At 44.2% G+C, this 57,671-nt stretch carries 35 protein-coding genes and 1 pseudogene (1 of these 36 running past the window's edge); 22 read left to right on the plus strand and 14 right to left on the minus strand.

Annotation, left to right across the window (positions count from 1 at the left end; genetic code table 11):
- Nucleotides 1-329: 329 nt before the first annotated feature.
- Nucleotides 330-644: a thioredoxin gene (gene trxA / locus QME03_RS08205; RefSeq protein WP_281724046.1), complete on the plus strand. Its 315-nt coding sequence runs from the start codon at nt 330-332 to the stop codon at nt 642-644.
- Between the two features lie 297 nt (nt 645-941).
- On the opposite strand, the gene QME03_RS08210 is transcribed toward trxA, so the two are convergent.
- The 12 genes from QME03_RS08210 to QME03_RS08265 all read right to left on the minus strand — a co-directional run bounded on the left by QME03_RS08210 (nt 942) and on the right by QME03_RS08265 (nt 27,289).
- Nucleotides 942-1,118, minus strand: coding sequence for a hypothetical protein (locus QME03_RS08210; RefSeq protein ID WP_281724047.1), 177 nt, complete (start codon nt 1,116-1,118; stop codon nt 942-944).
- 13 nt (nt 1,119-1,131) lie between these two features.
- The gene (locus tag QME03_RS08215) at nt 1,132-4,851 is read right to left on the minus strand and encodes a hypothetical protein (protein WP_281724048.1); all 3,720 of its coding nucleotides are present in this window, start codon (nt 4,849-4,851) and stop codon (nt 1,132-1,134) included.
- A gap of 873 nt (nt 4,852-5,724) precedes the next feature.
- Nucleotides 5,725-5,901 (minus strand): hypothetical protein, encoded by a 177-nt coding sequence (locus QME03_RS08220; protein WP_170116102.1) that lies wholly within the window; start codon nt 5,899-5,901, stop codon nt 5,725-5,727.
- 12 nt (nt 5,902-5,913) lie between these two features.
- Nucleotides 5,914-9,681, minus strand: a complete 3,768-nt coding sequence (locus QME03_RS08225; RefSeq protein ID WP_281724049.1) for a hypothetical protein — start codon at nt 9,679-9,681, stop codon at nt 5,914-5,916.
- Nucleotides 9,682-10,346: 665 nt separating this feature from the next.
- Nucleotides 10,347-10,520, minus strand: a complete 174-nt coding sequence (locus tag QME03_RS08230; RefSeq protein ID WP_273113789.1) for a hypothetical protein — start codon at nt 10,518-10,520, stop codon at nt 10,347-10,349.
- A 13-nt stretch (nt 10,521-10,533) separates the two neighbouring features.
- Nucleotides 10,534-14,304 (minus strand): hypothetical protein, encoded by a 3,771-nt coding sequence (locus QME03_RS08235; RefSeq protein ID WP_281724050.1) that lies wholly within the window; start codon nt 14,302-14,304, stop codon nt 10,534-10,536.
- A 2,784-nt stretch (nt 14,305-17,088) separates the two neighbouring features.
- Nucleotides 17,089-18,711, minus strand: a complete 1,623-nt coding sequence (locus tag QME03_RS08240) for a fumarate hydratase (RefSeq protein ID WP_281724051.1) — start codon at nt 18,709-18,711, stop codon at nt 17,089-17,091.
- A gap of 267 nt (nt 18,712-18,978) precedes the next feature.
- Nucleotides 18,979-21,885 (minus strand): M16 family metallopeptidase, encoded by a 2,907-nt coding sequence (locus QME03_RS08245; RefSeq protein WP_110369883.1) that lies wholly within the window; start codon nt 21,883-21,885, stop codon nt 18,979-18,981.
- Between the two features lie 24 nt (nt 21,886-21,909).
- On the minus strand, nt 21,910-23,739 hold the full coding sequence (locus QME03_RS08250) for a DUF4954 family protein (RefSeq protein ID WP_281724052.1): 1,830 nt from the start codon (nt 23,737-23,739) through the stop codon (nt 21,910-21,912).
- Nucleotides 23,736-24,980, minus strand: a complete 1,245-nt coding sequence (gene hflX / locus QME03_RS08255; RefSeq protein WP_110369882.1) for a GTPase HflX — start codon at nt 24,978-24,980, stop codon at nt 23,736-23,738. Before hflX ends, QME03_RS08250 begins: the two co-directional genes overlap by 4 nt.
- Nucleotides 24,981-25,276: 296 nt before the next feature.
- Nucleotides 25,277-25,771 (minus strand): DUF4251 domain-containing protein, encoded by a 495-nt coding sequence (locus QME03_RS08260; RefSeq protein ID WP_281724053.1) that lies wholly within the window; start codon nt 25,769-25,771, stop codon nt 25,277-25,279.
- 519 nt (nt 25,772-26,290) lie between these two features.
- Nucleotides 26,291-27,289 carry a 2-hydroxyacid dehydrogenase gene (locus QME03_RS08265; RefSeq protein WP_025815644.1) on the minus strand — a complete coding sequence of 333 codons (999 nt, stop codon included), beginning with the start codon at nt 27,287-27,289 and terminating at the stop codon, nt 26,291-26,293.
- A gap of 334 nt (nt 27,290-27,623) precedes the next feature.
- Here QME03_RS08265 and rsmA point away from each other — a divergent pair, with 334 nt between their 5' ends.
- The 10 genes from rsmA to QME03_RS08315 all read left to right on the plus strand — a co-directional run bounded on the left by rsmA (nt 27,624) and on the right by QME03_RS08315 (nt 38,148).
- Nucleotides 27,624-28,424 carry a 16S rRNA (adenine(1518)-N(6)/adenine(1519)-N(6))-dimethyltransferase RsmA gene (rsmA, locus tag QME03_RS08270; RefSeq protein WP_273146319.1) on the plus strand — a complete coding sequence of 267 codons (801 nt, stop codon included), beginning with the start codon at nt 27,624-27,626 and terminating at the stop codon, nt 28,422-28,424.
- A complete protein-coding gene (locus QME03_RS08275; RefSeq protein WP_273113892.1) occupies nt 28,424-28,888 on the plus strand; it encodes a GAF domain-containing protein in 465 nt (154 codons plus the stop codon). The genes rsmA and QME03_RS08275 overlap by 1 nt, the downstream gene beginning before the upstream one ends.
- A gap of 224 nt (nt 28,889-29,112) precedes the next feature.
- Nucleotides 29,113-29,514 carry an FMN-binding protein gene (locus tag QME03_RS08280; RefSeq protein ID WP_025815641.1) on the plus strand — a complete coding sequence of 134 codons (402 nt, stop codon included), beginning with the start codon at nt 29,113-29,115 and terminating at the stop codon, nt 29,512-29,514.
- A 250-nt stretch (nt 29,515-29,764) separates the two neighbouring features.
- Complete coding sequence (locus QME03_RS08285) at nt 29,765-32,428, plus strand: SusC/RagA family TonB-linked outer membrane protein (RefSeq protein ID WP_410521766.1); 2,664 nt, start codon at nt 29,765-29,767, stop codon at nt 32,426-32,428.
- Nucleotides 32,429-32,452: 24 nt separating this feature from the next.
- A complete protein-coding gene (locus QME03_RS08290; protein ID WP_281724054.1) occupies nt 32,453-34,084 on the plus strand; it encodes a RagB/SusD family nutrient uptake outer membrane protein in 1,632 nt (543 codons plus the stop codon).
- Nucleotides 34,085-34,377: 293 nt separating this feature from the next.
- Complete coding sequence (locus QME03_RS08295) at nt 34,378-35,250, plus strand: hypothetical protein (protein WP_281724055.1); 873 nt, start codon at nt 34,378-34,380, stop codon at nt 35,248-35,250.
- Between the two features lie 71 nt (nt 35,251-35,321).
- Nucleotides 35,322-36,263: an HlyD family secretion protein gene (locus QME03_RS08300; RefSeq protein WP_281724056.1), complete on the plus strand. Its 942-nt coding sequence runs from the start codon at nt 35,322-35,324 to the stop codon at nt 36,261-36,263.
- A 73-nt stretch (nt 36,264-36,336) separates the two neighbouring features.
- Nucleotides 36,337-36,759: a hypothetical protein gene (locus QME03_RS08305; RefSeq protein WP_281724057.1), complete on the plus strand. Its 423-nt coding sequence runs from the start codon at nt 36,337-36,339 to the stop codon at nt 36,757-36,759.
- A 118-nt stretch (nt 36,760-36,877) separates the two neighbouring features.
- On the plus strand, nt 36,878-37,306 hold the full coding sequence (locus tag QME03_RS08310) for a hypothetical protein (protein ID WP_281724058.1): 429 nt from the start codon (nt 36,878-36,880) through the stop codon (nt 37,304-37,306).
- Between the two features lie 329 nt (nt 37,307-37,635).
- A complete protein-coding gene (locus QME03_RS08315) occupies nt 37,636-38,148 on the plus strand; it encodes a ferritin (RefSeq protein WP_281724059.1) in 513 nt (170 codons plus the stop codon).
- A 258-nt stretch (nt 38,149-38,406) separates the two neighbouring features.
- On the opposite strand, the gene QME03_RS08320 is transcribed toward QME03_RS08315, so the two are convergent.
- Entirely contained in the window at nt 38,407-39,036 is a 630-nt protein-coding gene (locus QME03_RS08320) for a hypothetical protein (RefSeq protein ID WP_281724060.1), read from the minus strand.
- Between the two features lie 833 nt (nt 39,037-39,869).
- Here QME03_RS08320 and QME03_RS11820 point away from each other — a divergent pair.
- The 11 genes and pseudogenes from QME03_RS11820 to QME03_RS08370 all read left to right on the plus strand — a co-directional run.
- Nucleotides 39,870-39,959, plus strand: a pseudogene (locus tag QME03_RS11820) (ferritin); the annotation flags it as partial.
- Between the two features lie 1,814 nt (nt 39,960-41,773).
- Complete coding sequence (locus QME03_RS08325; RefSeq protein WP_462675814.1) at nt 41,774-44,032, plus strand: TonB-dependent receptor family protein; 2,259 nt, start codon at nt 41,774-41,776, stop codon at nt 44,030-44,032.
- A 112-nt stretch (nt 44,033-44,144) separates the two neighbouring features.
- The gene (locus QME03_RS08330) at nt 44,145-47,453 is read left to right on the plus strand and encodes a SusC/RagA family TonB-linked outer membrane protein (RefSeq protein WP_281724074.1); all 3,309 of its coding nucleotides are present in this window, start codon (nt 44,145-44,147) and stop codon (nt 47,451-47,453) included.
- Between the two features lie 58 nt (nt 47,454-47,511).
- Nucleotides 47,512-49,032, plus strand: a complete 1,521-nt coding sequence (locus QME03_RS08335) for a RagB/SusD family nutrient uptake outer membrane protein (RefSeq protein ID WP_281724061.1) — start codon at nt 47,512-47,514, stop codon at nt 49,030-49,032.
- Nucleotides 49,033-49,063: 31 nt separating this feature from the next.
- A complete protein-coding gene (locus QME03_RS08340) occupies nt 49,064-50,032 on the plus strand; it encodes a putative zinc-binding metallopeptidase (RefSeq protein WP_281724062.1) in 969 nt (322 codons plus the stop codon).
- Nucleotides 50,022-51,056, plus strand: a complete 1,035-nt coding sequence (locus QME03_RS08345; protein ID WP_281724063.1) for a DUF4302 domain-containing protein — start codon at nt 50,022-50,024, stop codon at nt 51,054-51,056. The genes QME03_RS08340 and QME03_RS08345 overlap by 11 nt, the downstream gene beginning before the upstream one ends.
- Nucleotides 51,057-51,082: 26 nt before the next feature.
- Nucleotides 51,083-51,703, plus strand: a complete 621-nt coding sequence (locus QME03_RS08350; RefSeq protein WP_281724064.1) for a hypothetical protein — start codon at nt 51,083-51,085, stop codon at nt 51,701-51,703.
- A 37-nt stretch (nt 51,704-51,740) separates the two neighbouring features.
- Nucleotides 51,741-52,910 carry a DUF4856 domain-containing protein gene (locus QME03_RS08355; protein ID WP_281724065.1) on the plus strand — a complete coding sequence of 390 codons (1,170 nt, stop codon included), beginning with the start codon at nt 51,741-51,743 and terminating at the stop codon, nt 52,908-52,910.
- Nucleotides 52,911-52,948: 38 nt separating this feature from the next.
- The gene (locus QME03_RS08360; protein ID WP_281724066.1) at nt 52,949-54,100 is read left to right on the plus strand and encodes a fibronectin type III domain-containing protein; all 1,152 of its coding nucleotides are present in this window, start codon (nt 52,949-52,951) and stop codon (nt 54,098-54,100) included.
- Between the two features lie 3 nt (nt 54,101-54,103).
- Entirely contained in the window at nt 54,104-55,033 is a 930-nt protein-coding gene (locus QME03_RS08365) for a hypothetical protein (protein WP_110369873.1), read from the plus strand.
- Between the two features lie 43 nt (nt 55,034-55,076).
- Nucleotides 55,077-56,597 (plus strand): leucine-rich repeat domain-containing protein, encoded by a 1,521-nt coding sequence (locus QME03_RS08370; RefSeq protein WP_281724067.1) that lies wholly within the window; start codon nt 55,077-55,079, stop codon nt 56,595-56,597.
- Nucleotides 56,598-57,476: 879 nt separating this feature from the next.
- Here the strand turns inward: QME03_RS08370 and QME03_RS08375 are convergent.
- On the minus strand, nt 57,477-57,671 hold the 3' portion of the coding sequence (locus QME03_RS08375) for a hypothetical protein (RefSeq protein WP_281724068.1). 9 nt of this gene lie beyond the right edge of the window; 195 of the gene's 204 nt are visible here — the last part of the coding sequence; the start codon falls outside the window, past its right edge; the stop codon is at nt 57,477-57,479.

Here is a 57,671-nt window from a genome sequence, read left to right on the forward strand (position 1 = left end):
CTACGTTACAAAGACAGGCAATCTGCTCGACAATAAAACAAAATCTGTTTAGGCTTTAATGACCGATTTGGATTAAACTGACAGCTGCACATGACATTATTGCACATGACATTATTGCACATGGCTGACACGTAACAACACATCGCCTAGAAACTCACTCGCCAACACGTATTGTGTACAATGAGTGCACTTTGCAACACTTAAACCAATTGGAAAGAAAAAGGAATAGACTTAACAAACATTTTATGGCACAGTGTTTGCACTAAAAGAAGATATACAAAACAAACCCAAAAATAGATTAGTAACAAATAAGAAAGGAATACATCATTATGGAAGTAAAAATCACAACAGAAAACTTCGAGAGTTACAAGAATGGCGAATTGCCATTGGTAGTTGACCTATGGGCAACATGGTGCGGACCTTGCAAAATGCTTGGCCCTGTTATCTCGGAACTGGCAGTTGACTACGATGGTAAGATTGTTGTAGGAAAATGCGACGTAGAAGAGAACGACGAAATCGCATCAGAATTTGGAGTACGTAGCATTCCCACCGTCTTGTTCTTCAAAGGCGGACAGCTGGTAGACAAGTTTGTGGGTGCTACCAACAAGGAAACATTGGATGCTAAATTCAAAGCCTTGCTGTAAGCTTTACGCTTTAAGACGAATAATAAAGAAAGTGCAAGAGGCCTAAGCGCATCTTGCACTTTTTTGTGTGCTTATCGCTGCTGAGTTTTGCGTTGCGAGAAGCCCCTTGGCTGCGTTGAGGATGGATACGTGGTTGCGCTGTGCATTGGAACATGGCTGTGGCGCAGACTTCTGCATGATTGTCTTGCACATTGTCTCTTGATAGCGCTGCGCATTGGTACGTGGCTGTTGCAGATTACTACGCGGACAGAAAACAAAAGCGGGTTTGCGACATCCATCGAAAACCCACCTTAATGATTATTCTACACGAGGCAAGGTGTTGCCACCATCTTCATCGGGATATATATCCTCACCAAACGAGTTGTCAGACTTTGCTCCTGGTTCGTCTGACTGCCACGAGCCTGCGGCCAATTGTGTCTCAATAGTAAGTTTCAGCATCAGTACGCGAGGCATTATGTACTTTTTCTTTTTCATTGCTGTATCATTATTAGTTAACAATCATCTTTTTACCATTCACCACATACACGCCTGGTGCGAGATGGATGGTTCGTGTTTCGCCAGCCTTTATTATTGTACGCGTTACGCACTGTCCAGACAAGTTAAACACACTAAGCGGTGCATCTTTGCGCGCTTCGGCTGTTATCAACCCTGCACCAACAGTTACTTTCAGCACAATCTCTTCTTGCACATCTTGTATATCGGTAGGCGTTAGGTTGTCGTCCTCGTCGAAAGTTAGTCCAAACGAGTTGAATCCCTTAGCTAAGAGCGCCTGACCATTGTCCGCATAGTAAACAAAGCGGAATGGGAAGAGGTACAATTTACTCTTTTCCTTCCTAAGATTGGCAGACAGAACAAATCTATTGAGGGAGAAATAGAATATCATGTCGTTTGAAGCTCTATCTATCACATGGCCAGCATAGGTATAACTGCTCTTTATTTGGGTGTAAGGGCCAGCTATATGACACTTAGCTGCATTTCCTGTAACCATTCCTTCAAAAGCATCTGGTGTTTTCTCAATAAGTGCACCAGGTTGGGTGGCTACGAACGACACGTCACCATTACCGTAGGCTTTATCAATATTGATGATATAAGGCGTATTGGCATAGCTCTTACCTTCCTTTCCAAGGACAGCAAGCTTGGCTTTAACTCCATAATCAGCGCCTTCGTGGTTTGCTTTGTCTTTGGCCTTATATGTAAAAGAGTTATCTTGTATCTTACCCATGCGGAACTCACATTGAGTACCAACGGTGTTGGCATGCACGCCCTTATGAGTAACGCTTAGGCCAAAGGGCAACACAAGGGTGGCGTAATCTACACGACCCATGTTTCGCGAGGTTGCCTTACGCGTGTAGCTAGCATAACAATCGTCTTTAAGTTGGATGCTGTATGGCGCAAAGAACGGTTCTTTGTCGATTAACTCAAAGTTGGTTCTACCTTCAAAACCTTTGTTTTCTTTCAATTTCAATGCTGTATGCTGCACACTAGCCAAAGCCTCTGCTGTAACAGGCAGATAGATAATGGCATTACTTGCTAAAAGCATTCGCATGCTATCGAGTTTGTGTACCCTATCTTCTTTGGCATTAGCAGGCAAGATGTTAAACAGCTTTGTATTGTCTACGTAGAGCACATCCTTAAGACTTTTAGGCGCTCCCACGCCATGTTTTTCGGCTATCGATTTATTCATCGCTCCAAGAATTTGGTCAACAGTAAGGTAACCAAACTCGCTTGTTGCGCCCTCTTGATGCATATTGCCATCGTCGTCTTTCTTAGTGGTCTTTATCACAGCACCATACATAATGCCTGGGGTATAGTGACTTTCCTTGTCATTCTTATAATACATAGGTGTTTTATAAACAGGAACCCACTCCACCACGGGGTCGTAGTCTTGAAACTTCAACGTTATCGTAGTGAAATAATAAGCAAAGGCACGGTGCTGTTCACCTTGAGTAGGAGCGATGTTATAGCGTGTTTCGTCGCTAGTGTATAGATACATCGTCTTTGTTTCGTTCGCTTTCAACGTGAGGTTATCAGCAGAGTAATTGCCATATATCTTATTACCTCGTTCATCCTTTATAAAAACAGACTTATAATTATCTATGGTGAAATTCTTTTCAGACAAGTAGGCCGATTCTGGACGTTTAACCTTATTAGACAATTCGGCAGCATTGTTGAATGGGAATGGAATGTTTCCAGCCACATTAACTTCGATTTTATCTTGATAATTATCTGAAGAGGCCACCAAATCTGCATGGGTATATAGATTGTCTGCTACAGCGTTATAGTAATTTGAACCCACAAAATGATATCGCGAGTTTCCGCCTTTAGACAATTTACCATAAGTATTATCTGCAAATTCAGACGTTAAGTTTCTAAACTTGAAGGGCAAACTTACCGAAGTAGAAGAGCCTCTAGGCACTTTATAAACGAAAGCATCACCACCAAGAGTAAAGTTTTTCGCCTCAAAAGTTCGCGAAAGCTCTATGCCTTCGTGTTCGCATACCGCATCTACCGACTTGATGTATGGGTTAAGAGGTTCCATATACAAAGTAATTCGCAACAAGGCTGTGGGATCTGCGGCTTCTCCGTTACCTTCAATCTTAAACTTAACGGCATCGTTGTTAAGACCACTAAGAATGATACTGCTATTTTTGGTGCGATTGCCAATAACATGCGTAGTACCCTGTTTACCATCTGCACTATAGGTAATAATGTTGAATGGAGTTGACTCTTCTTGGCCTTTAGGGGCTGTTTCGTATAATCTTTCCCCGCCATTATGTTGGAAATAAGCAGTTTCTCCTTGTTTCGCGCATAAGAAAAACTTTTCTCCACCATGTGGATTTGATTTCCAAAAATAATAAGTAGTTCCTTCTTTTAGAAGTTTAACAGCTTTATTCTTTTCGGATAATTCAGCTAGGAAGGTATTGTTTTGCTGACGTCTTTTTTCAAGAACCAAGTATTGAGGTTTACCATCAACAATTGTATAAACCTCATCACCAGGAGTGCGATGCCATATTGCGGCATCCCCTTCGGCAACGCCTTTAAGATCTTTTCCCAAATAAACACGTCCTCTATGAAGCATAAAGCCTGGCTTGCGATAGCTACCTTTTTTATAATCGAACTTAGCCTCAACGATACGATATCCGACTGGCATCTGAACATTGCCACTCTCGCCCTGTATATTAGCCGTTGTGGGCGATTCTACATAGTATGTACCAGCACGTAAGGCATACCATTCGTTCCCCTTAGCATCATTACTAATTGCACATTTAATGGTTTTATTACCTTTAGAAGCATCCCAAGTAAGGCCATCTGTGGCTCCCTCTTCAAAAAGTCTGATGTCGGCAGTCATTTCACGAACATCCCATTGGTCGTAACTATACAAGGTGGCTTTATTCTTGGTACGCAATTTTAAATTGCCCACATCAGTTCTACCTAGTGTTATGTTATTGCTAGATAAACTAACAAAATCTTCGTGTTCGATTGTTGGCGTTAGAGGATATTCGAATGTATTGCCAGCAGAGAATGTCAGTTCGACGAGTTCTAAATAAACTCCAGCAGATTTCCACCAACCCCTGTTACCTGAAAAACAAAAATAGAGAATGTTACCCAAGTCGCCTTTACGTGAAATCTCATAAGTGTTCCCAGCGATGTCTTTATTTATAACAACATGCTGGCCTCTGCGGAATTGGGGATCTAGATATTTTCCTTCTGTTTCTTTATTTGGCCTAATGGCAGACCTATCCACTTCTCCAAAATTCCAATTCGTAGCACGCGCAAATGGCAATTTGGGTATACGGTGATTTAAATTCATGGTGTCTGGAGGAGTAAGTCCGTCGTGAATAACGATTTTATAGCTCGTTATTTTATATCCCTTTGGCATAGCTATAGACAAGTAAGTAGGGGCTGTGCCTGAGATAAAAAGAAACTTTTCTTTACCATCTGCAGAACCAACAGGCTTGTAATAAAGAAAGTTACCCGTATGATTTCTCAATACACCATCTTTAGACAGCGTAGGAAAATCAGAACATGTAACGGTGATAGGCAACTGATTGTGCTGCCAGTACGAACCATAACCACCCTCAAAACCAAATTCATTGCTTTGATGAGTGTAAGCAGCAAGAAGATTACCCAGCTGCGGACTGACCGTAGCATTCTGTGCCGACAAAGGCAAGCAGCCCCAACCTATTAAAAGGGCTGCGACTAACATTAACGGATGTTTAATTAACATTCGCAAGTTGTGATACATTTTCATTATTGATACCTTTATTTATTTATGTCATCATGATAACCTCTTAGGCTGTTCTCCATGGTTTGGCCCTGTGTGAGGCATATCAGTATTCGTTTTTACTGTATAAGTGTTTGTTTGCACGCCTTTTAATGCCTTGAATACTGCATTGTTTGCGACATATTCGTTGGCAATCAGCTAGACTTTACTTGCCTTCGAGTAGGCTGTGAACATTTTGAGTATGATGTTTCTCAGGTGTGCCAATGTTATTCATTGTGATATTAGTTGACAATTGCATTCCATCACATTGTCATAACGCGCTGCAAAGGTAGTTAAAAAACACAACAAATAATAAAGTATAAAGAAAATAATTCTTACATTTCCTATTTTTTACATTTAAAATGTCATATATATATTATACAACATGTTTATTTGATAACAATTGTTATCGTTCTTAACAGATAACTAACACACAAATTAGCGACAAAACACTATAATAAAAGCATTTAAAACAAATACAACACCACCAAAACCAAAAAAACTCATGCATAACATCCCTTAGTTATATACAACGAAACAAAAAACATTAAAGATAACTCCACTTCGTATTTATTGAATATAACACACAGTTATTACAATAAAAACGAACACAACATACCAAACATAAACACAACAAGCATATTGCCATACCGCGAACCTATATAAACCAACAAAGAATATATAGCCTACAAATCGCCCGTCGAGCTTTTGAGCATTTCAGACACACAGTTATGCGCCAGACAAAGCTCCATAATAAGAACAACAACGAAAAGAAAAAACGAACTTACGACACACATCGTAAGTTCGTCTTTGCACCTATCCTGCATAAGGCAGAACATCTCCACCATCCTCATTAGGATTTATCTGCTCTTCAAAAGAATTATTTGACTTTGCCCCAGGCTCATCCGACTGCCACGAACCTGCTGTAAAATTAGTATCAACAACAAGGCTAAGCATCAGCACGCGAGGCATAATGTACTTCTTCTTTTTCATCGCTGCTTTTATTTAATTTACTATCATCTTCTTTCCATTCACCAAATACACACCTGGCGCAAGATAGAACGTTTGTGGTTTGCCTGCCTTTATCAACGTTCTAACAACGCATTGTCCCGACAGGTTAAACACATCAAGCGGAATATTTTTACTTGCTTCAGCTGTGATATGCCCAGCACCAAGGGTTACTTTCAGCACAACCTCTTCTTGTACGTCTTGTATAGCGGTTGGCGTTACATCATCAACATCGTCGAAGGTAACTCCAAACGAATTGAAACCTTTAGACTGAAGAACCTTGTGATTATCGGCATAGTACACCGAACGGAAGGGATATAGGAATAAATCATCCTTACTAAGATTCTTAAATGCAACAAACCTATTGAGCGAGAAATAGAATACCATCTCGTTTCCACTCTTACTTATCTTACGTCCAGAGTATGTGAAATAACTCTTGAGAGACGTAGTCACATTTGTTATATTACAGCTAACCGCATCGCTAGTAACCAATCCCATCAGTGCTTCAGGCGTTTTCTTTATAAGTGCTCCCTTCTCGCTAGCCACAAAAAACACGTTCGTAGCCCCCTGCGCCGCCAAAACCTTTATAACATAAGGCTGATTAGCCTCGCTCTTGCCAGTATTTAGTTTCTCTAGCTTGGTCATATCACCATAATCAGCACCCTCATGATTGCGTTTATCATTCTTATTATAGACTACCGCCCCATTAGCAATCTTACCGATATAGAACTTCGATTTTTCTTCACCCTTATTCTCGTGTATGCCATCTGCACCAACTGTAAGTCCATAAGGCAACACAAGTGTGGCATAGTCTACCCTACCATGAAATGCTGGAGCTATATTTCGTGTATAGCTAGCATAACATTCGGGGCGCAACTGAATGTCGTAAGGTGCAAAGAAAGGCATTTTATCAACGAGAACAAGATTGTTTCTACCTTCAAAACCAGGCTTTCCTTCGTATTTCAGCGCCGTATTAGGAACACTAGCCAAGGTTTTTGAACGATAAGGCAAGTATATCAACGCATTACTTGCCAGTAACCCACGCAAACTATCGAGCTTATGCACCAAATCTTGAGTTTGACTCACGGGCAAGATGTCAAACAACTTTGAACCATCAATGTAAAGCACTTCTTTGAGAGACTTAGGCCCATTTACGCCACCGTCTTTACGTATAGTATCCTCCAGCGCTTCAATAATTTGATTAAGCGAAAGGAAACCAAACTCACTAGTTGCACCCTCTTGAGGTTTGTTACCATCAACACCCGACTCAATGGTTTGAATCTCAGCGCCAAACATTTTATCATCCAGATGACGCTTATGCGCATCATCTTTATCATACATAGGCTTATTATAAAGTGGCACCCACTTAATCCTAGCCGTATAACTAGCGAACTCAAGCTTTATAGTGGTTTGATAATAAGCAAAACTTCTGTGCTGTTCCCCCTTTGTTGGCGCAATATTATAGCGCGTTTCGTCTGTGGTGTACAGATACATCGTTTTTGTTTCCTTATTTTGTAGCTGCGCGTTGGTTGGCGAGAAATTACCTTTTGCTTTTTTCTTACTAACTTGACCATCGATAATTGTCACCTCTTCACCTTCTGTTTTCGAGTAAACATCTAAGGTAAAAGGCTTTTCAGAAAAATAGGCAGAAGGCTTTAGCTTGTTGGTGTTCGACAGTTCACCAGCATTATTAAATGGGAACGCGATATTTCCAGCAGCGCTAACAGAAATTTTCTTACCATAATCGCAATTTTCCACAAGATCCACATGGTCGTAAAGCCTATCTTGCAGCGTCTTATAATATTCAGACCCCACAAAACTATAACGCGAATGATGAGGAACATGAGGATAGCCATAGGTTTCATCGGCAAATTCAGACTTCAAACTATCGAACGAAAATTGCACTTTTGTTTGATCAGACAAGCCCTTTGGCACCTTATACACAAACTTTTCTCCTCCTAGATTAAAGTCTTGCGCCTCAAAAGTACGTACAACTTTATTATATTTGCCGTTGCACACCACATTCACCGTATTGATATAAGGATTAAGCGCCTCCATGTACAGCGTTATCCTCAACAACGCAGTGGGATTGGCCACATGACTTGTGCCCTCAATTCTAAACTTGATGGCATCGTTATTGTAATCACGAAGCTCAAAACCACCACCAGTTTCATCCGAAACATCCACAGTAGACCTATAATTGCCCTTTTTATCATAAGTAATGAGGCGGAACGGGGTGGAATTATCAACCATCTCAACAGCTTCGACTCTTAGTTGTTGATTTCTTGCTTCTGTAAAATACGCCGTTTCTCCTGGCTTTACGCTTAGCCAAAATTTACTCTCTGTGCCTTCATACCTTTTAATATAGAGGTAGAACGAATTATTATTTTCATCTAACCTAACATGTTTATTGTCGTCTGTTAATTTTGCTCGGGCAATATAACCAGACTCCCACGGCATCTTATACGATAAGTATTTGGGCGCTCCATCAACCAATGTATACAATTCATTGTAAGATGTGCGATGCCATATAGCAGCATTTTCCCTAGCAACGCCCTTGAGTTCGCTATCTAGATAAGTGTTGCCATTACGCAATCTAAAACCACATTTCTTGTATTGATCAGTTTTATAATCGAACTTAACCCCTGTGATGCGATAACCAACAGGCACCCTCACGTTTTTACTTTCTCCTTGAACACGTGCAGATGTTGGCGCTTCAATATAGAAAGTTCCCGAACGCAGAGCATACCATTCGTCGCCTTTTGCATCATTACTTTTCACGCATTTAATTGTTTTGTTACCACGAGTAGCATCCCACGTTTCTCCATCTGTTGCCCCTTCTTCGAAAAGATTGACACTAGCAGTCATCTCCAAACTGTGTTTTTGATCATAACCATAGTATTTTGTACCTCTCTTTTCGAATAATTTCAAATGCCCAACATCTGTTTTACCAAGTGTCATCACATTCTCTGAAAGACTAACATAGTTTTCGTGTTCCACATTTGGTAAAAGTGTACATTCAATCTCTTTGTCTGCAGTAAACCAAATTTGAATACTATCATAAGCAATGCCGGCAGTACTGAGTCTATGAGTATTTCCTGAAAAGCAGAAATAGAGAATATTGCCCATGTCTTCGCCTTTCCGTTCGATGGTGTAAGATTTCTTTTGTGCAGTTCGTGGTATTCTTACATATGCGCCATTACGATAAGTTGGGCGTTGGTAATTGGCAGCTTCACTATTAGGCCTAATATCATTCTTAGCCACTTCGCCAAAATACCAATCGCTATACCTACCATACTTCAAATCTTTTATTCGACCATCCAAAACACTATAGTCTGAAGTTGCATCCAAAGAATCTGAAATAATGATTTTATAACGCGTAATCCTATATCCCTTTGGCAAAGCAAGGGATGTATAATTTGGTGCGGGGCCCACCACTTGTATCATCTTTTCCCGTCCATTCTTGGTATAATACAGCAAGTTACAAGTGTGATTACCCAACACGCCATCTTTCGACAGCGTGGGAAAATCAGAACAAGAATAAGTAATTGGCAACTGCTTGTGCTGCCAAAGCGAGCCATACCCCGACTCAAACCCAACCTCAGAACTCTGATGTGTATAGGCAGAGATAAGGTTTCCGAGTTTAGGACTGATAGTTGCGTTCTGCGCTGCCACAGGTAAGCAGTTCAAAACCACGAATAGGACCGTTAGAAACAATAGCGAATGTTTGCTTAACATCCGCAATCGGCGATACATTTTCATCATTAATTCCTAAATTAAATTATGTCTTCATGATATGCCCTGCGACTGTTTCTCATGGCTTTCGCATGCTTGGCGGCATATCGGATTATTTTTTATGGTGTTTATGTTTGCTTGCACAGCGCTTTGTGCTTATGCTAGCTGTATTGTTTAATTGTCTATACAACAGCAACTCCCTAGGGATTGCTCGTTTTGCGTAGGCTCTATTCTTTTTAGTTTTTATGTTTATTAGGCATGGCGTTGTTGTTCATTGTGATATTAGTTGACAGTACGCATCCTTTTCATTATCTATAACTCTTTGCAAAGATAGTTAAAATATAAGACAAAACACTAACTACATGAACAATATTTTAAACCTACCTATAATTTTACACTTAATTAACTTATAAACCCTGAAATTTCCTCACCAAACTATGCATAATTTATTATCGCAATACTTTACTTCATAACCTAAGACCACCTTCAAAACATCACAACCACGTTAAGTCCCAATAGCGCAAGACGCCACTTTGCACCTATTTCAAGTCGGCATCTTCGCTTCTTGGATGTGTTTGTCGGCTCTCTCCCCCTTACTTGCAATATAAAACCAACCAGTAGCTACTAGAAGAAAAAAGAAAGGCAGGTTTCGACATCCGTCGTAAACCCGCCTTAGTGCTATTACATTAGTGCAATTACATTGGAGGTAAGCTAAAATCAGCATCCTCATCAGCATTAAATTCCTCTTCGAACGAATCGCCAGCCTTTGCTCCTGGCTCATCCGACTGCCACGAACCCGCGGCTAAATGTTTTTCAATAGTTACGTCGAGCGTCAGTACGCGAGGCATTATGTACTTCTTCTTTTTCATCGTTGTATCATATTTAGTTAACAATCATCTTCTTCCCGTTCACCATATACACACCAGGTGCCAGATAGAACGTTCGCGTTTCACCGCCCTTTATCATAGTGCGTGCAACACTTTGTCCCGACAAATTAAATATATTGAGCGGAACATCTTTGCTTGCTTCTGCCGTTATCTGCCCTGCCCCAACAGTTACTTTAAGCACAATTTCTTCTTGTACATCCTGTATATCGGTTGGCATTACGTCTTCAGCATCGTCAAAGGTAAGTCCAAAAGAGTTAAACCCTTTAGACTGAAGCGCCTTATAATTGTCGGCATAATACACAGAGCGGAAGGGATAGAGATATAAAGTATCCGATCTAAGATTCATAAATGCAACAAACCTGTTGAGCGAGAAGTAGAACACCATTTCGTTTCCGTGCTTGCTTATCTTATGTCCTGCATAAGTGTAATAACTCTTGAGAGACGTATTCACATTTCTTATCTTGCAGTTAACCGCATCACTAGCAAGCAAACCAGAGGGTGCGTCAGGCGTTTTCTTAATCAACGCTCCCTTCTCATTGGCTACGAACGATACGTTAGCATCACCGAATCCAGGCAAGATGTTAATGATATACGGTTTATTGGCCTCACTCTTACCAGTATCAAGCTTTTTTAAGTGTGCCGTAATACCATAGTCGCCACCTTCATGGTTATTCTTATCGCCATCTTTATACACCAATGTGTTTTTATATATCGTACCCATACAGAACTGCGAAGCATCGCCAGCATTGTTGATATGCACACCATCATCATTAACAGTCAAGCCATAGGGTAACACCAGCGTGGCATAGTCAACTCGGCCCTTACCTTGCGATGTAACTCGTCGTGTATAGCTAGCGTAACAATCAGAATTTAACTGAATATCGTGGGGTGCGAAGAACGGCATTTTATCGGTGATAACAAGATTATGTTTACATCCAAAGCCTGTTCCATCTGTTGTTTGCAAAGCCGTTTGAGGGACATCGGCCAACACTGCAGCACGATAAGGCAGATATATCAAGGCGTTCTTTGCAAGTTTTGCGCGCAAGCCTTCAAGGATTGGTGGCAACTGCTGGTCGTGCCTAGTGGGTATAATATCAAACAATTTAGATGCATCTACATAAAGCACTTCACTCAAGTCTTTAGGCACATTAGGTCCAGGATGTTGTTTTATCGCTTCCTCTAGCACCTTCACAATTTGGTCGAGCGTGAGGTATCCAAACTCACTAGTAGCACCAAACTGATGTTCCTGTCCTTCAAATCCCGACTCAGTGGTTTGTATCTCTACACCAAACATAGGTTTAGACGCGAAATGCTTATTATCCTTATCTTTATAGAACATCGGATTATTGTAGAGCGGTATCCACTTAACCTTAGCCTCATAATTTTGGAACTTCAGGGTAATTGTAGTGTGGTAATAAGCAAATACCCTGTGTAGTTCTTTCTTTGTAGGCGCAATATTGTACCTTGTTTCATCGGTGGTATATAGGTACATTGTTTTTGTTTGATTACCTTCAAGTTTGGCATTATCTTGCGAATAGTTGCCTTTAATCGTGTGTCCCGCTTCGTCTTTAACGGTCATATTATTATAACCATCATAGGTAAATATATTTTCAGAGAAGTATGCAGAGGGTTTCATTGTACTAGTGTTAGACAAGTCTGCCGCATTATTAAATGGGAAAGGCACATTTCCAGCCTCTAAGGCTATTACCTTCTTTTCATAGGGATAATTGGCAACAATATCGGATTTACCGTAGATATCGTCTCTCACTGTCTTATAGTATTCAGAGCCCACAAAACTAAAGCGCGAATGGTGACGAGAAGCCTGGTCCCAATACGTATTATCTGCATATTTCGACTTGAGTATTTCAAACGAGAATGGTAGTTTGGGATTTTCAGAGAAGCCCACAGGTACCCTATAAATAAACTCTTTACCACCTAAGCGGAAGTCTTTCGCGTGGAAGGTACGTTTCATCTTGACGTTGTATGCACCTGTACACACCACATCCACCGAGTCGATATAGGGGTTAAGTGCCTCCATTTTCACGGTAATGTTCAACAACGCTATTGGGTCAGGATGGCCAGGTAGAGCTTCAATTTGGAATTTAACAGCGTCGTTGTTATAACCATCTAGCGAGATTTCTCCATTAGGAAGCTTATCGTCAACATCTACCACGGTTTTAAATTCCCCTTTTACATCACCAATACTTATGCGGAATGGGTCTGATTGTTGTTTAGTTTCTTGAACAGGCACTGTTTTCATCCTACCCTGACCTTTGTCTGCTTTAAGCCATGCATTATGATTATTTGGCGCGTGAAGCCAATATTTAGTATCGTTGTTAAAACCATTCTTTGCCCATATATAAGGTGTATCTCCTTCAAAAAGATAAGTAGCATGCTTATTCTCTTTAGACAACTCTAGTTTTATATCGTAACCACCACGTGGCTGCTCTCCGTATACCAAATAGTATGGTTCACCATTGATAATGGTATATAGTTCGTCGGTACCTGTTCGATGCCATATTGCCCCTTGATTAGGAGAACTAACTCCTTTCAAGTCTGCATCAAGATAGTTGCCTTTTGACCTATAGGATTTTAGTTTAAAACCAGAAGTTCCATATTCTCCTTTTTTATGTTCGAACTTAACGCCTGTGATGCGATATCCCACAGGCACTTTTACGTCTCCACTTTCACCCTGTACTTTCGCCGTAGTAGGTGCTTCCACAAAATAAGTTCCAGGCTTTAAAGCGTACCACGAATCACCCCGTGTGTCTTTAGAATGGACATACGTAATAATTTTATTACCCCTTGTGCCATCCCAGGTGTTACCATCAGTAGCCCCTTGTTCATAAAGGTTAATGCTGGCAGTTGTTTCCCAAGTTTGACGTTGGTCGTAACTATAAAAAGACTTACCATTTTTTGTGTGTAAGCTCAGTTTACCCACATCGGTTTTACCCAATAAGAATGGATTTTCTGAAAGGCTAACAGGAATGCTATGTTCTACAGCAGGAATTAGTTTGTTTTCGAACGCATCGTTAGCTGTAAACGAAATTTGAATGGTATCGTAAACAAATCCAGCGAGATTATTATTTTCCATATTACCTGCAAAACAGAAATAAAGAATATTACCCATGTCTGCTCCCTTGCGTTCTATCTTGTAGCTGCGACCTGGTTTACCAGGTAAGATTGTTATTTTTTGTGCTTCACGAAACTTAGGTATACTATAAATACCACCAGTCTCGCTGTTCTCTATAATATCCAATTTATCAACTTCGCCAAAAAACCAAGGCTTTCTACGACCAAATGGCAGGGTGGGCAAAACATCATCCAATATGGCATGGTCTTCATGCTTATTCAACCCATCTCTAATTACGATTTTATAACCTGTAATCTTATATCCCTTAGGTAATGCGATGGAAGAGTAATTTGGCGAAACACCTACAACATGAATCAGCTTATCCTCACCATTTTTTTTATAATATAAAAAGTTACAAGTGTGATTACGCAACACCCCATCTTTAGAAAGCTTAGGATAGTCGGAGCAAGAATAAGTGATTGGCAATTGTTTGTGTTGCCAATACGAGCCATAGCCTGCCTGGAAGCCCACCTCTAGCGCTTGATGGGTATAAGCAGTGATAAGATTACCCGACTGAGGATTGATCAATGCATCCTGTGCAGAGGCAGGAAGGCCACCCCACGCCATAAGTAAGGCAACGAATAACCGTAACGGATATTTGCTTAGCATCCGTAAGTTGTAATACATTTTCATACTAGATACTTTTATTAAGTTATGTCTTCATGATATGCTCTGCGGCTTTTATTTCATGGTCTTTGCCATCTGTACGGCATATCAATTTTATTAATTGAGTGTGTTTACTTGCTTCGGTGTTCTATGGCCGTGCTTAATGTGTTGTTATAAATGGTTCTTACTCTGCCAAGCCATGTATTTTGCATCTCTGATATATTTAGGTTATAATCCCATTAGAAGCTCAATGTTCTGGCGTGGCGATGTTGTTCATTCTGATATTAGTTGACAGCAGCCTTTCGTAATGTTGTCTATAATATAGCGCAAAGTTAGTTAAAATAAATGTAACAAACAACAACTACCTCATAAAATATTATTTTCTATACAGTTTTTTATATTTTAAAGAAAAAGGAAACAAGAAACAAAGCTAAAACATTCTTCGGTTATTCGTAATTTATATTCAAAACATCAACCAAAACGAAGCGAATAAAAACAAGTAAAGCAAGCCACGAGATAATAAGCCAATAAACAAACAAAAACAAATTGCTAATAAGAAGAATCTACATAAATAACACTAAAATACTATTAAACAAGCGTTTACAGAATAGGCATACAAATAAAAATTGCAAAACCCTGAATTAAAGAAGCAAAAGAAGCATACGAAAAACACGAAGAAAGCATAAAGCTAGACACAAAAAGCAAGAAGAACGCGAACTTTTAGTATTATTCACAACTCTTTGTATTAACTATTTAAGAAACGTAAAGCATGAGCTATAAAGACAGAGTTAGGAATACTCTATTTTTCGTATTTATTTAATCTTTTATCTGTTTAAATTCAATTATTAAGAATATACTTTATAAAATTCTTAATAGCTTTTAATAGATTTTCTTGCTATACAACATCTATCAAAATCCAGCGTTAACGAGGAAGCAATACAGAGACCCAGCCCTTACGTTGACCCAAAAACAGGATGAAACACATTAACCACACAAAGAGGTACACCAGGTTAACAAGACATACGTGATACATCTACACCTCTCTGAAGCGATGCACTATTATAGGTAAGGATGGTTTCCACTTACACTAACACACCTATTATAATATATGCGTTAAACCCAAATCGGTAATTAAACCACAATGTTTCCAGAATTCTTGCTTTTGTGTTGTTTCCTAACATCTTATATTATCTTGTCGGTATCTTATATGTCTTTGCACTTTGACGTAGTCAGCTACACCTACGTTACAAAGACAGGCAATCTGCTCGACAATAAAACAAAATCTGTTTAGGCTCTAATGAACTATGAGGGTTAAAAATATCACCCAACCACTATTCACCCCCAATTGGTAATAATAGTGTTTATCACATGTTTTATATTGCAGTCATTGCTTCCTGCTCATCTTTCGTTTGCTTGTTGATATAGTGCCAGACTTATTCTTTTGGCATAATCCACTATAGAATTAAGATTAAGACAGTCAATGCGCTTAACATTACACAAAATCCAAACGACTCTCATCACTGATAGGGGCTTACTGCAAGCTACCTTTACAACCATTGATGGTGGCTCTTTATTTCTACCCGTACTGTATTGAGAAACAAAACCACCCTCTACGCCCACGCGTGTAAAGTTTTCAGCATAGAATTTAACATAAAATTCGACCATTTTAGCCACCAACCTCCCATTCGCTCGCAAATATTCAATTCTCGCGGCCGTTTGTTTTGATAAAAATAGAGCACAACAAGCAAACGTAAACAAAGAGAGATTTCGTTAAATAAACCGTATTTTTTACCACTTTTGGGGCTATTTGCATCAAAAATCAGTGCTAACTCCTACAAAACGCAGTGCTATCTCCTACAAAACGCAGTGCTAACTCCTACAAAACGCAAGGCTAACTCCTACAAAATGCAAAGCTAAATGGTGCAAAACGCAGAACAAAATGCTGCATTTCGCGAATTTAGGAGAGACCCACTACCTAACAAGCACGTACAATCTACAGTCTTTTAGAACAAAAATAACGCCAAAAAACGACTTTTTAGCAGCAAAAAACAAGCTTTAGGACTGAGAAAATTTGCGAGTAAAACACAAAATAGAAAGGTAAAATGATGCAAAATGCAGCTAAGTAACTCAAAATCGATGTAAAAACAAAAGAAGGAAGGTAGAAAATTGGGGCAAAATGCATGGTTTTGACCACCCTTTTTCGCTAGAAGGAGTTGTCCAGAAGCATGTGTTTTGTAAAGTTTTATTACCACATTTAACACAAAGAACAAGAAAACCAATTTGGCAAACCAACCGCCATTCGCTAACAACTGTTTTAACATACCCCATCTAGACATATTACATCTACATTGTGGCGTTGCCTATGTTCTATTAAGCCTTCAACACAAGATCTTCAAGCAGTTAAGCCCACAAAGCAGCCATCTATACCCACTAGGACACGAAAACAAAGATAATTCCAAATTGGTCATTAGACCACAATGTTTCCAGAATTCTTGTTTTTGTGTTGTTTCCTAACATTTTAAATTTTCTTGTCGCCATCTTGTGTGTCTTTGCAACTTGACGTAGGCCGCTACGCCTGTATTACAAAAACAGGCAATCTACTCGACAATAAAACAAAATCTGTTTAGGCTCTAATGCCCGATTTGGGATAATCAAAGAACGCACATCCCTACCACAGACAAATCACGAACTAGCCATAAAACCAGCCTTAGACGTGGAAAAACAAAAAGCGAGACAGCCCATGAGGGCCATCCCGCTTTATAGAAGTGTGCAAAGATGCGTTGAACCACCTTTACACGTAAGACTTCAAAATTATAGTTGAGTGAAGAAATCGTTGCCCTTATCATCAACAAGGATGAAAGCAGGGAAGTTTTCAACCCTAATTTTCCAAACAGCCTCCATACCAATTTCGGGGAATTCCACGCATTCGATGCTCTTAATAGAATTCAACGAAAGGATGGCAGCTGGTCCGCCGATGCTTCCCAGATAGAAGCCACCATGCTTTTTACAAGCATCGGTAACAGCTTGAGTGCGGTTACCCTTAGCAATCATAATCATCGAGCCACCATGATCTTGGAATTCGTCAACATAGGGATCCATACGGTTGGCCGTAGTTGGGCCCATTGAGCCACAAGGCAGCCCCTTTGGCGTTTTTGCAGGACCAGCATAAAGCACGGGGAAATCTTTAAAATATTGTGGCAGATCGCCCGTCTCGTCAAGTCTTGCCTTGAGTTTAGCGTGTGCGATGTCGCGAGCCACGATGATGGTACCGTTTAAGCTTAGACGAGTAGACACTGGATATTTGCTCAACTCCTTAAGAACCTCGGCCATGGGTTTATCCAAATCCACCTTAACAGCGTTGCCTTCGCCAGCATTGCGCATTTCAGCGGGAATTAATTCGCTGGGGTTATCGTCGAGTTTTTCAATCCATATACCATCCTTATTAATCTTAGCCTTGATGTTTCTGTCGGCCGAGCAGCTCACACCCATACCCACGGGACACGAAGCACCATGTCTAGGCAAGCGTACCACGCGGACGTCGTGTGCAAAATACTTACCGCCAAATTGCGCACCCAGTCCAATTTTGTAAGCCTCATCGAGCAAAAGCTTCTCCAATTCCACATCGCGGAAGGCGCGTCCCGTTTCGTCGCCCGTTGTAGGCAGCGAGTCGTAATAGTGAGTAGAAGCCAGTTTTACGGTGAGAAGGTTCTTTTCGCCACTCGTACCACCGATAACAAAAGCGATGTGATAAGGAGGACAAGCAGCCGTTCCCAAGCTTTTCATCTTATCGATGAGGAAAGGAATGAGCGTACCAGGGTTTTGCAACAAAGCCTTTGTTTGCTGATAGAAATATGTTTTATTGGCCGAGCCACCACCTTTTACCACGCAGAGGAAACGATACTCCTTACCTTCGGTGGCTTCGATGTCTATTTGTGCGGGCAAGTTACATTTGGTGTTCACCTCATCATACATATTGAGGGGTGCATTTTGCGAGTACCTCAAGTTCTCTTCAGTGTAAGTTTTGTACACACCTTTAGAGAGCGCCTCCTCATCACAAAAACCCGTCCAAACGTGTTGTCCCTTTTCGCCGTGAATGATGGCCGTTCCGGTGTCTTGGCAGAAAGGTAATTTGCCTTTAGCAGCCACTTCGGCATTGCGCAAGAATGTGAGTGCCACATACTTATCGTTGTCGCTAGCATTGGGGTCGGTAAGTATTTTTGCTACTTGTTCGTTGTGTTCGCGTCTCAAAAGGAAGTTTACATCGCGGAAGGCAGTGTTAGCGAGCATGGTTAAGGCTTCGGGAGAGACTTTCAAAATTTCGTTGCCTTCAAATTCGCTTACCGATATTCCTTCTTTAGAGAGTAGGTAATACTCCGTTTCGTCTTTACCAAGTTGAAACATAGGAGCGTACTTAAATTCGGGTGTTTGTGCCATAATGTTTGTATTTATTGTTTATTAGTTAACGAGTTAACAGGGAAAACTAGGAAAATGAGGATTACTAGATTAACTAGGATTACTAGGATAACTAGATTAACTAGGATAACTAGGATAACTAGATTAACTAGATTAACTAGATTAACTAGGATAACTAGCTTACAAGAAAAACTAGATAAACTATAACAACCTATCTACAGCCTAACAAGTAAACAAGTTGACACGTTAATTACTTAACCTGCCAACTTGTTTGCCTGTCAAAGATTATTAGAATCCAAAGATTTCTTGGGTTGTAACCCTTTTAATCTTACCAATCTTCTCAAGTCCCTTCATGTCGAGATTCTTTTCATCACCAAGAATCATGTAGCGTAGGGGCTTTTTAGCCATTGTTTGCTTTTCGAATTCAACCATTTCTTTCAGCGTAATCTTGGGCAATTCTTTGTAAACACGTTCCATGACATCGAAGTCAAGTCCCAAGCGTTGTGCTCTTTTATAAGCGTTGATGATAGCAAACTTCGTTGTGCGTTCGGTGGCGATACGCTTCATTGACGCCTGTTTAGCCAGTTCGAAAGCCTTATCGCTTTGTGGCATTTCATCGATAATGCTATTGAAAGCCCTCACGCAGTCCATCATTTTATCGTTTTGGCTAATGATTTCGGCCTGCAGATATTCGTTACCACCCATTCTATAAGGCGTAACGTAGCGAGCACCGGCGCTATAAGCCAGTCCGCGAGTCTCTCTTAACTCTTGGAAAACGATACCATTCATGCCCGTTCCGAAATACTCGTTGAAGAGATACACCATGGGTTGTTGTTCCAAGTTCCATCCTTTGCCACTGTTGTTATACAATCGCATATAGATATTTTTAGCTTCGTAGGGAGCGAGCCACACCTCGTTTTCTAGCGTTTTAGTCTCGGCATAGCGTTTTCCTTGAGGCACATTGGCCAGTGTTTTACCAATGGCATGACCTTCATCGATAATCTTCACCAGTTCTTCGGGAGTGGATTCGCCACAATAAAGCACCTCGTGTTTATAGTTTCTCAAGCTTTTGAGCAGGTTGAGCAGTGTTTGAGGGTTGGTTTTATCCAGTTGATCATTGCTCATCTGGTTTCGAATGGGGTTGTATGCGCCATACGTACCATAGGCAGTGAGAGCAGTGAAGTTGTATTTTTGGTTGCTTCTTCTGTCTTTGCGCACCTTCTTTATCAGTTCTACAAGTTGTTTATAGGCAACGTTGTCTACCTTGGCGTTAGCCAGCAGGTGTTCAACCAGCCACAGAGCCTTAGGCATATTTTCGTTCAAGCCCGTGATAGTGATGTTCAGATTGTCGGCACCAGCCGAGATGCTATAATCGCAAGCCAACTGATAGAAGCGTTGTTTCACCTGTTCGGGTGTAAGTTTGTTCGTACCCAAGAACTCCAAATAGTCGGGAGCGATATCCAAACGATTGTCGGCTTCCAATCCAAAGTCGTAGCGGAAGGCCAAAGTAAAGAGTCCGCTATTCTTATTGGGAACATAAAGCACGGGCAATCCCTTCTTCGTTTTGGTTTTAACCAAGTCTTTATTAAAGTCAACGAACCGTGGTTGGATAGGTGTAGTTTTGCTAAGAATAATTTCTTTTACGAAATCGCTTTGCAAATCGCGGTTAGAGGGTATAGGAGTAATCTGCGGTTTATCAATTTTCTTTTGCGTGGTGTCTTCGCCTTGGCGTTTGTAAACGAGCGCATAATTGTTATTAAGATGCTTGTTAGCGAAGTCTACGATTTGCGCTTTGGTTATTTTAGAAATACGGTCAAGACGTTCAACCACCGTTTTCCATTCCTGTCCATTAATAAAAGCGTCAACATACATATCAGCCACCTCCTTGTTTTTCTCCAAGGCGTGATAGTAATCCAGCTTCATATTGTTGATAACAGCAGGCAGAAGGTCGTCGGCGAAATTTCCTTTCTTGAGGTTTTCAATTTCTCCCAGCACAAGTTTTTTTACGTCATCAAGACTTTGTCCCTCTTTAGGCGAAGCCGAAATAGCCAGCAAACCACTCTCGGCCATAGTCATTGCGAAAGCCCCACCGCCAAGATATTTCATTTTTTGCGCCAGGTTTATATCCATCAATCCAGCTTTGCCGTTGCTCAAGATGGTAGATATTACGTCCACGGTATCCATTTGTAGTGAGTTACCGCCATCAAATCGCCATGCCATCATAATGTTTTCGGCCTCAGTACCCATCACAGTAGTGTCGCGTGGCGCAGTGAGAGGTTTTTGTTTTGGGAATTGTGGGAAAGAAAGGTTATCGCTTTTTTTCCACGAAGAGAAATATTTATCAATGGTGGCGATAACCTTATCGGGGTCCATATCTCCCGCCATACAGATAGCCACGTTGTTAGGAACGTAGTAGCGATTGAAATAATTCTTGATATTTACAATCGAAGGATTTTTCAAATGCTCTTGCGTACCGATAGTGGTTTGTGTTCCATAGGGGTGGGTAGGCATCAAAAGCTTGGAGATAGCTTGCCATTCCTTATTACCATCACGAGTAAGACCGATGTTAAATTCCTCGTAAACGGCTTCGAGTTCGGTATGAAAGCCGCGTATTACCATATTTTGGAAGCGGTCGGCCTGTATTTTAGCCCAGTTTTCCACTTCGTTAGCGGGAATATCTTCGGTGTAGCAAGTAACGTCGTTGCTGGTGTAAGCATTGGTTTTTTCAGCCCCGATAGACGACATTAGTTTATCGTACTCGTTAGGAATGAAATATTTGGCGGCCACTTGCGACACGCTATCGATGCCATGATAGGCATTTTTGCGTTGTTCGGGGTCGGTAAGCAGACGGTATTTTTCATACCTTTCTTCGATGTCTTTAAGCAAGGGAGCTTCTTTTTCAGCATCCGTTGTGCCGAATTGTTTAGTTCCCTTGAACATCAAGTGTTCCAGATAGTGAGCCAATCCCGTTGTTTCGGCGGGGTCGTTTCGGCTTCCGGTCTTCACTGCGATGTAGGTGTGAATGCGCGGAGTTTCTTTATTCACCGACAGATACACGCGCAATCCGTTGTCCAAGGTGTAGATGCGAGTTCCCGTTGGGTCTCCTTTCACCGTTTGGTACTTGTAATCTTTTGCTTGCATGGCTGTTGCCGTTCCTACTAGGAGTAAGGCAACCATAATCGATTTAATGCTCATACGATAAGATTTGTTTTGTTGATATTATTCGGTTTCTTTATTAAGCTGTTCCACAAAGCCTCGATAGACGTCTTCTTCCACGTCTCCCAGCTTATATTCTTTCAGAGCGTCGTCTTTGATTGTGGCAATCCATTGCTGTTTAGCTTCACGTCCTTGGTCGATGATTTCTTGCCAGTCGGCCTGTGTGGGCTGCGCGATGCCATAGTATTCGTTGATTAGTCTATAGGCAAAAGCCCATTCGTACTGTTCGTATCGTTCGCCTATTTCACGAAAACGAGCAATCACGCCCTGAATATCTGCTATGTCGTTGTTTTTAATTTCTTCGATAAGGCGTAGCTCTTCGCTTTCGGGTAAGAGCAGTCCCGAGAGGTCGGTCCACTGTTTCCAGCCCGTTGTTGATGCGGGTTCGGCCGTTCCATACTTGCGTACACATCGCGCCAAGAACATTTTAATAGCCATATCGTAATTGCGCAGTCCGATATTAAGCGAATTATTGGTAATGACATAGCCTCTAAAATTGTATTCGGCCACGTTTTCTCCTTGAGCTTCGCGCAGTTTTTCCAGAATCATTTTACCCTGCAACATCTCGTTAACCGTAAACGGACTAAGCCATTCGAAGTTGACAATGCTCTTTTGTCCGCTTCGTGGGCGTATGTCGCGCTTTGGCCATTTGCGTACATCGCGATACAAGCCCACGGTATTAAGGTTGCGTCCTGGCACCAGATACATGATGTCGCCATATGCAATGAGGTATGAGAAAGGCACATTGCGCGTGTCGGGGTGGTGCATCAGCTTACCAAAGCACACCGAGAATGCGCCGATATTGGCGGGCATAAGGATGTAGGCACCACTAGCAGTTTTTGTGCCTCGCTCTAAAATGCCATAGTGCATGGGCCCCATTTTGTAGGCATGATTGCTGAAGTTGGTGGCCGAGCCAGCGTTATAGAACGAGAACATGGCGCCAATAAGGAGCGAACTTTTATGATGACTGGCCGTAAACGGGCCACAGAAGGCTGCACAAGCCTCGCCATTGCTCATGTAGCTATTGGCAAAAAACAGGCTTCCCGATGCCGTAAAGCCATTGTTTAGCTGACAAGCTTCGCCCACATAGCAGTCTTGTAGGTTGCAATCGTTGGTTATCGACGAGCCGTCGGCCACGATAGAGTTTTCGCATATAACACCACTTCCCACGTAGACGCCCGTACCGGCAACACTCAGCAGCGAGCAATCAAAGAGCCGCGCTGCCCCATTCACCTCGCAATTATCTTGCACGATAGTGTTAATCACTTCGCGTGTGTTTACGATTTTCACGCCAAAGCCAATTGTTCCCCGTTCGGGCAAGGTGCGTTCCAGTTCGTCTGCAATCATCGTTCGCAGTTGGTCGCGCAAGTTTTTGTCTGCATTATGCTTCACCATAAAGGCAGCCAGCTGACTATTTAGGCCATTAAAGAGCATGACGTTGCCCTCTCCCACCTCGTTAAGCACCGATATTAGATTACCATCCCCGAAGGTTGCTCCCTCCGTTGTCTCCATGGTGCTAACGTTAGAGATGTAGCATTCTTCTTCGATAGTATAGTTATTGATGTAGTTACCGATGTTTTCCACCAGGCAATTATCGCCAATGCACACGTTTCTTAGTGTGGCATTACGCAGAGCGGAGTGTTTCAGAAAACCTCTACTCACCTCAATGTTCTTCTCGAACACGCCCAATTGAACGTCGCCATAGAAAGCAACATTGTGCACATAGGTGGGCTTAAAGTCTTCTGCCACAGTGATAGCCTCCCAGTTTTCGGCTTGGCAGCCGTTGTCTTCCAGCAAGGCAATTTCTTCATCGGTAAGTAATCGGTACATCATTCCGTTTCGTATAAGAAGTCGTTATATGGATATTTCTGCACGTGGAGTTCTCTAACCTTGGCATATAGCCGGTCTCTAAGTTCGTCTACATTGGTTTTTTCGCGTGCCGAGATAAAGATGCAGTTATCGTTTAGTTTGGCCATCCAGGTGCGTTTCAAGTCTTCCAGTGTGAGGTTTTCCTTTGTTATGGGTGTAAGGTCGTCCTCATCTTTTTTCACGAAGGTGTAATTATCAATTTTGTTAAACACAATCATGCTGGGTTTGTCGGCACATTCCAGTTCGGTAAGCGTTTTTTCCACCACTGCAAACTGCTCTTCAAAGTCGGGATGAGATATATCCACCACGTGCACCAGCAAGTCGGCTTCGCGCACTTCATCGAGTGTAGACTTAAAGGAGTCGACCAAGTCGGTGGGCAACTTGCGTATAAAGCCCACGGTATCGGCCAAGAGGAAGGGCAGATTTTCAACCACCACCTTTCTCACAGTGGTATCGAGCGTTGCGAAAAGTTTATTTTCGGCAAACACTTCGCTTTTAGCCAGCAGGTTCATGATGGTGCTTTTGCCCACATTGGTATATCCCACGAGTGCCACTCGCACCATACGTCCTCTATTTTTGCGTTGTGTGGTTTTCTGTTTATCAATCTCGGCCAATCGTTCTTTGAGCAAGGCCATACGCGAAAGGATGATACGGCGGTCCATTTCGAGCTGCGTTTCACCGGGTCCGCGTAGTCCCACCGAGCCTTTTCCGCCTCCGCTACCCGAGCCACCACCTTGTCTTTCGAGGTGTGTCCATAGTCGTTGCAGTCTTGGTAGCATATATCTATATTGCGCCAGCTCCACTTGCGTCTTAGCATTAGCCGTTTGTGCGCGCATGGCGAATATGTCAAGGATGAGCGAAGTGCGGTCGAGAATTTTCACATTTAGTTCTTTTTCGATGTTGCGCATTTGCTTTGCCGACAGTTCGTCGTCGAAAATCACCATTCCCACTTCGCGTTCGGCCTCTTCTTCGGCCAGTATATATTGTTTTATCTCTTCGAGTTTACCCTTACCCACGTATGTAACCATACTTGGGCCATTGAGTCTTTGAGTAAATCTTTTCACTGTTACGGCCCCTGCCGTATCGGCTAAGAACTCCAATTCATCGAGATATTCTTTGGTTTTAGCTTCGTTTTGCTGTGGTGTTATCAGCCCCACCAGCACGGCGGTTTCGGCTTTAACCTCGGATATTACAAATTCTTTCATTTCAGGTGTCTTATTGCATCTTGTCTATTAGAGTGCAAATATAGTGTAAAAACCTAAAACCACAAAGCCTTATCCGCTGTTTTTCGATGCAAGGTGCATGGTCGCTGCTTACTATTTGACAGCTTTGTAACCTTGTGGCTTAGCAAGTTGACAGTTATTCGGTTTACTCCACAAGCGTCAGTGTTTTACTATTGCTCATTTTGTAAATTTAATCAACTTGCTTTATCAATCTCTTTTAGTGTTTATTAGGCATTGTTTATTGCCCCACAGGCTGTTAGCATCCTGCTTTTGGTCTTTTATTTCCCTATATCCATCATACCAGCAAAGCCAATTCGGTCGCGTTCGTCGCTCGATATATCAACAAAAGCCCTACCGTTGTCAAACACCTCCAGTCGATAGTCGTAACGATCTTCTTTATTGTTCACTTTAAAATAGATGTTTATTTTACCGTCTTTGCCCCGTTGCATCACGTAGTCGGTTATTTTTTCAGCAAAATTCAGTCCCTTCCCGCCACCATAAGGCACACGATAAGCATGCCCAAAATAAGGCAGACACGAATAAACCGAATCGGCTGTCACCCTTACATAATAGCCATAACTTAAAGCTTTGGCAGGCAAGCGCTGTGGATATACGTGGTTAACCTCGATGGTAAACAGTTGCTTGTTTAGCGCCTCGTTCACTTTTTGGGTGGTTTCGGCCATACGTTTAGCCTTTTCGGGCGACAGATTTTTATTTGTTGCACAGCCCACCAGTAAGACCAAGGCCAGCAATGCCCCTATCAATTTCTTCATTTTCATAACCTTTCACTTAACCTTTTCATTCTATTTCAATTCTGCTAACGCCATACGTCGCGTTAGGTATCTGCAGTTTGTTCGCCACTTAAAGCAAAACAAACAGTCCTTTAGGGGCTAATCAGGTGCATTTTGTCAAATATGTCCCCTTTAAAACGTGGTCTAAGTTACGCCATTTTCGGCATTTATGCAACGTTTGGCATGGGGTTTAACTCTTTTTACCGCTTCACTTGGTAAAATTTAGTTACGAAAGTGGTAACCATTGATCTCAAAAGAGTTGAGCAAATGGCTGTAGCCAACGGTCTTATTACAACCAACACATTAGTAAATAACACCTTATAGCCAGCATACGTCACTGCAAAAGTCGTTAGACACGAGGCATTAACACACAATACACACAACACCGAAACCCCAAGAGCAACAACCCGATGTGCATTGCCCCATCAACACAATAAAAAACTGGTGCCGACAATCGCCCAAAGACAATTATCGGCACCAGCCTCAACAAGCATCAAGAGATTATTGTTCCACCACCTCGTTGGTAAGTGGCTTGCCTTCGCCAAACTCCTTAATGCTTTCAAGGGTGGTAAGGGCAATATTATGCATGGCTTCGACTGTGAAGAAAGCCTGATGCGAGGTAAGAACCACGTTGGGCATCATCAGCAAACGAGCCAACACATCGTCGTCGATAATCTTGTCGCTGCGGTCTTCGTAGAAGTAATTCTTTTCTTCTTCGTACACATCAAGACCAGCCGAGCCCACTCGTTTGGTGCGAAGGCCCTCGATAAGTTCTTCTGTATTGATGAGTTTTCCGCGTCCTGTATTGATAATCATTACGCCTGGCTTCATCTTAGCAATGCTTTGGGCATTGATAAGGAATGTTGTTTCGGGCGTAAGTGGGCAGTGCAGCGATATAATATCGCTCTCGGCGTACAGTTCGTCCAGCGAAACCATTTGTACATCATACTGTTTGGCAAACTCCATATCAGGATAAAGGTCGTAGGCCAACACCTTCATACCAAAGCCGTGCAATATTTTTATCAGCTCTTTTGCAATTCTACCCATGCCAACAATACCCGCAGTCTTGCCATACATATCAAAACCCATCAAACCTTTAAGGGCAAAGTTGCCCTCACGAGTGCGGTTTACGGCGCGGAAAATCTTGCGATTAAGGGCCAACATCAGCGAAACAGCATACTCGGCAACAGCATGTGGCGAGTAAGCAGGCACGCGAACCACCTTAATTCGACCTTTAGCCGCCTTCAGGTCAACGTTGTTAAAGCCAGCACATCGTAGTGCAATAAGTTTCACACCGTTTTTAATCAGTTCGTCTATAACAGCTGCATTACATTCGGCATTAACGAAAATGCACACCACATCGGCCCCTTTGGCCAATGGAACAGTTTTTAAATTGAGGTGTTCTTGATAATAACGGATGTCGAAACCATAATCAGCGTTTGTTTTGTTAAACGACACTTCGTCGTACGATTTGGCGTCGAAAAATGCTACTTTAATCATAAAGTTGTGGAAAATTTCAATGTTATTAACTACGTTTGCTTGGCCTTATGTGGTGCGTTTTCACCCTCTTTAAATTAGGCAAAAGCTGTTATTGCCCTTGCTTTGCGTTATCCTTTCGCGGTCAAGCATTATTATCTCGAACTACAAAGTAAACACTTTTTTCTGAGATAACCGTCGTTTATGCCTACAAATGTGGATTATTGAAGATAACAACGCACGTGGTGCAAGCCTACTTCACAGAAAAACATCGCTCTCAATCCAAACAAACGCCACAAAACCACCTTATTCCCCCTATATTTTGCTACCTTTGCAAACGCAACAACAGAATTTTAAGATGAAGCTTGTTAGACCCAAAAAGCATCTTGGTCAACATTTCTTGACCGACTTAGGCATTGCGCACCGCATTGCCGACACCGTAGACGCCTGCCCAGAGCTACCCATTCTAGAGGTAGGTCCAGGTATGGGCGTGCTAACCCAATATCTTGCCACCAAGGAAAGACCGCTTCGGGTGGTGGAAATCGACACCGAATCGGTGGCTTTTCTACACCAAAACTATCCTCAATTGGCAGAAAACGTATTGGGTGAAGACTTTCTTCGCATGAATCTTGACGATGTTTTCTCGGGAAAGCCCTTTGTACTAACAGGCAATTATCCTTACGACATATCCTCACAGATATTCTTTAAGATGCTCGACAACAAGCATCTCATACCCTGTTGCACGGGAATGATACAACGCGAAGTGGCTTTGCGCATCGCCTCACAGCCTGGAACAAAGGCTTATGGCATCCTTTCGGTACTTATTCAGGCTTGGTATGATGTGGAATATCTCTTCACAGTAGACGAAACGGTATTTAATCCGCCACCCAAGGTAAAGAGTGCCGTTATCCGAATGACGCGAAACAAGGTTGAAAATCTTGGGTGCGATGAGACATTGTTTAAGCGTGTGGTGAAAACAGTGTTCAATCAGCGACGCAAGATGCTTCGCGTTAGTCTGCGACAACTGTTTGCAGGCAAGCCTGCTTCACCCGAATTTTATGCGCAAGAGATGTTTACACGCCGACCCGAGCAACTATCGGTGGCCGAGTTTGTGCAACTTACCAACATGGTGGAAAAAGAAATAAACACCCCAAAATAATGAACAAGGAAAACACTTACACGCAACTGCTGCCCCAAATAGCGGCAATGATTGAAGGCGAAACATGCGAAACCAGCGTATTAGCCAATGTTGCCGCCGCCCTACACCAAGCATTCGACCAGTTTTTCTGGACGGGCTTCTACATGCTTCACCCCGATGGTATGTTGCGTTTGGGCCCCTTTCAAGGTCCACCTGCATGCTATGCCATCGCCATCGGCAAGGGTGTGTGTGGCAAAGCCTTTGAGGCAGAGAGCACATTGGTTGTTCCCGACGTGGAACAGTTTCCTGGACACATTGCTTGCAGCGCTCTTTCGCGGTCGGAAATCGTAGTTCCCATCTTCTCTAAGGTAGGCAAATGCGTTGGCGTTCTCGATATCGACAGCACACAACTGGGCACATTCGATGCCACCGACAAGCTTTATCTAGAACAAGTGGTGCAACAGCTCACACGCACGCTGTACTAAATCGCGCCCGCTCTCAATACATTTTCAGGAGTAAAGTTCCTTAAGACAAAGGCAAAACACATACTTGCATAAGCAAAAAGCCACAGCTAGCGCAACATTTTAGCCCTAGCTTGTGGCTTTTCTCTATTTTATGCCTATCTTTGCAATAACAGTAATCCTTGGTCCTAATATAAATAGAGTGCCAAAGGGTTGCCCAATGCTAACATATCAGTAAATAAAGGATTATGAGAAAACAAGCATCCAGGTTGTTATTCGGGACAGTAGCTGTGGCATTCATGGCAATACTTATTAGTGCAAACAGCAACGACAACATCATTACCACCGAAAATGGAATGACCGTTGTTAACACCACCGAATTAACTCGCGACATCAAAGGCTTCAAAGGCATCACGCCCGTGAAGATTTTTATTAAGAAAAACAAGGTGGTAAAGGTAGAAGCTCTTCCCAATCGCGAAACACTAAAGTTTTTTGAAAAGGTGAAACCGCTGCTTAAACACTGGGATGGTAAGACCATTAAGAAAGCTCTCAATAGCGAACCCGATGCTATCACTGGCGCAACTTATTCATCAGACGCTATTATGAAGAACGTGCAAGTGGGCCTGGAATACTACAACGACCACAAATAAGCAGCATGCAACAACGCCATTAACCAAAATTTCATCCTAACACGCCTCTCTAGGCTTTCAGCCACTACCTATTCATTATTCACTACAACCCACTAAACACGCTCACTCTATGCATACTGATGGCAAACAGGTACATTTAGCACTGCAATATCTAAGCGTTAACCCCAAGTGGCATGCCACATGGCGTGCCAAACTTGCACGATACGCTCTTGTGGCGTGCTTCTGCACCTTTAACTTCGCGCAAATGCTGATGGCACAAACCACAACAAGCAAACCCAAAAACATGTCGCCCTTAACCACCGACACGCTTTTGGGCGACCAACCTTTGCGCTATATTCTGCAAAAAAAACATCATCTGAACGAAAGAGGACTGGTTTTCAACCCTCTTGACGCTCTTAATGGTAAGCTAGCGGGTGTCAATGTGTCGCGTGGAGGCGATCAAAAACAAGCCATGCTCACCAGTGTACGGGTACGCGGAACCACATCGCTCACTGGCGGAAACGACCCACTCGTGGTGATAGATGGCGTTTCCAGCGACCTAGCCACGCTATCTACCATCTTTCCTTCAGACATCCTGTCGTTTAAAGTATTGAAAAACGCCTCCGAAACAGCCCAATATGGTTCGCGAGGTGCTTCGGGCGTGATACTCGTAACCACCGCTAAGGGGGCACTTGGCAAGTTTCACATCTCCTACGACGGTAATATTGGGTTCGAAACAGTGTATAAAAACCTCAAGATGTTGGGCGGACGCGACTATGTTGCTACTGCTAACGCATTGGGATTGAGTGTTAACGACGGTGGAGAAGACAACGATTTCCCGCGCGACATCACCCGAACGGGATTCGTACAAAACCATCATTTGGCTTTTTCGGGCGGTACCGACCAAAGCAATTATCGCGCTTCGATGAGCGTGATGCAACACCTCATGGTGGTAAAAACAAATGGTTATCGTAACTTTACGGCCAAATTCGACCTCATGCAGAAGGCTTTCGACAACTGGCTAACCGTAAACTTCGGTCTGTTTGGCTCGTCGTTGTCTAACAAAAAAATTCTAAACATGCAGCAGTTGTTTTACGCTGCTGCCTCACAAAACCCCACTTTCTCTACCCAACAGAATGCATCAGGTGGCTGGGATCTCAATTCTCTGGCTTCACAGATAGCTCATCCCATGGCTGTGTTACACCAAAAAGACCACGACCGAGGCTTTAATTTCAACACGCACCTTTCATTCGACTTTGCCATTGCAAAGCATCTCAACGCCCAACTCTTTGGTTCGTACTCGTTTACTACACTCGAAAATGCTATTTTCCAACCCACTTGGACCGAAGCGCAAGGCAAAATGTATCGCCGAGAAAACAAAAACGAAGACTTCCTAGGTAGCATCCAACTTAACTACAACAACACCTGGGGAGCGCATAAGCTCGACCTTACTGCCACTGCCGAACACCAAAACAATCGTAAACAGTTTTTCTTCACCACCGTGAAGGGACTGGCTAGCAACGCATTCGGTTACGACAACCTGATGGTTGGCAACATTCACCCCTACAAAGGCACTTCTAGCGGATACGAATCGCCCAAACTCACCTCGTTCATGGGCAACCTCTCGTACACGTTTCTAAACCGTTACGCCCTCTCGCTAACACTTAGAGCTGATGGTTCTACGCTTGTTGGCCAAAACAATACCTGGGGCTTCTTTCCCTCTACAGGACTAGAATGGAACCTGAAAGAAGAAAAATGGCTGCAAGATGTTAAGTGGCTCGACCACCTGAAACTACAAACAAGCGTGGGACGCTCGGGAAATCTAGGTGGCATCCTGACCTATTACACCCAGCAAACCCTTATGCCCAGTGGCATTATTTCGTATCACGGCATCCCAACCGTAACCCTCGGACAAATAAGAAATGCCAATCCCAACCTTAAATGGGAAACACGCACATCGTTCAACCTAGGACTTAAGACGGGACTTTTACACAACCGTATTCAGCTTTACGCCGAATACTACTACTCCAAAACCACTGACATGCTTTACAACTACGATGTAAGCGTGCCTCCTTTCGCCTTTAACAAGTTGCTAGCCAACATTGGCAGCATGAGCAACAGCGGTGTGGAATTTGGCTTAGGACTAGACCTTATCCGAAAAAAAGACATGGAACTGAGCGTAAACATGAACCTTTCATTCCAAAAAAACAAATTGCTCTCGCTCAATGGCTCATACAATGGCGAACAATTATCGTCGCCCGACATCACACCCATCGGTGGTTTAAATGGTGCTGGCATGCATGGTGGCCACAATTTCATCACTTATCAAATTGTGGGTCAACCGCTTGGTGTGTTCTATCTGCCCCATTGCACTGGGCTAACTCAAAATGCCGATGGCTCTTATCGTTACAACTGCGCCGACCTCGACAACAACGGACGCATTAATCTAGAAGACGGAGGCGACAGACACGTGGCTGGGCAAGCCGTTCCGAAGGCCACTTTGGGCTCGAACATCAGTTTTCGCTATCGGCTATGGGATGTGTCAATGCAACTTAATGGTGCCTTTGGTCATAAAATTTACAACGGCACATCGCTCACTTATATGAATATGGCTAGTTTCCCCGACTATAACGTGCTGCGCGAAGCTCCTAAACAAAATATCAAAGACCAAACAGCCACCGACTACTGGTTGGAAAAGGGTGATTATCTCAATGTTGACTATCTCACCATTGCCTATAACCTCCCCCTGCGTTCGCGCTTTGTAAGCGCCCTCCGCTTATCGGTAAGCGTCAACAATCTTCTTACTATCACTGGTTATAGTGGTTTGTCGCCCATCATCAACAGTTATGTGGTGAACAACACACTTGGCATCGACGATAAACGCTCTTATCCTTCTTATCGCTCTTTCTCATTGGGAATGAGCATTCAGTTCTAACTTCACACACAAAACAGGCCAAAAATGAAAACCCAAACCCACATCCTAAACCTCGCCCTAGCTGCCTTTGCGCTGCTAACCACTACTACGAGCTGCCTTAACGACACGCCTCGCGACCGCATTGAAGAAGAACAGGCCATTAGTTCGCCCTCTTCTCTGTGGATTAACAGCGTGGGAAGACTCTACAACTGCATTGGCTCTAACGAAGAGGGAAAAGGCTTGCAGGGCACATATCGTGGCATATACGATTATAGTACGTTTACAACCGATGAAGCCATTGTACCCACTAGGGGAGCCGACTGGTACGATGGGGCTTTCTGGCAACGACTATACACCCACCAATGGGACGACAACGACCAAGAACTGTACAACCTTTGGTGCTATCTTTTGCAATCGGTGGTACAATGCAACGATGCCATCGCCTTGATAGATAAGCACAAAAACATACTCACCCAGCAACAATGGCTGGCCTATAACGCCGAGGCAAGAGCCATCCGAGCCATGTTCTACTACTACTTGGTAGACCTTTTTGGTAATGTTCCACTGCTAAAAAGCAACAATACATCTGTTTCCGAGGTGTATAACGCACCGCGAACCGAGGTGTTTCGCTTCGCATTCCACGAACTTCAAAACGTTGCTCCACACCTCGCAAATGCACATTCCAATCTCCAAGGCGAATATTATGGAAGGATAACACAACCCGTGGCCTATTTTCTGCTAGCCAAACTGGCGCTGAATGCCGAGATTTTTACTTGCAACAACCCCGAACGCCACACCCCACAACAAGGAACTAACATCCATTTCACCGTCGATGGCCAGAAACTCAACGCCTGGCAAACCACCATTAACTATTGTCAAAAATTGCAAGCAGCAGGTTATCAGCTCGAACAAAACTACGCCGACAACTTTAAACTGCACAACGAGAACTCAAGCGAGAACATTTTTACCATACCCATGGACAAAAATCTCTACCCCAACGAATACCAATACCTCTTTCGCTCGCGCCATTACAACCACGGCAAGGCATTGGGATTGGGGGCCGAAAACGGAGCTTGCGCCACCATTTCCACAGTGCGCGCCTTTGGATATGGCAACCCTAGCACACTAGATAGCCGCTTTAAACTAAATTTCTATGCCGACACGGTGAAGGTTGACGGCCAGGTTGTACGCTTAGACAATGGCAAAGAACTGGTGTACATGCCCTTAAACGTGGAAATAGACCTCACCGCATCGCCCTATATCAAAACAGCTGGCGCACGAATGGCTAAATACGAGGTAGACCGAAAGGGATTTCTCGATGGTAAACTGCAAGACAACGACATCGTTCTCTATCGTTATGCCGACGTGCTACTCATGATGGCCGAAGCCAAAGTGCGCAACGGACAGAGCGGACAAACCGAAATGGATGCCGTGAGAACACGAGCAGGCATGCCAACACGCACCGCCACACTCAACAATATCCTACAAGAACGACTGCTCGAACTGATGTGGGAGGGCTGGCGACGACAAGACTTGATTAGATTTGGACGCTTTACACAAAGCTACGACCTGCGTCAAGCACTCGTAAACGAAAACAAGGGCGCTACAACCCTCTTCCCCATACCCCGCAAAGCCATCGAATCTAATGGCAACCTACGACCCAATAGCAACTTCTAAACATTCATCGGCTTTATAAAAAAGAAAGCAAACAAAGCCATTTTTGCAACGCTATGCCCAAAAAGCAAACAAAATTGCAACAAAATATCGCACGCCACAAAATCAGCATTGTTCTTTTACACGTCATTTCTAACCCAAATGGCGTCAAAGAACCAGAATAAAGCATCCATAAAGCCTGCAATCTACACTTTTTAAGTTATTAAATGTTTGCAAAGCCACATTTGTTTTGTCGTATCGTTAGAAATATATAAATTTGCAAAGATAATCAAATCACGACATAAGCGATTGACTCTATGAACAAGAAAATTTGGATACCCACCATCTTAGTGGTGCTACTCTTGGCCGGCGCAACGGCCTATCTCTTCATCAGCCTTAACAAACAAAAGGAAGAAAACGCAGCAATTAAAGAGCTTGCAGAGATAGACAAGAAGGAGATGGAGAACGAGTATCAGCAATTTGCTCAACAATACAGCGAGATGAAAACGCAAATCAACAACGATTCTATCGTGGCGCAACTCACCGCTGAACAAGAAAAAACCCAACGTTTACTGGGCGAACTACGCCGAGTAAAAAGCACTGATGCCCGCGAAATTACTCGTCTGAAGAAAGAATTGGCCACCGTTAGAGCGGTTATACGTAGCTATGTAATGGAAATAGACTCGCTAAACAAGGTGAATGCCTCTCTAGCACAAGAAAACACACGTGTAAAAGGACAATACGAGGCTGCCACACGCCAAATTGAAGGCCTGAGCACAGAGAAGCGTTCACTATCCGAGAAGGTGGCTATTGCTGCACAGCTCGATGCAACGGGCATCGCGCTCGTGGCCAAAAACAAACGCGGAAAGTCTACCGACCAAATAACAAAGGCCACAACGCTGCAAGTAAGCTTCAATATCACACGCAACGTAACCGCTACAAGTGGCGTGAAAGACATTTATGTACGCATCATGTCGCCAACAGGAAGCCTACTTAACGGCGAAGGTTCGTTCTCTTACGAAAACCGCACACTGCAATATTCCATGAAACGCAGCGTGGAATACAATGGAGAGGAAACGCCTGTGAGCCTCTTCTGGAATGTGTCGCAAGCCCTTCAGGGTGGCACTTATCAGGTGAGCATCTTTGCAGACGGCAATATGATTGGGTCGCGTAGCTTTACCTTTAAATAGTTATAGCACACCTCAAACTAACTCATGGCGAGCAAATGCACACCACAAGCTAGCATTCCTTAACTTAGTACATGCAAAAGAAACGGCAATTAAAATTGAAACTATGGATTGGGGGAGCGTTTATTATCGCTCTCGCGGCTATCGCTGCCATAATTGCCAATAGCTTAAAGACACCCAAAGACCAAATGATTGACGGTCAAGTGGAGGTCTTGCAGTATTCTGTGCAGGTACAACAAAAAGGAAAGGTGCTCGATATTAGAGTGAAAGAGGGAGACTATGTAGAAGTGGGAGACACGCTAGCACTCTATCGAACCGACGATACGCCTATCCCCGAAGACCCCACACTCGAAGTGTTAGCCACCACTTTACACCCCTATCGCACAGGTAACAAAACCGTTGACCGCGCTTATGGACGATGGCAACAGGCCAAAGCGGCCGAAGAACAAGCCGAACGCATATATAGAGATGTAGAGAGAAAACTTGCCAAAGGAAAAGCATCCGTTAATCTTCGCGACAACATCCTGAACGAATATAGGGCCATGCAAGCACAAACTAAGTCGTTTAAAACCGACTACGAGGCTGCGCTTAATAGCTACAAGACCGAAAAAAACAACTTCATCGGTCCGCAAATCATTGCCATCGTCACCAAAGTGGAAGGCGAAGTGAGCGAAATTACTGCCAAACGCGGCGAACAACTATCGGTGGGCAACACCTTGCTGAACATTGCCTTGCTCGACAACTTGTGGGGAAGCATCATGGTGAACCGCAAAGAAAAATCGCTCTTTAACGAGGGCGACACTGTTTCGGTATACTGCAAACCCTTCAGCATGTATGTCAAGATGCGTGTTTCGGGCTTTAAAGCCAATTTCGATTTCCTCGACTCGGATAGCTATAAACACGAAAACGAGGCCTTACAAACCTGGGAGATGCAACTCAGACCGGTATATAAGGTGGATGGCTTACGTCCTGGTATGCAATTATCTGTGCCAGTAAAAGCCGAAGACGGCGCATAACAACCCACACAAGGTCTAAACCTAAAGAGGAAAGGCTGCCAAACGAGAACATAATCCTTAAATATCACATACCATGACCGATATAAACGCACTCATCTTCGCTCTTGCATTTACCATGGCTTTTATGTTATTGATAGGTGCTTACACGCGAATAGAACTAAAAAAAGAGCCTGTGCACATTTATAGAACGCGTTTGCAGCAAGCTTTTTACGTCGTTACGCAGCCCACCGTTGTGATTACCACCACCTTGCTTTTATCCCTTTCGTGGTGCGCTGCCTTAGACTCAGGTAATTTTGCTTATGCTCTTTTGATGCTGCATGGACTAAGAGCGAAGTACGCTTTGGCCATCAATCTCATCATATTGCTCAATTTTCAATCAATGCTGCACTGCATCTTATGTCGCAATCGCATCACTAGCTTCATGTATTACATGCACATTGTCAACTTCATTATGTTGGTTACTCCGGCCACTATATATATTATTTCGGGCCCATAACTGGATACTTGCTCCTCATCGCAGGCGTGAAGTGCACACATCAACCCTCAAAAAACATCAACACCCATGAGGATATGGCATTCAGCCCTCACTCTCTATATCACTAGAACATCATCCCATGCACGAATTTCTACTTAAAATACTCCCTATTGTGATAATCATTGGCATTACGTTAGCCGTGGCACCAGGTAGGAGAAAAGAAAAAAAACTAGGTTATATTCACACCTACGACACTTATGGGAAAATGTTTTTCTACGCCATAATCCTACCCATGGCGCTGATCTTCAATACAGCGTGCGTTTTGGCGGCTACATTGGCCACGCTCAGAGGGGGCGAAATTGGCTTGCTGTTTTTGCTTCTTCCGCGCGACCAAACAAGCATGTTCTTTGTTATTTTAGGCTTTCTGTTACTGGCTGTGCTACATATCTGGTCGCTTGTTCATTGCGTTAGGCATTTTAATAGCTATTGCAATGCCATGTATTGTACACATGCGTTTAACATCTTTATGCTGTTGCTAACGCTTATAGTTTCAACCCTCAGGGGGTAAACAGTTACATGGCATGTGGCATTAGCAAGTTGGCCATGCTTTCCACACATTATAACACTGCCACTTGGTGTATGCGATAACGCCACGACACAAAACAAAACTGATTTCTGCCACATTTTAATAAAATACATTATGGCACATTTTTTGTAAGGAGATATACAAGAAGTGATAAGAAAAAGATACAACGAGTAAAGAGAGAAAACAAAAGCCAAAAGCAAAGAGCAAGGTTTTAAAACACAAGGAAGAGAAAAGAAATAGCCAAACTGCACCATTGCAGAATGGCAACCAATTAAAATAAAATAGGTATTACTTATAAATCAAGCAACATTATGTTAAAGAAGAAAATCGAAGAAGCGCTCAACGCGCAAATCAACGCCGAAATGTGGTCGGCTTATCTATATCTTTCAATGGCAGCATATTGCCACGCTCAAGGTCAGCCTGGCATGGGTAAATGGTTTGAAGTGCAGTTTAAGGAAGAACAAGACCACGCCAAAATCTTGTTCAACTATGTAATTTCGCGCAACGGTAAGGTAGACTTGCGCCCCATTGAGGCCGTTCCAACCGAATGGAACAGCATCCTAAACGTGTTCGAACACTCACTGCGCCACGAGCAATCTATCACCGAAAGCATCAACAAACTGTTTGCGCTCACCTCGGCAGAAAACGACTATGCCACACAAAGCATGCTGCAATGGTTTATTGACGAGCAGGTGGAGGAAGAAGAAAACGTACAAACCATTATCGACAACCTGAATATGATTAAGGATAACGGTTATGGTATTTACATGATTGATAAAGAATTAGGTCAGCGCACTTACAAAGCTGCCACGCCTTTGGCATAAAAGCCACGTGTTTTTTGCGGCTAAAGTGCTGAAACGTTGCTTCCACAAACCTCGATTTGCCTGTGCAAGCCACAGGCTAAGCAACAAAGCAAACCGCAAAACAACACATCTACCACACCCCATGCATGCTTATCGCGAGCATGCATGGGGCTTTTTTGTGTTTTGACTTGAGCCCCCAAAGGCAAGTATATGCGTCTTACTTAGTCAGTTTTATCACTCTTCACAATATAACAATATAACAATAAAAGACGCTTTATATTAATCCCAATATGGAAGGTTGTTCCATGCTCCAACCAAAGAACCAACGGCTGCTCCAGCTAATAAGGTAGTTCCATTTGAAGCCACACCAGCAATACTGCTCATTGCCCAAGCCCTTAATGCACCTGCACCATCAGCTTTAGCCCACTTCTTTGTTCCGTTTTTAACGCCATCCCAAAGCCAGCCTCGTGTCTTCTGCTTTTGATTATGTAATAAGACTGAAATCCATTTGTCTGAATTTTCATACCAGTAAACACAAGAGTTATAAGTAACCCCTGCAACAAAGAAAAGCCCGTCGATCTCTTCGTCTGTCAAATTGGGGTAGGACGCCATAACTTTATTTATTGTTTTCAAAATCTCATCTTCCAAACTGTCTCGAATGATGTCCTCATTATTAAAGAACTCATTGTAGAACATCATCAAAAATTCGGGTTGTTTTATAGCATCCTCGTGTGAGCTTCTTGTTAGTTTATTCGCATCATTTAAAGCGCAATTGCCCAAAATACACTTTTTAAGGAAAGAAAAAGAGGGGAACGCACTAGAACCTCTTGTACTTGCACCTATTCTCTCGCTAAAGGCAAAATCTTTGTTAGCAGCAACAAAGAGGTTTAAACAAGAATCCAATAACATTTCGCTGCGTAGAGAACTTGCACTAATTGCGTCTGGTTACTTTTCGAGAGCGTTATATACACATTCTAACATGACATTATGCCCAATTGTATTGAACTTACTCGCATTAAACTTCTGTTCAATCAATGACTTCTCATTAGACTTTTCTTCGAACCCCGACTCGTTATTGGAGCAAGAGTAGCAAACCGCAAAAAGAATAGGCTTAGAAAACCGATGTAATTTCTATTTCTTCTCACGACTGAAAAAATAAAATAAGATTGAAAAAATTAATGTGAAGATAAAACTGTCCCAGGTTATGATATTTCTAACGGCAACGTCTTTATCACTTGAGAGCATGCAATCAAGTAGATTAATCCCCCAACAAATAAACAATAAAATTACGGGGAAAAGACGTCTCCGAATGTTTTTAATTTTAAGTTTAAGCATATTTAATGTTAAATTTTATAAGTTGAATACTCTGATAGAATAAAATGGCACTATAAAATTAAATTTATAGTCTTTCTTTTGAAGCAAAAATATACAATTTTCTAATGTTTTGCAAAATTACATTCGTGCCGTTAAGTTTATTTTTTACACGACGAGGCGTATTAACACTTCTTTGCATGTTCAGGCGTGTAGCCTTGTAAGGCAGGTTAGCACGTCAGCAGCTACAAAACGACACAAATTAGTAAGCGAAACATTCCTTTTGATGCCCTAGCATAAGCCTACAAACATTGGCAAAAACGACTGGATTTGTTGGTGTTCTAACCATAGTAGCCAAGCTTTTTGCGTTAAAGTTAAGGTCATTTCATCCCTATTCGTTATCTGGATTGTGAAGTAAACGCCCATAGACGCGTTTGATTAAGGATAACGGTTATGGTATTTACATGATTGATAAGGAACTGGGACAGCGCACTTACAAAGCTGCATCGCCATTGGTCTAAATCGTGTTCACCATTGCCAGCTGGTGCGCGCCAATTATGCACGACTAGCGTTTATTAAACACACGCACTGGCTAGGTCTAGGACGATAAACACGGGCCAAAAGCTCCGCATATAAGCCCCATGCTTGTTTACAACCAACAAGTGTGGGGCTTTTTGCATTATCCCCCTTAATGGTATGGTGTTGCCTATACACCGTTTTCACAACATACCAAGAAGCATAACCCAAGTAAAATACTGCAAACAGACGAAGTCTTACACTTAACGGGCATCGCTCTGCAATGATTTGCCGGCGCTATATTGTCAAATATTTGCACCAATTTTTAACATTATGAGTACCATCAGCGCAAATTTTCTGAGCAATGGGCTTATTTAAGCCCGTATTTTTAAAGTTTGTAACACTTTGATTTACTGATTATTACAAACTAAATATGCAAAAATAGCTCTTTTTAGCACCAAAACGGCCACTTTTGACAGACAACTTACTCGCCTAATTGACATCAAGCACGCTTTCACTGCTAAATACTGTTTTCTATATAAAACGCCTTGAAAATATAAGTTTTAGAACATTATATATGCAATACACAACAAATCTACTTGCAAAACGCACCATTTAGCGTTGCGTTTTGTAGGAGATAGCGCTGCGTTTTGTAGGAGATAGCATTGCGTTTTGCACGAGTTAGCATTGCGTTTTGCTGCATATTACAAGCTTAAATGCTGCATTTAGCTTAGAGAAGAACGACATTTAAGTATGATTTCTTGACACTTCCGAATGTGATTTGTGCGCAAAAATTCTTGAAATAGAATTGCAAAAGCATAGCAAATTGCAAAAAATAGGCCGAAAAGCAATTCAAAGCGGTAGGCAATTTCTCATGTTTTAATGCGTTTTATATAGGTTTTAGTAGTTTTTTCGGCTAGAATGGGTTGGCTTGAAGAGGACGATTTGTAAAGTTTATTTACCTAATTAACAATTCATCTCGCCACCCCTTACTTAAAAACAGCAAAAAGCCACCACCCAAACGATGGATAATTGCCTAAAGCAAGATGAACATGTTGGCAACAAGATTGTGGCAACTGCGCCACCCAATGGCGGTAATTAACATCCTCTTGCAGCACCATCGGCAGCGCAACACCTTACCTATATTTCGTTTAACCCAAATTGGTCATTAGAGCCTAAACAGATTTTGTTATATTGTCGAGCAGATTGCCTGTCTTTATAAAGCAGCCGTAGCGGGCTACGTAAAGTTGCAAAGACCTACAAGATGCCAACAAGAAAATAAAAGATGTTAGGAAACAACACAAAAACAAGAATTCTGGAAACATTGTGATATAATAACCGATTGGGTTTAAAAATCATTATCCACGCTTAAATAAGTGCTGACTAGCTCAACTCCATTTATCTAAACAGCAAAAACACTAGTCTCTATTTCCAATTGTGATATAAAAAGCTACACCTATTCTCGCCTCAACATCAGCAAAAAAGGGCAACATGCATCCCCAAAAAGAATGAAGCCACAAACATAAACAGCGCAAGAAAAAGGCTAAACACGCAAAAATACCAACAAATAATGATTGCACAGTTTTTTATTTTTTATTAACTTTGCGCTCGATATTTAAGAACGGCTAGAAGAAACAACATTATTTACTGTTTTTACTGACGATATCTACTTGACAAGCAAAGGGTTTAGGCCATCATTAGCAGTAGAGCGCGAAAGCTTTCATCAAGCAACCGCGCCCCAAAAGCCATGCCCAACAGCAAAGAAAGAGAGAGATGTTGAGAGTAGCCAGTCAGAAAGCAAACAGACATACACAAAATCATGATTAGTCATACATTCAGGACGAAATCTTTCATCACACTTATCGCCCTTGCACTAGCATTGTGCGTGCCCGCGCATGCCCAAGAGGTAAGCAAGAGCAAAAACATGACCGACTCTACGCACCGCATCAGCGAGGTGGTGGTGCGTTCCAACCAGATGTTGGGTAGCAAATTCGAGGCTCGCAACCGCACAGGCTCGGCCTATTACTTGTCGCCAGCAGAATTGGCTAAGTTTGGTTACACCGACATCAACCGCATGCTTAAGAGCGTGCCCGGCGTAAACGTGTACGAAGAAGACGGCTTTGGCCTTCGACCCAACATCAGTTTGCGCGGCACTAAAGCAGAACGAAGCGAGCGCATATCGCTCATGGAAGACGGCGTACTGGCTGCTCCTGCCCCTTATGCAGCCCCAGCAGCCTATTATTTCCCCAATGCGGCCCGCATGTATGCCATCGAAGTGCTTAAAGGTAGTAGTCAAGTGCAATACGGACCCTTCACAACGGGTGGCGCCATCAACATGGTTTCTACACCCATTCCCCAACGCATGTGGGGCAAGGCACAGTTATCGTATGGCAGTTACAACACCCTGAAATCGTATATTGGCTTTGGCAATCGCCATAAGCACGTGGGTTATGTGGTGGAATACTTACGTTACCAGTCTAAAGGCTTTCGTCGCGACGAGCCAGACAATCGCACAGGCTTTAAGCGCAACGACCTTATAGCCAAGGTTTCGGCACAAACCGACAACCCCGACGGTGTGAACCACCTCTTTGAACTTAAATTTGGCTTCGCCAACGAAACCTCAGACGAAACCTACGTGGGACTTTCGGAGGCCGATTTCGCCTTGCGCCCCTACTTTCGCTATGCGGGTGCGCAGCGCGACCAGCTCACTACGCGCCACATGCAATGGGTGGGCACCTATGTTGTGGAGAAAAACAACAAATGGAAAATAACCACCAATCTCTACTACAACCACTTTTTCCGCAACTGGTATAAGCTAAACGATGTGAGAGTGGGCCATACCAAAGCCGAAAAACGCTCTATTGCCGACGTGCTTACCGACCCCGACACCAATAAAGACTACTTCGACATCCTCACTGGTGCAAAAGATTATCTAGGCGAAGCGCTAATGCTGCGCGCCAATCATCGCAAATACCACTCGCGAGGCATACAAAGCAAGGCCGAATATCGCACCATGCTCATGGGTGGATACTTCACGGCCGAGGCTGGATTGCGCTATCACGCCGACAGCGAAGACCGTTTTCAGCAGGATGATGCCTACGCAATGCAAAACGGCACAATGACTTTGTTTCTTGAAGGACTGCCAGGAAGTCAGGCAAACCGCATCACCACGGCCCACGCATGGGCTGGATACGCCCTAACCAAATGGGCCAAAGACGCGCTAACCCTAACATTGGGCGTTCGTTACGAAGACGTTGACCTGCTAAAACGCGACTATACTGCCGCCGACCCACGTCGCACGGGTATGGTTCGCATCGAGACGCCCAACCACGCACGTGCTTTATTGCCCGGCTTGGGTGTAAGTTATAGGTTGTTGCCCGTGCTTTCGGCATTCGGTGGCGTGCATAAAGGGTTTGCCCCACCCAGTGCCACCCTCTACCAAAAGGCCGAAAGCAGCGTAAACCTCGAAGCGGGATTGCGCCTTACCACCAATAACTTAAAGGCAGAGGCCATCGGCTTTTACAACAACTACGACAATATGCTGGGCAGCGACCTTGCAGCACAGGGCGGACAAGGCACACTCGACCAGTTTAACGTGGGCAAAGCCGTGGTGAGAGGCCTTGAGTTGCTGTTGCATTATCAACCCCTACCCCGTCATTGGGGCGTGCAATTGCCCCTCCAACTGTCGTACACCTACACCGATACCGAGATGCGAAACACCTTTAGTAGCGAGTCGTGGGGCGACGTTGTCTATGGCGACGAGATACCTTATATATATAAGCACGCCTTCAATGCCCAATTGGGCGTAGAATATAAACGCTTTGAGGCCAATGTTGGCGTGCGTGTAAACAGTGACATGCGCACCCAACCAGGACAAGGACGCATTGCTCAACGCGAAAAAATACCCGCGCATGCCATTGTAGACGCATCGTTGAAGGGACACATCAACCGCCATCTCACGCTCACAATCAATGCCATCAACCTCACAAACAAGGTTTATTTGGTGTCGCGTCACCCCTCCGGGCTCCGTGCTGGTCATCCTCTTGGCATCTATGGAGGCGTACTTTGGCGTCTGTAACATTCCTCATCCAACCCCCTTCCAGTAAGAAAACAAACTTATGACGACAAATATATCAACCCCCTTTAATAAAGTGGTGGCGCTAACAATCGCATTGTTTGCCTGCCTACAAATGGCTTTGGCGCAAACCAACGCCATAACGGGTACGGTGAAAAACGAGCAAGGCGAGACATTGGTGGGCGCTTTGGTGCTTGCTACTGGCACAACCGAACGCGCAGTCACCAATATCGACGGCCATTTTAGCCTTAACGCCGCCCCTGGACACATGCTTCAAGTGAGTTATGTGGGCATGATAACCCAGCAAGTGAAGGCTCAAGCCAAACCTATGACCATCGTGATGAAGGCCGATAGCCGAATGGTAGACGAGGTGGTGGTAACAGGTTACCAGAATATTCGCAGCCGCGTGTACACTGGTGCAGCCACATCGGTGAAGATGAACGATATTAAACTAGAAGGTATAGCCGACCTTTCGCGCATGCTCGAAGGGCGCGTGGCTGGTCTTTCGATACAAAACATATCGGGAACTTTTGGTTCGGCACCACGTATCAACATTCGCGGCGGAGCCTCTATCATCGGTAACGTGCAACCGCTGTGGGTTATCGATGGTGTGGTTTACGAAGACTTGGTGCATCTTAACCTAGACCAACTGGCATCGGGCGATGCAGCCACACTGGTTGGGTCGGCCGTTGCAGGACTTAATCCGGCCGACATCGAAGACATTCAGGTGCTGAAAGATGCCTCGGCCACCTCTGTTTACGGTGCGCGTGCACTCAATGGCGTTATCGTTGTGACAACAAAATCGGGTAAAAGAGAAACGCCTCTGCGCGTGACTTACGCTACCGAGAACACCATTCGCATGAAACCGCGTTACAGTCAGTTCGACTTGCTCAATTCGCAAGAAACAATGGCACTGTATCAAGAAATGAACGACAAGGGATATTTTGGCATTCGCAACGCCCTCTACGGAAGAAGAGCAGGCGTATATCACGAATTGTACAGAGGTTTGAGCACCATCAACCCAGCAACAGGCCAATACCAAATAGCCAATACAGCCGAAGCTCGCAACGCCTTTTTGCGCGATAGAGAATATGCCAACACCGATTGGTTCGACCTATTGTTTACCTTTAATCCCACAACAACCCACTCGCTCACCTTTGCTGGCGGAGGAAAGAATGTGGCAACCTACGCCTCGGTGGGCTTTTACTACGACAGTGGTTGGACCATCGCCGATAAAGTGAGTCGCCTAACGGCCAATATCAAAAGCACCTTTTACATCAACGACAAGATGCGCGCCACGCTTTCGGCCCAAGGCAACATACGTTCGCAAGAAGCACCAGGCACAATGCCCCAACGCAAGAACCACACATTGGGCGTGTTTGAGCGCGATTTCGACATCAATCCCTTCTCTTACGCCCTCGGCACGAGCCGCACACTGCGTCCCTACAACGCCGATGGCACACTGGCTTACTATCGAAACAATTGGGCGCCGTTTAACATTCTAAACGAATATGCCAACAACAGCACCCATGTAGACGTGCTCGACTTTAAGCTGCAAGCCGAAGGAAGCTACCAATTAACGGCAGAACTGGCCCTGAAACCCCTGTTTTCGGTGCGCCGAGCCAACACCATTACCACCCACGAAGTGAACGAAGGCTCAAATGTGGTGCAGGCTTTCCGCGCCAACGACAACCCAACGGTGGCCCAAGACAACATTTACCTGGTGCGCGACAAGGATAATCCGCTGCAACAACCCAAGGTGGGCCTTACCCACGGCGGCTTGTTTAATCGCACCGAAACATCCATGACCAGCGTTTTGGCACGTTTGGCCCTCGATTTCGACAAGCGTATAGGTCAACACGACCTCAAAGCCTTTGCCTTTAGCGAAGTGAGAGTGGCCAATCGCACCAATCAACCCTTCCAAGGATATGGCATACAATACGACCGTGGCAACCAAGTGTACACCAATCCGCTTATCTTTGACAAGCTAACTAATGAGGGTAACGCCTACTTTGGACTGCACAAACGCAACGAACGTGGCGTAACCTTCTCGCTCAATGGAACCTATGGTTATGCAGGGAAGTATGTTTTCAACGTGGTTCTCAACACCGAAGGCTCGAATAACTCGGGACGTGGGTCGCGAGCGCTATGGTTACCCACGTGGAATGTAGGCGCTAAATGGAACGTTGACCAAGAAAAAATCCTCAAAAACCATCCTTGGATATCCCGACTTGCATTGCGTGCCAGCTACGGACTCACCGCTAAAATGAACGAAGAGGCCATCAACGCTAGCGCCGTTTACCAAAGTGGCATTGTAAACCGTTACCATTTTAACGACAGAGAAAACAAACTGAACATCCTGCATCTTGAAAACCGCGACCTTACATGGGAGAAAATGTACGAGCTGAACGTGGGCATGGAACTGGGATTGTTTAACAATCGCATCAGCGCCACCCTCGATTTGTACCAACGCAACACGTTCGACCTTATCGACCTTGTACGCACTTCGGGCGTTGGCGGACAGTATTACAAGTACGCTAACTTTGGCGATATGCGCACAAGAGGTGCAGAATTGGGTCTACACACCAAGAATATCGTAAGCAAAGACTTTTCGTGGACCACCAGTCTTACGCTAAGTGCTATGCATCAAGAGATAACTCGCCTACTCAACACGCCCAATGCCTTCGATATGGTGGCAGGACGTGGACGCGGAAACATCGTGGGTTATCCAAAAGGTTCGCTCTTTTCGTATAACTTTCAAGGACTAGATGGCAACGGCTTGCCCACTTTTCACTTTGGGCGATACCCCTCTAGCCAGAACGTTTACGCCAAAAACGCAGGCGCCGACTTCCTGGATACGCAGTATGCAAAGACTTATCTCATCTATCATGGCCCTATCGAGCCACAGGTTTTGGGCGGATTGAGCAACACTTTCAAACTAGGAGCTTGGGAATTGTCGTTCTTTCTAACCATGCAAGCAGGCAACAAAATTAGGTTAAACCCAACATTCGACCCCGAATTTGCCGATCTCAACGTGTTCTCTAAAGAATATTACAACCGTTGGCTCAATCCTGGCGACGAGCTACACACAGATGTACCCGCACTACCTTCGCAAGAATTGATAGAGAAAGTGGGCAAAGAGAACATCGAAAAAGCATACAACACTTACAATTTCTCACAAAATCGCGTGGCAGATGGTAGTTTTGTGCGCATGAAAAATATCTCGTTGGGCTACACTTGCACACCAGCCATGCTCAAAAAACTGCGCTTACACGCTGCTTCTTTGCGCATTAACGTCACTAATCCCTTTCTTATCTATGCAGATAGTAAGCTTAAAGGGCAAGACCCCGAGTACTATCGCACGGGCGGAGTATCGCTCCCAACACCACGACAGTTCACTGCAACGCTTAACTTAGGCTTCTAAACGCCAAACAAAAGCATGCACATCCCACACCATATATAACGAAACCACTCCATATAGAATGAAGAATAACATCTTGCTACTGGCGTTGCTAGCGCTGTTTACAGCCTGTAACGACTTTCTGGACCACAGTCCCGACTCGGATCTCGATGTAACCATCGACACCGAAGACAAGATTGCCGAGCTACTTACGGGTGCTTACCCGCAAGCTAGCTACATTGCATTTCTCGAACCACGCACCGACAACGTTGAAGAACGACCCAACGGCGTGCATTCACGACTGAACGAGGCCATGTATTTTTGGGAAGACTACGACCAAGAAGACCTCGATACGCCCCTAAATTATTGGAATGCCTGCTATAAGGGCATCGCACAAGCCAACAAAGCACTAGAATTGCTCTCTACTTATCCCAAAAGCGCGCGCGTAAAAGCACTGTATGGCGAGGCTTTTTTGCTAAGAGCTTACTTGCATTTCATGCTGGTGAACATTTGGGCACAACCCTATTCCAACCAAACCACCGACCCTGGCATCCCCTATATCACTAAACCAGAGAAGGAAGCACTGGTGGATTATAAACGACAAACAGTGAACGAGGTGTACGAAATGATTGAAAAAGACCTGAAAAGAGGTATTACGCTCGTTGATGATGAATATTATAAGCACCCCAAATTCCACTTCAACAAGAAGGCTGCTTATGCCTTTGCATCGCGTTTCTACCTCATGAAAGGCGACTGGGAACAAGTGGTGGCCTATGCCGATTATGTACTTGGTGGCGACCCTAAAACCCAATTGCGACCCTGGCGAACCTATGCAAGCGAACTGGAATTTAGACATCAAGACTTGTTTCGACGCTATGCCAACCCCGACGAGCCTGCAAACCTCTTGCTAACCACCACCGAGAGCCGATTGGCACGCACACTTCCCAACGAGAAATACGGCTCTACCTTTAACACCGTCGATAAAGTGTTTGCCCAAAAAGGCATCGAGGGAGGCGGCGACTATGCCAAAATGAACTTCATTGGCACCTATATCTTCACCTCGGGCGTGCTCGGCGTACCCTCAAGCAGGTATTTGGCTAAGTTTGATGAGCTATCTACCACCGAGAGTGTGGGCAGTAAGCCACGCGGAATGTATGTAACCAATGTGCTTTTTTCAACCGATGAGGTGTTACTTAATCGCATGGAAGCCCACGCCATGTTGAAAAACTATTCCAAATCTATCGATGATTTACTGCAATACACGCAAGGAAAGTTTGGTTTTATGCCATCACTCGACCGCGATGTGTACACCACCACCAACCGAAGTAACTACGAAACATACACCCCATTCTATGGAATGACACTCAAACAGCTGGCTTTGGTAAAAACCATTGTGGGATTTCGCCAGCAAGAGTTCTATCAAGAGGGCCTGAGATGGTTCGACATTCGTCGCTTTCACATAGCCGTAAAGCGTAGTTCGAAGAGCAATTACTATTTCCCGCTTGAGAAAAACGATCCTCGTAAGCTGCTACAAATACCTGCCGAAGCCATCAATCGCGGCTTAGAAGCTAATCCGCGAGAGCGCAATGAGGCATTGCACTAACGGTGTTTTAACCCTAAAAGAACATTCAACAATGAACATAAAAAGCATTATCTGCCTGTTGTTGCCCTGTTTAATGCAGGCTTGCGCCAGCGACTCGCTCAGTTCGCAAAGTGTGATTGACGAAGCAACGCAACAACAAACGCCAACCGAACTAGACCGTTGGATTGCCGATAGCATCACTACACCTTATAATATAGAGGTGGTTTATCGTTGGCAAAAAAACGCCAACGCAGGTAAAACCTTCGTATCACCACCCAAACCGCAAAACGTGAAGGCTGTTTTAAGGGCCGTTAGACAACTGTGCTTCGACATTTACAGCCAAGAAACCTTCGGAGGAACACGCTTCCTTCAAGGAAAAACACCGCTACGCATCTACCTTTATGGTGGAAAAAATGTTGACGAGAATGGCGTTGAACTGCTCAACAACCCTTCGCTCACTCCCTCGGAAATGGCTATCTTCCGCGTAGACAACTATAAAGCCAGCGACGTAAACAAACTTTACGCCCTTATGCGCAGCGTTCACCACCAGTTTGCGCGCCGTTTAGCCGAACTAGTGGCATACGACCGCGATCGCTTTTCCCGCATCAGTGGCCATCGCTATACAGGTTCGACCGAGCCTTTAGCGGCTCCTATAAACTATTCGAAGAAAGAAAAAGACTACTTCGGACTAGCCGACTATGCCAATAAACGAGGCTTTTACACCATGCAAGCGTTTCTTTCGGCCGAAGACGACTTTGCCGAAATAGTGAGTTCTACACTCTGTGCAACGCCTAAAGAGGTGAGCGACGCCATCATTACAGCACAAACGCCCGACCAAGATAGCGACCCCGAGGTGCAACAGCAATACAATAAAGAAGCCGAACAAGCCTATAAAGAGATGGTGGCAAAGCAAGAATTCGTGGAACAATACATGCAAAAGAACCTCAAAATAAACTTAAAGCAACTGCAAGTGGCTTGCGTTCGAAGCATAAACAACTATATCAAACAACATGCACAGTAACTATAAACTTTGGCTTATCGCCATCATCGCAACATTATTCGTGGCCTGCGATGCCGATATCGAAGCCTTCGACCGCTCGCCGGCGCAACGTAATGCAGAAAGTATTGCTGCTCTGAAGGCCGAACTTACCGCTGCCGAACATGGCTGGCGCGTGTTGTACTTCCCTCGAACCGATTCTCTGCTGTTCTCTAATCCATCCGAACTGATACCGCAATTTGGCTTTCGTGGCCGTTATGGCTATGGTGGACATTGCTTCAGCATCAAGTTTCACGCCGACAACACGCTCGAAATGAAAGCCGATTATAATGCTTCGACGGCCTCAACACCATTAACGAGCGAGTACAACGTGGGACGAAACAGCTTCACACAACTCAGTTTTGTTACCCAAAACTATGTTCACGAGTTGGTTAACGATGCTTTTCGCGCCTCAAGCGATTGGCTCTACATGGGCAAAAATGCTGATGGCGACCTGGTTTTTCGCACCGCTAGCTATCTAGAACCAGCGCGCGAGTACATCGTTTTCACCAAAATGACCAACGAAGAACAATGGCAACGCACCACCAACAAAGCCCTCGAAAACCGCGAATACTTTGAAAGCATGGTTAATCCGCAGCTTTCTATTCACCGCGGTAGCCGAACTTACTTCCGCAGCGACATCTACGTGAAGCGCGATGTTGAAACAAATAAGTCGCTGTTGCGCGAAATTAAAGCGAAGAAATATTACCTTTTTCTCTTCGCACAGAAGAAAAATCCCATACCAGGATACCCTGCAAAAGAAATCGTTGGATTGGGTTCGGGATACGGTGGCACAGAACATGGCCTCACCTTTCGTGCTGGTTTGCGCTACGATAGCAAAACAATGTTCTTCGATTTCGAACGCGTGGGCCAACGTTTTCGTGCCGAACTGGTTGAAGTTTACGACCCTCTGCTGCGCAAAACACGCCTTGTGAGCAAACATTTGCATCCCGAAGGCGTTGAAACAGGACTTGTTGCCGAGATATGGGACGAAGGAGACGACCGCTAACGCTTACCTTTAAATAGATAAAACAGATGAATGTAATGAAATATATGCTCGTGGCAATGGTTGTGTTACTTGCCAGTTGCTCGCGAAGCACCACCGATTATGCCGAAGAAGACTACGACTTGCTTTTCCCTTTCGCTGGAATTGAAAAGCCGAAAGTGTCTTACGAAGACCAGATTGTGCAACTGGGAAACCCCGATGCACCTGTGTCAGACTTTGTTTACCCTGGTGTTGAGATTAATACCAACGTGAGAACGTACAACGTTACGCTCACTTGTCAGTTTCGAGAGGTAGACATCCTGGGCAATAACGTGCCCGACGACGACCTGGCTTCGCGCTTTGTGGTGCGCTATGTGGCCGCAAACCGCCAGCTTATTACTATTGCCAGCAACACCACCAACGAGGAAGCGGCGCAATATCTCACCAATGGCAAACCGCTTGAACTGCACTTTAAAGCCCAATCGGGTTTCCCTATGTATCTCCTTGTCAATGGTATCGGCCCACGCGGTTCGTCTATTAAGGCCACTATCTCGGCCGTTTCAGAAGACGGATTTACCATTGTGAAGCCTCTAACAGTGAACGAGCATCAGAACGAAGAGGGTATGGACAAGATTAAAGGGCCGTTTTGTGCCTACATCATCCTACCCTAACCCCCACAACATGCATCACATCATACAACGACAAACGATGAACAATAAGATATTTTGGGTGCTTTTGCTAGCGCCAATGTTCTTTTCGAGCTGCACTCAATGGCAAGGCGAGACGGTAGAAACTGCCTATGTGCTACCTCCTTACCCCGACCCCGAATACAAATTCACAAGAAATGGCAGCAGCAGTGTTGACTATTTGGAGTGCAGTTTGCTGCGCGACCCCCTCAATTACATCTACGATAGTTATCTCAAAGAGGCCAACATCCTTTATCGGGCGCAGTTTGAAACGATGAAAAATTATTGGGATAATGGAGAATTTGGACTCAAACCGCGCAACGAAATATCGGCTTCGCCCTTACATAAGGCCGACAGCGCACTGGTGAAAAGAGATGTTGAAGACATCTTTAACCAGTCGGCTGCTCTCAGCGGTATGGGTAAAGAAGGACCAGGAACAGCCCGTAACCAAAAGGCCAAGCCTGGTAAAGCAGGCTATTTGGGTCGTAACATCGGCGATGTAAACCTAGCTTTTGCCAACGAAAAGGGCATCGTTGTGGCCGAACTCTTCAAAGGCATCGTCTATGGGGGCATCTATCTCGATAAAATTCTCAACACCCACCTCAACGATAGCGTACTAAACAGCGAGGCACTACGAAGAAGTCACGAGGCCAACGAACTGGTTGCTGGACACAACTACACCGTTCTCGAACATCATTGGGACTTGGCTTACGGTTATTATCAGTTCTGGTTGCCCTACGTTCAAACCTCTAATGCAGTGGCCTTACGCCAGTCGCGCATCACGCTTTACAACGCTTTTGCTGCTGGAAGGGCTGCCATAACCCAATATCGCTATGCCGACATGCTGCAACAACAGGCCATTATACGCGCCGAACTGTCTAAAGTGGCTGCCACAAGGGCTGTAACACTGCTCACTGGAGCCACCACCATGGCCAACATCCACGAAGACGAGGCCAACGCGCTCACCTTCTTATCCGAAGCTTGTGGTGCTATCTATGCGCTGCAATTCACGGTTCGCCCTTCAGGTAAGCCGCATTTTAGCTACAACGAGGTGAAAAACATCATCCAAGAGCTAACCGCCGGCAACGGACTTTGGGACAAACAACGCCTGCTTGGCCCTGCAGCAACTGCTGGTTCGCTGCAAAACGTGGCCTTGCAGGTGGCACAAACCTATGGTCTTAGTCTGCAATAAGCCCACAAATACATTGCCAACACATCAACAAGCATAATATGAAACATCTACATATACTGGCACTTGCCCTAGCCTTTACTCAAACAAGCTGGGCACAAACCAACCAAGAGCTGGTGCTCGATGGGGGATTTGAGGTTTATGTTGCCCCTCAAGGCGGAAGCAGTAGTAACGACGAAGAGGGTTCTACGCCCTCGTTCGACCCCTATCTCAAACCCCAATACTGGTATTTCAATTCTTCGCTGTCGCGCGAACGCACCAAAACGGCCCACTCTGGCAATTTTTCCATACGTGTTTATCCCAATGGTGGCTCGTTTATTGCGCGCGATAAAGATTTCAACACGCATTACATCCCCGTGCAATCGGGCGCCGAATACGAACTTACTTATTGGTATCAAGGCACCGTAACCAAACCTAACATCTTGGTGTATATCGACTGGTATAAGGGCGAAAAGTTGGTGAAGAAAGACGAACGAAAGGCACAAAAAGACCTAGCGAAGGACTTTTCTAACACATGGAAGAAAAAAACGCTCACCTTTAAAGCTCCTGCTGGCGTGGAAAGTGCAGCCTTGGGCTTCTACATCCAGTCGGTTTACGAAGACGCCGAAGCTGGCCGTTACATCCTCATCGACGACATTTCGATGGTGAAAACCAAAGATGGCGAGGTGCTACATAAACCCGAACCACCTGCCAATGTTAGGGCTACGCCTCAGCAAAGAGAGATGGAATTGTCGTGGAATGCTGTAGCCGACGCTGATGCTTCTTATCAAGTGTACATCAATGGCAACCTTGTTGCCACCACTAAAAGCACGAAATTTGTGGTCACGGCATTAGAACCCGGTCGCGCTTACACCTTTAATGTAAAAACCATCAAGGGCGATGTTGCCTCGGATGCATCTACTACGGTGTCGCAAACAACAATGCCACTTAACTTCGGTGTTGACGAAGAAGACCGCATACCTTATCTCTACTTGGTGCGCGAACAAGGCACAACACCTCGAACCCTACCCCTTTACTACCACGATTTGGCCAATCCCAATGCCATTATACGCTATTGGGTAGACGGCGAAGCATTTACCCCCACCGATAACACCATCACCTTTGCCTCGAAAGGCGAACACGCGCTGCGCATAGAGATTGAAGAAACAGCCACACGCAAGTGGGAAATACAATATAAACTTAACGTAGACTAAGCGATGACAACAACCATATTCAACACCACTCGACACCTCTGCTTGCTCTTTGTTGCGCTGGCTGCGATGCTAACTGGATGCAACAACGAGGCCGACAACCAATTGTCTGACATACAATTCAACCTTGAAACAACCGACTCGGTGGCGCTTAACAAGCAGTCCACACGCATTGTGTTGCTCAATGGCGGCACTGGCAAATACGTTGCCAACATCGCTAACTCAAGGATTGCTAGCATCTCGGTGTCGAAAGACACGCTGCGCATCAATGGTTTGCTCGAAGGCGACACTTACGCCACCATCCTTTCTGGCGACTTTAAACGCCAACTCAAAATCAGTGTGGTGGTTCCACCCATCAGTATCAGCGACACCGAAATTCGCCTTTACCCACGCGACGAAAGCAAATTTGTGAGTCTTGCTGGTGGTGGCGACCTTGCTCGCCTCGCCATCGACGACCCCGACAGCATCCTAACCACTAAATGGAACGCCAAAACAGGCATCCTTGAGATTGCTGCTGCCTACGAAGGCGAAGCCTATATCAAAGCCATTGCACAAGATGGCAAATACAAAACACTTAAGGTGAACGTGCGTTGCAGCGGTTCGGCCCAGCAAGTGGGCGTGTATGGCACCACCTCGCGAAGCATCTACCCGCAAATGAACACCGTAATGGCCGTTAGCCGTCCTGGTGTTGGTGTGTGGCTGATTAATGGAGCGCGACCCACAGCTGCCAAACGGGTACTAAAAATTAAACCCAACATCGTTTCGCCTAAGGTGGGACAGCAGATAATGATAACCCTTGGCATGAACTATCCCGACGAGTTTAGTGGCACTATGCTGCGCGAAGGCAAACACAAACTCACCGTTGAAGAGGTGAGAGCACAAAATGTGGTGCTGCGCGGACGTGGCTTTAAGCTTGTTGTACCCTACGAACAATAACACTTTAAACAAACAATATATATTAAATACATTTTTATTATACATGCTACAGATTTTTACAAACAAAAAGAACCTCGCAACTATGGCGTTCGCCATGATGTGCACCGTGGCTTTCGCCCAAGAAAAGCGTGTTACGCTTACCCAAGCTGGAACGTTGAGCAGTCAAATTGCTGCCGAAGAAAAGCTTAACATCACCAATCTTTCTATCACTGGACCAATAAATGGCACCGACATCTTGTTTATTCGCGAGATGGCGGGCGCTGGTAAGGAAGAGAATTTGTCGACCACGGGCAAACTAACCCACCTCAACTTGCAAGCGGCCAACCTGGTTAATGGTGGCGACTCGTACTATTTCGTTCAAAAAAACGGAAGCAAAAAGGGTTACAACATTGCTGAAGATAACCTTGTAGACCATTATATGTTCTATGGTTGTGACAAATTGGTGAACGTGACTCTGCCTGCCAATACGCTAAAAATTAACAACTATGCCTTCTTTGGCTGCAAATCGCTCGCTAGCATCACCATCCCCGCATCGGTAGACTATCTTGGCGATTATGCTTTTGCAAAATGCGAAGCTCTGAAAAAGGTGGAAATTCCTGCTTCGGTAAACAACATGGGCAATGCTGCGTTTAACAGTTGTACGGCCTTAGAAACCGCTACATTTGACAAAGACTGCGAGATAACCAACATACGACGCAAAACTTTTGAGGGCTGCACCGCCTTGAAAACCGTTAAACTGCCATCAACGGTTGAATCCTTAGGTTTAAGAGCGTTTGCCAACTGCAGCTCGCTCTCTTCGTTTACCTTGCCTGCGTCGTTTATCGAGAAGGCATCAGACACTTTCGAAGATACCCCCATCAAGAACTACTACGTTGAAGATGGTATCGAAGGCTTTGCAGCTGTTGATGGCGTGCTCTACAACGAAGACCTCTCTACCCTGCTTCTCTACCCCGTAGCACGCACAGATCAGTCGTTCACAGTGCCCGAAAATGTAATGGCCATCGGCGAACAAGCTTTCTTTGGCGCTACAAACCTAAAGAGCGTTAAGCTGCCTAGCCGTCTTACTAACATTCTTGAACAGGCCTTTGCCAAATCGGCGATAACCGAAATTGAGTTCCCTGCCGAACTTACTTCTATCGAATCAGAGGCTTTCTCCAACTGCCGCAGTCTCACCAAAGCCACATTTAAGGGTGGCATTAGTGGCATTGGCGCAAAAGCCTTCTTGGCAACCCGACTAAAAGAGGTGACATTTAACGAGATGAATGCCGTGCCTGAACTAGGTAGACAAACGTTCTTCACACTTAACCGCGACCTCAAATTCTATGTGCCCGACGCAAAAATAGAAGCATTTAAGCAAGCCATTGTTAGCGCTAATGCCTCTAACGAGGGGCGTTATGAGGTTGTGGGCCTCAGCGCCACTGGTATTAGCAATGTTCAAAACACTGACGCTGCAGCCGAAGTGTCGCGTTTCAATGCTGCAGGCCAGCGTGTTTCGGCCCCCGTTCGCGGTCTCAACATCGTGAAAATGGCTAACGGCAAGACCGTTAAAACCATTGCCCGATAAGGCCTAGCTTCTTTTTAGAATACACATCACACTATGGTTGTGCCACCTACCCTTATAAAGGTAGTCGGCACAACCTTTTGTTTTTATAACCCTAAAGCACTGATTTGGGGTCCACATCTGCCCAAACGCAAAAAAGCAATAAAGCAATGAAGCAGGACAAACGTTGGCAAAATACCCAAGATTTGACCAACACAAAACACTTAGGCAATATCAACGAAGCATATTGAGGTAAAAATACTTTACACCACTACACCATTAGACCCCTCCATTCTAGACAAAAAAGGGGGCTAAAACCTATGAAAAAGCACAAACTTGCCCCAAATTTGGCCACGGCCAAATGCATTTTTCAGACTCATTTTTGCAATTACATAGTAAATCACCTCGCTAGAAGCAATTTTTTCACCAATTTTGGGTTCGCCATTTCGCTAACAAATATGGCATTTTTGCTAAAAAACAAGCCTGCAAAAAGGTGCTATTGGGCCAGTAAAACATAGGAGTTAGCACTGCGTTTTGTAGGAGATAGCACTGCTAACTCCTACAAAACGCAAGGCTATCTCTAGCTAATAGCAAGGCTAAAGCATGCATATTGCAAGGTAAAATGAACCAAATAGCCGAGAAAACAAGCTAAAAACATAGTTTTAGCACAAAAAAACAGCATTTTCAACAAGATAAAACAAACCCGAGCAGTGATGCAGATAAAAATGACCTTGACGCCTATTTGCAAACGCAAAAAAGCAACTAAAAAGCCCTTTTTGCTCTTCAAAAACCATAAATCGCTACAAATCAACAACTTGCAGCTTCGAAAATACAGCAGAAAAACCGCATCGCTATAAACTAAGTGAACAAAGCCGCGTGAAAATATGTTAATTTTTAGTCTATTTATTTTACAAACCCTTTATTTACCACGCCCTCTCCCCTCCAAACATTGCCTCTTGTTATAGCCCCTAAAGCATCAGCGTATAGACCAAGAGCTACGCCTGTTCGCGATAAGCACTCGCTTAGAAAAGTTTCATCGGCATCTAAATTCTTGCAGAACTCATCCAGTATACAAAACATTTCAGTAACTTTGTCTGT

Origin of the sequence: Hoylesella shahii (assembly GCF_937990675.1) — a bacterium.
In the GTDB taxonomy this organism is placed as follows: Bacteria; Bacteroidota; Bacteroidia; order Bacteroidales; family Bacteroidaceae; genus Prevotella; species Prevotella shahii.

Bases quoted from the DNA above. Each gene is read 5' to 3' on its own strand.
- trxA (WP_281724046.1), top strand. From the start codon at position 330: ATGGAAGTAAAAATCACAACAGAAAACTTCGAGAGTTACAAGAATGGC.
- QME03_RS08210 (WP_281724047.1), bottom strand. From the start codon at position 1,118: ATGAAAAAGAAAAAGTACATAATGCCTCGCGTACTGATGCTGAAACTT.
- QME03_RS08215 (WP_281724048.1), bottom strand. From the start codon at position 4,851: ATGTTAGTCGCAGCCCTTTTAATAGGTTGGGGCTGCTTGCCTTTGTCG.
- QME03_RS08220 (WP_170116102.1), bottom strand. From the start codon at position 5,901: ATGAAAAAGAAGAAGTACATTATGCCTCGCGTGCTGATGCTTAGCCTT.
- QME03_RS08225 (WP_281724049.1), bottom strand. From the start codon at position 9,681: ATGATGAAAATGTATCGCCGATTGCGGATGTTAAGCAAACATTCGCTA.
- QME03_RS08230 (WP_273113789.1), bottom strand. From the start codon at position 10,520: ATGAAAAAGAAGAAGTACATAATGCCTCGCGTACTGACGCTCGACGTA.
- QME03_RS08235 (WP_281724050.1), bottom strand. From the start codon at position 14,304: ATGAAAATGTATTACAACTTACGGATGCTAAGCAAATATCCGTTACGG.
- QME03_RS08240 (WP_281724051.1), bottom strand. From the start codon at position 18,711: ATGGCACAAACACCCGAATTTAAGTACGCTCCTATGTTTCAACTTGGT.
- QME03_RS08245 (WP_110369883.1), bottom strand. From the start codon at position 21,885: ATGAGCATTAAATCGATTATGGTTGCCTTACTCCTAGTAGGAACGGCA.
- QME03_RS08250 (WP_281724052.1), bottom strand. From the start codon at position 23,739: ATGATGTACCGATTACTTACCGATGAAGAAATTGCCTTGCTGGAAGAC.
- hflX (WP_110369882.1), bottom strand. From the start codon at position 24,980: ATGAAAGAATTTGTAATATCCGAGGTTAAAGCCGAAACCGCCGTGCTG.
- QME03_RS08260 (WP_281724053.1), bottom strand. From the start codon at position 25,771: ATGAAGAAATTGATAGGGGCATTGCTGGCCTTGGTCTTACTGGTGGGC.
- QME03_RS08265 (WP_025815644.1), bottom strand. From the start codon at position 27,289: ATGATTAAAGTAGCATTTTTCGACGCCAAATCGTACGACGAAGTGTCG.
- rsmA (WP_273146319.1), top strand. From the start codon at position 27,624: ATGAAGCTTGTTAGACCCAAAAAGCATCTTGGTCAACATTTCTTGACC.
- QME03_RS08275 (WP_273113892.1), top strand. From the start codon at position 28,424: ATGAACAAGGAAAACACTTACACGCAACTGCTGCCCCAAATAGCGGCA.
- QME03_RS08280 (WP_025815641.1), top strand. From the start codon at position 29,113: ATGAGAAAACAAGCATCCAGGTTGTTATTCGGGACAGTAGCTGTGGCA.
- QME03_RS08285 (WP_410521766.1), top strand. From the start codon at position 29,765: ATGGCACAAACCACAACAAGCAAACCCAAAAACATGTCGCCCTTAACC.
- QME03_RS08290 (WP_281724054.1), top strand. From the start codon at position 32,453: ATGAAAACCCAAACCCACATCCTAAACCTCGCCCTAGCTGCCTTTGCG.
- QME03_RS08295 (WP_281724055.1), top strand. From the start codon at position 34,378: ATGAACAAGAAAATTTGGATACCCACCATCTTAGTGGTGCTACTCTTG.
- QME03_RS08300 (WP_281724056.1), top strand. From the start codon at position 35,322: ATGCAAAAGAAACGGCAATTAAAATTGAAACTATGGATTGGGGGAGCG.
- QME03_RS08305 (WP_281724057.1), top strand. From the start codon at position 36,337: ATGACCGATATAAACGCACTCATCTTCGCTCTTGCATTTACCATGGCT.
- QME03_RS08310 (WP_281724058.1), top strand. From the start codon at position 36,878: ATGCACGAATTTCTACTTAAAATACTCCCTATTGTGATAATCATTGGC.
- QME03_RS08315 (WP_281724059.1), top strand. From the start codon at position 37,636: ATGTTAAAGAAGAAAATCGAAGAAGCGCTCAACGCGCAAATCAACGCC.
- QME03_RS08320 (WP_281724060.1), bottom strand. From the start codon at position 39,036: ATGTTATTGGATTCTTGTTTAAACCTCTTTGTTGCTGCTAACAAAGAT.
- QME03_RS08325 (WP_462675814.1), top strand. From the start codon at position 41,774: ATGATTAGTCATACATTCAGGACGAAATCTTTCATCACACTTATCGCC.
- QME03_RS08330 (WP_281724074.1), top strand. From the start codon at position 44,145: ATGGCTTTGGCGCAAACCAACGCCATAACGGGTACGGTGAAAAACGAG.
- QME03_RS08335 (WP_281724061.1), top strand. From the start codon at position 47,512: ATGAAGAATAACATCTTGCTACTGGCGTTGCTAGCGCTGTTTACAGCC.
- QME03_RS08340 (WP_281724062.1), top strand. From the start codon at position 49,064: ATGAACATAAAAAGCATTATCTGCCTGTTGTTGCCCTGTTTAATGCAG.
- QME03_RS08345 (WP_281724063.1), top strand. From the start codon at position 50,022: ATGCACAGTAACTATAAACTTTGGCTTATCGCCATCATCGCAACATTA.
- QME03_RS08350 (WP_281724064.1), top strand. From the start codon at position 51,083: ATGAATGTAATGAAATATATGCTCGTGGCAATGGTTGTGTTACTTGCC.
- QME03_RS08355 (WP_281724065.1), top strand. From the start codon at position 51,741: ATGAACAATAAGATATTTTGGGTGCTTTTGCTAGCGCCAATGTTCTTT.
- QME03_RS08360 (WP_281724066.1), top strand. From the start codon at position 52,949: ATGAAACATCTACATATACTGGCACTTGCCCTAGCCTTTACTCAAACA.
- QME03_RS08365 (WP_110369873.1), top strand. From the start codon at position 54,104: ATGACAACAACCATATTCAACACCACTCGACACCTCTGCTTGCTCTTT.
- QME03_RS08370 (WP_281724067.1), top strand. From the start codon at position 55,077: ATGCTACAGATTTTTACAAACAAAAAGAACCTCGCAACTATGGCGTTC.